This window comes from Bacillus sp. NEAU-Y102 (assembly GCF_054788175.1).
This window is the reverse complement of the sequence record NZ_JBTWFK010000016.1, coordinates 1-57671: the sequence shown is the minus strand read 5'-3', so window position 1 is coordinate 57671 and position 57671 is coordinate 1. Positions and strand designations below refer to the sequence as shown.

General features: G+C 35.1%; 62 protein-coding genes, 2 pseudogenes and 3 riboswitches (1 of these 67 running past the window's edge). Of the genes and pseudogenes, 25 read left to right on the top strand and 39 right to left on the bottom strand.

The features are described from left to right. The 8 genes from ACYFX0_RS28605 to ACYFX0_RS28570 form a co-directional block, all read right to left on the bottom strand. Window positions 1-126 carry the beginning of an amino acid permease gene (locus ACYFX0_RS28605; RefSeq protein ID WP_000809361.1) on the bottom strand. Its footprint begins 1290 nt before the window's first position, so 126 of the gene's 1416 nt are visible here — the first part of the coding sequence; its start codon is at window positions 124-126; its stop codon lies beyond the left edge, outside the window. A gap of 233 nt (window positions 127-359) precedes the next feature. After that, a complete protein-coding gene (locus tag ACYFX0_RS28600) occupies window positions 360-1532 on the bottom strand; it encodes a homogentisate 1,2-dioxygenase (protein WP_012614724.1) in 1173 nt (390 codons plus the stop codon). Then, a complete protein-coding gene (locus ACYFX0_RS28595) occupies window positions 1498-2454 on the bottom strand; it encodes a fumarylacetoacetate hydrolase family protein (protein WP_000673996.1) in 957 nt (318 codons plus the stop codon). Before ACYFX0_RS28595 ends, ACYFX0_RS28600 begins: the two co-directional genes overlap by 35 nt. A 66-nt stretch (window positions 2455-2520) precedes the next feature. Next, window positions 2521-3639 carry a 4-hydroxyphenylpyruvate dioxygenase gene (gene hppD / locus ACYFX0_RS28590; RefSeq protein ID WP_000810920.1) on the bottom strand — a complete coding sequence of 373 codons (1119 nt, stop codon included), beginning with the start codon at window positions 3637-3639 and terminating at the stop codon, window positions 2521-2523. Between the two features lie 390 nt (window positions 3640-4029). Further along, window positions 4030-4140, bottom strand: a complete 111-nt coding sequence (locus tag ACYFX0_RS28585; RefSeq protein ID WP_001083691.1) for a DUF3948 family protein — start codon at window positions 4138-4140, stop codon at window positions 4030-4032. Window positions 4141-4183: 43 nt separating this feature from the next. After that, complete coding sequence (locus tag ACYFX0_RS28580; RefSeq protein WP_000664237.1) at window positions 4184-4291, bottom strand: DUF3948 family protein; 108 nt, start codon at window positions 4289-4291, stop codon at window positions 4184-4186. Window positions 4292-4334: 43 nt separating this feature from the next. Further along, window positions 4335-4451 carry a DUF3948 family protein gene (locus ACYFX0_RS28575; RefSeq protein ID WP_000654250.1) on the bottom strand — a complete coding sequence of 39 codons (117 nt, stop codon included), beginning with the start codon at window positions 4449-4451 and terminating at the stop codon, window positions 4335-4337. Window positions 4452-4485: 34 nt separating this feature from the next. Then, window positions 4486-4593 (bottom strand): DUF3948 family protein, encoded by a 108-nt coding sequence (locus ACYFX0_RS28570; RefSeq protein ID WP_000664237.1) that lies wholly within the window; start codon window positions 4591-4593, stop codon window positions 4486-4488. 441 nt (window positions 4594-5034) lie between these two features. Here ACYFX0_RS28570 and ACYFX0_RS28565 point away from each other — a divergent pair, with 441 nt between their 5' ends. Beyond that, the gene (locus ACYFX0_RS28565; protein WP_000766426.1) at window positions 5035-5907 is read left to right on the top strand and encodes a Cof-type HAD-IIB family hydrolase; all 873 of its coding nucleotides are present in this window, start codon (window positions 5035-5037) and stop codon (window positions 5905-5907) included. A 35-nt stretch (window positions 5908-5942) separates the two neighbouring features. Here the strand turns inward: ACYFX0_RS28565 and ACYFX0_RS28560 are convergent, their stop codons facing one another. The 5 genes from ACYFX0_RS28560 to ACYFX0_RS28540 form a co-directional block, all read right to left on the bottom strand. After that, the gene (locus ACYFX0_RS28560; RefSeq protein WP_001294490.1) at window positions 5943-6908 is read right to left on the bottom strand and encodes an ABC transporter ATP-binding protein; all 966 of its coding nucleotides are present in this window, start codon (window positions 6906-6908) and stop codon (window positions 5943-5945) included. After that, window positions 6905-7885: an ABC transporter ATP-binding protein gene (locus tag ACYFX0_RS28555; protein WP_098829080.1), complete on the bottom strand. Its 981-nt coding sequence runs from the start codon at window positions 7883-7885 to the stop codon at window positions 6905-6907. The genes ACYFX0_RS28560 and ACYFX0_RS28555 overlap by 4 nt, the downstream gene beginning before the upstream one ends. A 10-nt stretch (window positions 7886-7895) precedes the next feature. Next, window positions 7896-8816, bottom strand: a complete 921-nt coding sequence (opp4C, locus tag ACYFX0_RS28550; RefSeq protein ID WP_000451075.1) for an oligopeptide ABC transporter permease — start codon at window positions 8814-8816, stop codon at window positions 7896-7898. A 13-nt stretch (window positions 8817-8829) separates the two neighbouring features. Beyond that, entirely contained in the window at window positions 8830-9786 is a 957-nt protein-coding gene (locus ACYFX0_RS28545; RefSeq protein WP_000860748.1) for an ABC transporter permease, read from the bottom strand. Window positions 9787-9889: 103 nt separating this feature from the next. Beyond that, window positions 9890-11617, bottom strand: a complete 1728-nt coding sequence (locus ACYFX0_RS28540; RefSeq protein WP_086397700.1) for an ABC transporter substrate-binding protein — start codon at window positions 11615-11617, stop codon at window positions 9890-9892. Window positions 11618-11985: 368 nt separating this feature from the next. Between ACYFX0_RS28540 and ACYFX0_RS28535 the strand changes: the two genes are divergently transcribed. Continuing rightward, the gene (locus tag ACYFX0_RS28535; RefSeq protein ID WP_000369259.1) at window positions 11986-12183 is read left to right on the top strand and encodes a hypothetical protein; all 198 of its coding nucleotides are present in this window, start codon (window positions 11986-11988) and stop codon (window positions 12181-12183) included. Window positions 12184-12596: 413 nt separating this feature from the next. Here ACYFX0_RS28535 and abc-f read toward each other — a convergent pair whose 3' ends face one another. Both abc-f and ACYFX0_RS28525 read right to left on the bottom strand, forming a co-directional pair. Further along, entirely contained in the window at window positions 12597-14477 is a 1881-nt protein-coding gene (abc-f, locus tag ACYFX0_RS28530; protein WP_460272030.1) for a ribosomal protection-like ABC-F family protein, read from the bottom strand. Window positions 14478-14601: 124 nt separating this feature from the next. After that, on the bottom strand, window positions 14602-14736 hold the full coding sequence (locus tag ACYFX0_RS28525) for an RAxF-45 family protein (RefSeq protein WP_000830643.1): 135 nt from the start codon (window positions 14734-14736) through the stop codon (window positions 14602-14604). A 420-nt stretch (window positions 14737-15156) separates the two neighbouring features. Here ACYFX0_RS28525 and ACYFX0_RS28520 point away from each other — a divergent pair, with 420 nt between their 5' ends. Together ACYFX0_RS28520 and ACYFX0_RS28515 are read left to right on the top strand one after the other, a co-directional pair. Then, a complete protein-coding gene (locus ACYFX0_RS28520) occupies window positions 15157-15285 on the top strand; it encodes a hypothetical protein (RefSeq protein WP_002083998.1) in 129 nt (42 codons plus the stop codon). A 135-nt stretch (window positions 15286-15420) separates the two neighbouring features. After that, a complete protein-coding gene (locus ACYFX0_RS28515; RefSeq protein WP_002162952.1) occupies window positions 15421-16182 on the top strand; it encodes a DUF4931 domain-containing protein in 762 nt (253 codons plus the stop codon). A 37-nt stretch (window positions 16183-16219) separates the two neighbouring features. Here ACYFX0_RS28515 and ACYFX0_RS28510 read toward each other — a convergent pair whose 3' ends face one another. Next, window positions 16220-16753, bottom strand: coding sequence for a transglycosylase SLT domain-containing protein (locus ACYFX0_RS28510; RefSeq protein ID WP_000713249.1), 534 nt, complete (start codon window positions 16751-16753; stop codon window positions 16220-16222). 240 nt (window positions 16754-16993) lie between these two features. Between ACYFX0_RS28510 and ACYFX0_RS28505 the strand changes: the two genes are divergently transcribed. Next, window positions 16994-18643 (top strand): DUF2334 domain-containing protein, encoded by a 1650-nt coding sequence (locus tag ACYFX0_RS28505; protein ID WP_000759040.1) that lies wholly within the window; start codon window positions 16994-16996, stop codon window positions 18641-18643. Window positions 18644-18759: 116 nt separating this feature from the next. On the opposite strand, the gene ACYFX0_RS28500 is transcribed toward ACYFX0_RS28505, so the two are convergent. From ACYFX0_RS28500 to ACYFX0_RS28480, 5 genes are all read right to left on the bottom strand, one after another. Then, a complete protein-coding gene (locus tag ACYFX0_RS28500) occupies window positions 18760-19524 on the bottom strand; it encodes a TatD family hydrolase (protein WP_000871104.1) in 765 nt (254 codons plus the stop codon). Between the two features lie 737 nt (window positions 19525-20261). Continuing rightward, the gene (locus ACYFX0_RS28495; protein ID WP_000728422.1) at window positions 20262-20618 is read right to left on the bottom strand and encodes a YxeA family protein; all 357 of its coding nucleotides are present in this window, start codon (window positions 20616-20618) and stop codon (window positions 20262-20264) included. Between the two features lie 138 nt (window positions 20619-20756). Then, on the bottom strand, window positions 20757-21593 hold the full coding sequence (locus tag ACYFX0_RS28490) for a YitT family protein (protein ID WP_000248045.1): 837 nt from the start codon (window positions 21591-21593) through the stop codon (window positions 20757-20759). A 118-nt stretch (window positions 21594-21711) separates the two neighbouring features. After that, a complete protein-coding gene (locus ACYFX0_RS28485) occupies window positions 21712-22041 on the bottom strand; it encodes a PH domain-containing protein (protein ID WP_106082479.1) in 330 nt (109 codons plus the stop codon). A 161-nt stretch (window positions 22042-22202) separates the two neighbouring features. Continuing rightward, window positions 22203-23180 carry a LacI family DNA-binding transcriptional regulator gene (locus ACYFX0_RS28480; RefSeq protein ID WP_001273903.1) on the bottom strand — a complete coding sequence of 326 codons (978 nt, stop codon included), beginning with the start codon at window positions 23178-23180 and terminating at the stop codon, window positions 22203-22205. A 305-nt stretch (window positions 23181-23485) separates the two neighbouring features. Here ACYFX0_RS28480 and ACYFX0_RS28475 point away from each other — a divergent pair, with 305 nt between their 5' ends. Beyond that, a complete protein-coding gene (locus ACYFX0_RS28475; RefSeq protein WP_001060007.1) occupies window positions 23486-23581 on the top strand; it encodes a DUF3948 family protein in 96 nt (31 codons plus the stop codon). Between the two features lie 72 nt (window positions 23582-23653). Here ACYFX0_RS28475 and ACYFX0_RS28470 read toward each other — a convergent pair whose 3' ends face one another. After that, the gene (locus ACYFX0_RS28470) at window positions 23654-24259 is read right to left on the bottom strand and encodes a lysophospholipid acyltransferase family protein (RefSeq protein WP_000277778.1); all 606 of its coding nucleotides are present in this window, start codon (window positions 24257-24259) and stop codon (window positions 23654-23656) included. Between the two features lie 337 nt (window positions 24260-24596). On the opposite strand from ACYFX0_RS28470, the gene ACYFX0_RS28465 reads away from it, so the two are divergent. Further along, a complete protein-coding gene (locus tag ACYFX0_RS28465; protein WP_001066117.1) occupies window positions 24597-24692 on the top strand; it encodes a DUF3948 family protein in 96 nt (31 codons plus the stop codon). Window positions 24693-24752: 60 nt separating this feature from the next. On the opposite strand, the gene ACYFX0_RS28460 is transcribed toward ACYFX0_RS28465, so the two are convergent. Beyond that, window positions 24753-24893: a YrzO family protein gene (locus ACYFX0_RS28460; protein WP_000894065.1), complete on the bottom strand. Its 141-nt coding sequence runs from the start codon at window positions 24891-24893 to the stop codon at window positions 24753-24755. A 21-nt stretch (window positions 24894-24914) separates the two neighbouring features. Further along, window positions 24915-25883 carry a DMT family transporter gene (locus ACYFX0_RS28455; RefSeq protein ID WP_142399158.1) on the bottom strand — a complete coding sequence of 323 codons (969 nt, stop codon included), beginning with the start codon at window positions 25881-25883 and terminating at the stop codon, window positions 24915-24917. A 127-nt stretch (window positions 25884-26010) separates the two neighbouring features. Here ACYFX0_RS28455 and ACYFX0_RS28450 point away from each other — a divergent pair, with 127 nt between their 5' ends. Then, window positions 26011-26877, top strand: coding sequence for a LysR family transcriptional regulator (locus ACYFX0_RS28450; protein ID WP_106082484.1), 867 nt, complete (start codon window positions 26011-26013; stop codon window positions 26875-26877). Between the two features lie 425 nt (window positions 26878-27302). Then, window positions 27303-27383 (top strand): annotated as a pseudogene (locus ACYFX0_RS28445) (DUF3948 family protein); the annotation flags it as partial. Window positions 27384-27448: 65 nt separating this feature from the next. Here ACYFX0_RS28445 and ACYFX0_RS28440 read toward each other — a convergent pair. Beyond that, window positions 27449-28369, bottom strand: coding sequence for a substrate-binding domain-containing protein (locus ACYFX0_RS28440; RefSeq protein ID WP_142399161.1), 921 nt, complete (start codon window positions 28367-28369; stop codon window positions 27449-27451). Between the two features lie 160 nt (window positions 28370-28529). Here ACYFX0_RS28440 and modA point away from each other — a divergent pair, with 160 nt between their 5' ends. The 3 genes from modA to ACYFX0_RS28425 all read left to right on the top strand — a co-directional run bounded on the left by modA (window position 28530) and on the right by ACYFX0_RS28425 (window position 31167). Then, on the top strand, window positions 28530-29336 hold the full coding sequence (gene modA / locus ACYFX0_RS28435) for a molybdate ABC transporter substrate-binding protein (protein ID WP_001032237.1): 807 nt from the start codon (window positions 28530-28532) through the stop codon (window positions 29334-29336). Window positions 29337-29341: 5 nt separating this feature from the next. Continuing rightward, a complete protein-coding gene (gene modB, locus ACYFX0_RS28430; protein ID WP_000020519.1) occupies window positions 29342-30016 on the top strand; it encodes a molybdate ABC transporter permease subunit in 675 nt (224 codons plus the stop codon). 299 nt (window positions 30017-30315) lie between these two features. Next, on the top strand, window positions 30316-31167 hold the full coding sequence (locus ACYFX0_RS28425) for a GRP family sugar transporter (protein WP_000353549.1): 852 nt from the start codon (window positions 30316-30318) through the stop codon (window positions 31165-31167). 67 nt (window positions 31168-31234) lie between these two features. Here the strand turns inward: ACYFX0_RS28425 and ACYFX0_RS28420 are convergent, their stop codons facing one another. Continuing rightward, window positions 31235-31378, bottom strand: a complete 144-nt coding sequence (locus ACYFX0_RS28420) for a hypothetical protein (protein WP_000237933.1) — start codon at window positions 31376-31378, stop codon at window positions 31235-31237. A 116-nt stretch (window positions 31379-31494) separates the two neighbouring features. Here ACYFX0_RS28420 and proC point away from each other — a divergent pair, with 116 nt between their 5' ends. The 4 genes from proC to ACYFX0_RS28400 all read left to right on the top strand — a co-directional run bounded on the left by proC (window position 31495) and on the right by ACYFX0_RS28400 (window position 37208). Continuing rightward, window positions 31495-32298, top strand: coding sequence for a pyrroline-5-carboxylate reductase (gene proC, locus ACYFX0_RS28415; protein ID WP_106082486.1), 804 nt, complete (start codon window positions 31495-31497; stop codon window positions 32296-32298). A gap of 1 nt (window position 32299) precedes the next feature. Further along, complete coding sequence (locus ACYFX0_RS28410; protein ID WP_106082487.1) at window positions 32300-33133, top strand: aldo/keto reductase; 834 nt, start codon at window positions 32300-32302, stop codon at window positions 33131-33133. Window positions 33134-33285: 152 nt separating this feature from the next. Continuing rightward, a riboswitch (SAM riboswitch) is annotated at window positions 33286-33390 on the top strand. Window positions 33391-33522: 132 nt separating this feature from the next. Beyond that, window positions 33523-35163, top strand: coding sequence for a peptide ABC transporter substrate-binding protein (locus tag ACYFX0_RS28405; RefSeq protein WP_106082488.1), 1641 nt, complete (start codon window positions 33523-33525; stop codon window positions 35161-35163). A 404-nt stretch (window positions 35164-35567) separates the two neighbouring features. Continuing rightward, window positions 35568-37208, top strand: a complete 1641-nt coding sequence (locus ACYFX0_RS28400; protein WP_000731063.1) for a peptide ABC transporter substrate-binding protein — start codon at window positions 35568-35570, stop codon at window positions 37206-37208. Between the two features lie 39 nt (window positions 37209-37247). On the opposite strand, the gene ACYFX0_RS28395 is transcribed toward ACYFX0_RS28400, so the two are convergent. Then, window positions 37248-37463: a hypothetical protein gene (locus ACYFX0_RS28395; protein ID WP_000949587.1), complete on the bottom strand. Its 216-nt coding sequence runs from the start codon at window positions 37461-37463 to the stop codon at window positions 37248-37250. Between the two features lie 172 nt (window positions 37464-37635). Between ACYFX0_RS28395 and ACYFX0_RS28390 the strand changes: the two genes are divergently transcribed. Beyond that, window positions 37636-38103 carry a YusW family protein gene (locus ACYFX0_RS28390; protein WP_001221557.1) on the top strand — a complete coding sequence of 156 codons (468 nt, stop codon included), beginning with the start codon at window positions 37636-37638 and terminating at the stop codon, window positions 38101-38103. Between the two features lie 16 nt (window positions 38104-38119). Here the strand turns inward: ACYFX0_RS28390 and ACYFX0_RS28385 are convergent, their stop codons facing one another. The 5 genes from ACYFX0_RS28385 to ACYFX0_RS28365 are packed head-to-tail and all read right to left on the bottom strand — an operon-like array spanning window position 38120 to window position 43421. Next, window positions 38120-39730, bottom strand: a complete 1611-nt coding sequence (locus tag ACYFX0_RS28385) for a peptide ABC transporter substrate-binding protein (protein ID WP_098900061.1) — start codon at window positions 39728-39730, stop codon at window positions 38120-38122. 13 nt (window positions 39731-39743) lie between these two features. Beyond that, complete coding sequence (locus ACYFX0_RS28380; RefSeq protein ID WP_000205646.1) at window positions 39744-40517, bottom strand: ABC transporter ATP-binding protein; 774 nt, start codon at window positions 40515-40517, stop codon at window positions 39744-39746. Continuing rightward, window positions 40514-41524, bottom strand: a complete 1011-nt coding sequence (locus ACYFX0_RS28375) for an ABC transporter ATP-binding protein (RefSeq protein ID WP_106082489.1) — start codon at window positions 41522-41524, stop codon at window positions 40514-40516. The genes ACYFX0_RS28380 and ACYFX0_RS28375 overlap by 4 nt, the downstream gene beginning before the upstream one ends. Beyond that, a complete protein-coding gene (locus ACYFX0_RS28370) occupies window positions 41481-42485 on the bottom strand; it encodes an ABC transporter permease (RefSeq protein WP_106082490.1) in 1005 nt (334 codons plus the stop codon). The genes ACYFX0_RS28375 and ACYFX0_RS28370 overlap by 44 nt, the downstream gene beginning before the upstream one ends. Before the next feature lie 18 nt (window positions 42486-42503). Next, window positions 42504-43421 carry an ABC transporter permease gene (locus tag ACYFX0_RS28365; protein ID WP_000289326.1) on the bottom strand — a complete coding sequence of 306 codons (918 nt, stop codon included), beginning with the start codon at window positions 43419-43421 and terminating at the stop codon, window positions 42504-42506. Window positions 43422-43557: 136 nt separating this feature from the next. After that, a riboswitch (SAM riboswitch) is annotated at window positions 43558-43663 on the bottom strand. 169 nt (window positions 43664-43832) lie between these two features. Between ACYFX0_RS28365 and ACYFX0_RS28360 the strand changes: the two genes are divergently transcribed. After that, window positions 43833-44048: a DUF3951 domain-containing protein gene (locus ACYFX0_RS28360; protein WP_000371395.1), complete on the top strand. Its 216-nt coding sequence runs from the start codon at window positions 43833-43835 to the stop codon at window positions 44046-44048. A 16-nt stretch (window positions 44049-44064) separates the two neighbouring features. Here ACYFX0_RS28360 and ACYFX0_RS28355 read toward each other — a convergent pair whose 3' ends face one another. Further along, window positions 44065-44568 (bottom strand): hypothetical protein, encoded by a 504-nt coding sequence (locus tag ACYFX0_RS28355; RefSeq protein WP_000756523.1) that lies wholly within the window; start codon window positions 44566-44568, stop codon window positions 44065-44067. Window positions 44569-44842: 274 nt separating this feature from the next. On the opposite strand from ACYFX0_RS28355, the gene ACYFX0_RS28350 reads away from it, so the two are divergent. Then, the gene (locus ACYFX0_RS28350; protein WP_000282869.1) at window positions 44843-45289 is read left to right on the top strand and encodes a hypothetical protein; all 447 of its coding nucleotides are present in this window, start codon (window positions 44843-44845) and stop codon (window positions 45287-45289) included. 33 nt (window positions 45290-45322) lie between these two features. Here ACYFX0_RS28350 and ACYFX0_RS28345 read toward each other — a convergent pair whose 3' ends face one another. From ACYFX0_RS28345 to ACYFX0_RS28325, 5 genes are all read right to left on the bottom strand, one after another. Next, entirely contained in the window at window positions 45323-46582 is a 1260-nt protein-coding gene (locus tag ACYFX0_RS28345) for a multidrug effflux MFS transporter (RefSeq protein WP_223266695.1), read from the bottom strand. 117 nt (window positions 46583-46699) lie between these two features. Then, window positions 46700-48418 (bottom strand): DUF3981 domain-containing protein, encoded by a 1719-nt coding sequence (locus ACYFX0_RS28340; RefSeq protein WP_000674053.1) that lies wholly within the window; start codon window positions 48416-48418, stop codon window positions 46700-46702. Window positions 48419-48496: 78 nt separating this feature from the next. Then, window positions 48497-49030, bottom strand: a complete 534-nt coding sequence (locus ACYFX0_RS28335; protein ID WP_000222368.1) for an MFS transporter — start codon at window positions 49028-49030, stop codon at window positions 48497-48499. Then, window positions 49027-50463, bottom strand: a complete 1437-nt coding sequence (locus ACYFX0_RS28330) for an FAD-binding oxidoreductase (RefSeq protein ID WP_142399159.1) — start codon at window positions 50461-50463, stop codon at window positions 49027-49029. The genes ACYFX0_RS28335 and ACYFX0_RS28330 overlap by 4 nt, the downstream gene beginning before the upstream one ends. 66 nt (window positions 50464-50529) lie before the next feature. Next, entirely contained in the window at window positions 50530-51294 is a 765-nt protein-coding gene (locus ACYFX0_RS28325) for a DUF6612 family protein (protein WP_000733608.1), read from the bottom strand. A gap of 156 nt (window positions 51295-51450) precedes the next feature. On the opposite strand from ACYFX0_RS28325, the gene ACYFX0_RS28320 reads away from it, so the two are divergent. From ACYFX0_RS28320 to ACYFX0_RS28305, 4 genes are all read left to right on the top strand, one after another. Next, entirely contained in the window at window positions 51451-52359 is a 909-nt protein-coding gene (locus ACYFX0_RS28320; RefSeq protein ID WP_000643849.1) for an NAD(P)-dependent alcohol dehydrogenase, read from the top strand. A 79-nt stretch (window positions 52360-52438) separates the two neighbouring features. Beyond that, window positions 52439-52553: riboswitch (SAM riboswitch) on the top strand. Window positions 52554-52638: 85 nt separating this feature from the next. Then, window positions 52639-53451 carry a MetQ/NlpA family ABC transporter substrate-binding protein gene (locus ACYFX0_RS28315; protein ID WP_106082491.1) on the top strand — a complete coding sequence of 271 codons (813 nt, stop codon included), beginning with the start codon at window positions 52639-52641 and terminating at the stop codon, window positions 53449-53451. Between the two features lie 12 nt (window positions 53452-53463). After that, a complete protein-coding gene (locus ACYFX0_RS28310; RefSeq protein WP_000571305.1) occupies window positions 53464-54504 on the top strand; it encodes a methionine ABC transporter ATP-binding protein in 1041 nt (346 codons plus the stop codon). Continuing rightward, window positions 54479-55147 carry a methionine ABC transporter permease gene (locus tag ACYFX0_RS28305; protein ID WP_000428878.1) on the top strand — a complete coding sequence of 223 codons (669 nt, stop codon included), beginning with the start codon at window positions 54479-54481 and terminating at the stop codon, window positions 55145-55147. Before ACYFX0_RS28310 ends, ACYFX0_RS28305 begins: the two co-directional genes overlap by 26 nt. Before the next feature lie 40 nt (window positions 55148-55187). On the opposite strand, the gene ACYFX0_RS28300 is transcribed toward ACYFX0_RS28305, so the two are convergent. Continuing rightward, window positions 55188-55964, bottom strand: coding sequence for an SDR family oxidoreductase (locus ACYFX0_RS28300; RefSeq protein ID WP_142398842.1), 777 nt, complete (start codon window positions 55962-55964; stop codon window positions 55188-55190). A gap of 393 nt (window positions 55965-56357) precedes the next feature. On the opposite strand from ACYFX0_RS28300, the gene ACYFX0_RS28295 reads away from it, so the two are divergent. Continuing rightward, window positions 56358-56864 carry a DoxX family membrane protein gene (locus ACYFX0_RS28295; protein ID WP_097981846.1) on the top strand — a complete coding sequence of 169 codons (507 nt, stop codon included), beginning with the start codon at window positions 56358-56360 and terminating at the stop codon, window positions 56862-56864. Window positions 56865-56965: 101 nt separating this feature from the next. Then, window positions 56966-57671, top strand: a pseudogene (locus ACYFX0_RS28290) (transposase); the annotation flags it as partial.

Below are 57671 nucleotides of genomic sequence, written 5' to 3'. Positions count from 1 at the left end.
AGTTCCAACAATTGCTCCGATTCCAAGCATAGTTAAATCTAGCGCGCCCAATGTTCTTGCTAACGTTTTTTGCTTACTTTCTTGCATTAACTTTGCAATTGGCTTCTTTTGAAAAATTTGCTTCATCTTTCACTCCTCCAAGTTTTAAATTTTCTGAAAATTTTTAATTCGCTTTTTTATTTTACTCATTACGCTTTTCCTAGTCAATACTTTTGTCGAAACAAGTAGAAATTCTTCTGAATATGCACTATCCTTATCATTCTTTCTATATATCTTTCGACAACTCTTTTTGGTATTATTATACATGTCGATTCCACAAAAAAAGGCATGCTCCCTTATTGAGAGCATGCTTTTTTTACTTATTTCACAGTATATGAACCTTGTTCAATCCAGCTATACATATACTTTTCATCTTCTGTTTCATGTGCTTGTTTTACAATACGAAGCGGACGGAATGTGTCTATCATAACAGCTAATTCAAGTGTCTCTTTCTTCCCTATACTTGCCTCTGTTTTCCCCGGATGCGGCCCATGGGGAATCCCGCTCGGATGAAGTGTAATAGAACCTTCTTCCACACCTTTGCGACTCATAAAGTTTCCTTCTACATAGTAAAGAACTTCATCACTATTAACATTACTATGATAATATGGTGCCGGAATTGACTCTGGATGATAATCGTATAAACGTGGTACGAAAGAGCAAATAACAAAATTATGCCCTTCAAATGTTTGATGTACTGGCGGCGGCTGATGAATGCGCCCTGTAATTGGTTCAAAATCCTCTACATTAAATACCCACGGATACAAATAGCCATCCCATCCAACAACATCTAACGGGTGGTGTCCTAAAACATGTTTGTGCATATAACCTCTTGATTTTGTCATTACGACAAAATCGCCTTTTTCATCATAGGTCTCTAATTTTTCTGGACCACGAAGATCTCTTTCACAAAACGGACTATGCTCTAACAATTGTCCGTATTCATTTCGATAACGACGCGGCGTTGTAATTTGGCTATTCGCCTCTACAACAAGAAACTTAGTCTCTCCTTCATCTGGAATAACACGATAAATCGTTCCAATTGGGATCGTTACATAGTCGCCTTTTCTATAGTGAATCGTTCCAAACATCGTTTCAATTTTCCCTGTTCCATAATGAACAAATAACATTTCATCGCCATCACCATTACGATAGAAATAATCCATTTTTTCTGTTGGGCTCACTACTCCAATTAACAAATCTTCATTTCCAAGTATGAAATTTCGTCCACTTATTGCATCACCACTTTTTTTATTTTCTTTCGTTCGGAAGTGGCGATGAGAAAGAGCAACATCCTCTTCATACTGCAACTGACAAGAATGCGATAATGCAGAATGACCTACTTCTGTTGGCATATAGTGATGATACAAAATAGACTGCGTACCAGAAAAACCTTTTGTTCCCATTACCTGTTCACGATAAAGCGATCCATCTTTTTTACGAAATTGTACATGTCGTTTATGAGGTAGTTCTCCCATGTGACGATAAAACATGCCCATCACTCGCTTCCTTTTCTTTTTTGATCGTATTACGTAGTGTACCTAAACCAGTAATCGACAGCTCTACAACATCTCCATCTTGTAGCCACTCTTCTGTACCAAGTTCTAAAATACAGCCTGTTCCTACTGTCCCAGAACCAATCACATCTCCTGGATATAACGTAACGTCCTCTGAAGCACGTTCAATCATTTCAGCAAATGTATAGTAAATATCTTGGAAGTTTCCCTTTGATAATAGTTTTCCATTTACATGAGCAGTCATTTCTAAATCATATCGATCACCATTACGATAAACATCTAATTCCTCTTTCGTAACAAGATGTGCTCCTAACGAAGTTGCAAAGTCCTTTCCTTTCGCTGGACCGAGACCTACTTTCATTTCTGTTGCTTGTAAGTCTCTCGCACTCCAGTCGTTCATAATACAATAACCAAAAATATATTCCTCTGCTTGCTCACGAGAAATATTTCGCCCTTCTTTTCCTATTACGCAAGCGATCTCCAACTCGTAATCAAGCTTTTTAGACTTTTTCGGACCAATTACAAAATCACCGGAACCAATTACAGCACGATGATTAGTAAAATAAAAGACCGGAATATCATACCATTCAGGCACAACATCTAGTCCTCTTCGTCCGCGAGCTGTTTTTACATGTTGTTCAAATGCGTAAAAATCTCGAATACTACTCGGATTAGGAAGAGCAGCTGTCAATTGTACTTCTTCTAAAGCATATATACCCTTATTTGGATTCTTAACATTCCTCACTACTTCTACATACTCATCAGCTTTCTCTAAAAAAGCCATCATAGAAGAAGGGATTCTCCCTTCACTAGCAAGATTCATATCTATTACTTTGTCACCTTCAAGCCATCCAGCCCGTATTTCTTTTGAAGGAAGACGAAATGTAACAAATTTCATCCTGATTCCTCCTTATAAAAATGAAATTTCCACCAGCAAAGGGACTTTTGCTGGTGGATACAAATCTTATAAGTTTCCGCGACGCTCTTGTTCTCTTTCAATTGATTCGAATAACGCTTTAAAGTTTCCTTCACCAAATCCACGGGAACCTTTACGTTGAATGATTTCAATAAATAGAGTCGGGCGATCTACAATTGGTTTCGTAAAGATTTGTAGTAAGTAACCTTCATCATCACGATCTACTAAGATCTTTAATTCTTTTAGCTTATCAATTTCTTCATCGATTTTTCCAACTCGTGCAGTTAACTCATCATAATAAGTATCAGGTGTATCTAAAAACTCCACCCCATTTGCACGAAGCGCTTCAACCGTTTTAACAATATCACTTGTTAATAAAGCAAGATGCTGTACACCAGCTCCATTATAGAATTCTAGATACTCTTGAATTTGTGACTTTCTCTTTCCATCTGCTGGTTCGTTAATAGGAAACTTAATACGGCTTCCATTCGTCATAACTTTCGACATTAAAGCTGAATACTCTGTACTAATATCGTCATCATCAAAATGAATCATTTGTTTAAAGCCCATGACATTCTCGTAATAACTAACCCATTCTTCCATTTTTTCAACATTACCAACTACATGATCGACAGCAATTAAACCAGACTCTTCAAATGGAATATTAAACTCTACCTTTTGGAATCCTGGCATAAATGCCCCTTTATAATTTTTACGCTCTACAAGCGTATGAATTGTATCACCATACGTACCAATAACTGCTTTTTTCAATGTACCGTCCTCATCTGTTAATTCCTCTGGTGGAGCAATTGCGACGGCACCACGTTTCACTGCTTCTGAGTATGCTTTATCAACATCATCAACAAGTAGTGCCACATCCTTCACGCCATCACCATGAGTCTTTACAAACTCTGCAATACGATTTTCACTACTTAAAGCTCCAGACACAACAAAACGCATATTTTTTTGCACAAGAACATAAGATACCTTTTCACGGTTTCCAGTTTCTAATCCAGAGTAAGCCACAATTTTGAATCCGAATGCTCTCGCAAGATAATAACTCGATTGCTTTGCATTCCCTACGTAAAATTCCAAATGATCTACATCACGTACTGGAAAAAAGTCCTCCATTTGTGCAGCTAGCGTATCCATAGATTTTTGTTTCATAATATCTTCATCCCCCTGTAAATAGATTAAATGGTCCATACTTAAAACCAACCGAAAACGCTTCCAACATAAATAAATAGAAATTAGTTAGCAAGCTAACAAATTCTGACCTTTAAAATTTTCTATCTTTTCTGTCAAATTCCTCTTTTTTTCTTACATATAAAATTCGACTTTTTTCTCTTTGAAATAAAGTGAAACTTTAATCAGTGGATTTTTGATTATTCGTTGAATCAAGTTGCAACCGCAGCGTCTAATTAGCCATGGATACTAAATAATGAGGTAACTTTAATACTTGAAGGTATATAAGAAAATAAAAAAGACTCCAACATATTAACTACTTACTAATACGTTAGAGTCTTTATTTTTTTTGAATGATTGTATTTATATATATCATACTAATACACTTGCAAGGAATAGAATAAATGATGTTAATATTACCGCTCCACCTAAGGATCCTAATAAATCTGTTTTTGTTACTTGAAACACTTGTTCACTGTTCATATCCCTCATTCTCCCTTCTTTTTCTTTTGTTACAAAGTTTCTATTATACTAATACACTTGATAGAAATACGATTAATGCTGTTAATACTACCGCTCCACTTGCTGATCCTACGAAGTCACCTTTTGTTACTTGTAATACTTGCTCTTTCATATCTTTCATTCTCCCTTCTTTTTCTTTTGTTACAAAGTTTCTATTATACTAATACGCTTGATAGAAATACGATTAATGCTGTTAATACTACTGCTCCACTTGCCGATCCTACAAAGTCACCTTTTGTTACTTGTAATACTTGCTCTTTCATATCTTTCATTCCCCCTTCTCTTTCTTTTGTTACAAAGTTTCTATTATACTAATACGCTTGATAGAAATACGATTAATGCTGTTAATACTACCGCTCCACTTGCTGATCCTACGAAGTCACCTTTTGTTACTTGTAATACTTGCTCTTTCATATCATTTATCCTCCCTTTTCATAAGTTATCTATATGTAATTTCTAAGAAATGTTTATTTCATAGTTTTTATGTTAACGTTACATTAAATTTGATAACGTAACGTTTGTAACATTAATGTAACATAACTATTGTTACGTTGCAATATAATAACGTGAAATTTATTACACTTTTTTTACGTTTTTTTATAATAATCCCCAAAAACCTTTATTTAATGCACTTTTCACTAAGCTCACGTTTGTAACATTCATGTAATATTACAGTCATAAAGTGAAATATAGTCATACTCCTCTCTATTTTTGTTACAAACAGTTTATTTAGTGACACTAAACCTATCTAATCTTTACTTACTTTTAATATGAGATAAAATACCGTCTTTCCAAGATAAGTTTATATGTTTCCTCTATATAACTATGTATAATAAAAACAAAGAGGTGGTCATTTTGAAATTAATCGCATTAGATATGGATGGTACACTACTATCATCTAATCTTGAAATCTCCAAAGAAAACCTACAAGCAATCCAAACTGCACAAGAAGCTGGTCATATTGTAATGATTTGTTCTGGTCGTGCGAAAGAGGATGCTTTAAAGCTATTGGAAGAATATAAATTATCTCTTCCAGTCGGAGCAAGCAATGGGGCTATTGTTTATGTGGATGGAAAAGTAATTAACTCGCGTTGTATACAAAACGACAAAGTGTACAAACTTGCAAAATTACTAGAATCTGAAAGTTTCCCATATAAGTTATATACAAATAAAGGAGTTTATTCTCCATATACATGGCAAGATCAAGTGATGCAAGCGTTCGAAGAAAATAAGCAGGCGCTCGATGTTACATTAGAGGAACTTGAACGAATTACAGAAAAGCAAAAGAAATCGAACTTAATTACTGATTTCAAAAAAATAGAAGATGTTGTAAATAACCAAGAACTAGAAATATCTAAATTCTTCATTTCAACATTTAATGCAGCGCATCGCGCACAGCTATTAAGCGTGTTACAAGAAGACGCTGATATTATGGTTACAGCATCAGCTCCTACTAACTTAGAAATTATGGATAAGAATGGACATAAAGGAAACGGGCTACAGCAGATGGCAGCTCATTTTAATATTCCTATTGAAGATACAGTTGCTATTGGTGATAATTTTAATGATGTACCAATGTTAGAAGTAGCAGGCTTATCTGTTGCAATGGGCAACGCTGAAGAAGATGTAAAAAAACTATGTGATGTTGTAACATTAACAAACAATGAACATGGTGTTGCTCACGCAATCGAGCAATTTGTATTGAAACAAACTTCATCTAGTAAATAAAAAAAGGACTCTTTCCATTTGAAAGAGTCCTTTTTTTATACATGATGACAAGAAACAAAATGATCATCACCAACATTACGAAATTCTGGTATTGTTTTTTTACAAACATCTGTTGCAAACGGGCAACGTGTATGAAAACGACAACCTGAAGGTGGATTTGCTGGACTTGGAATATCCCCTTCTAGTATAATTCGCTCTCGCTTCACTGTTGGATCTGGTATTGGAACGGCTGATAACAATGCTTTTGTATACGGATGTAGCGGATTGGTAAATAACTCATCACGCGGCGCCGTCTCCACAATCGTACCTAAATACATAATTCCGATTTTCGTACATAAATGTTCTACTACACTCAAATCATGTGAAATGAATAAATAAGATAATCCCTTTTTCTCCTGTAACTCACTAAATAAATTAATAATTTGTGCTTGGATAGATACATCTAGTGCCGCCACAGGTTCATCAGCTACAATGAATTCTGGATTTAACACCATAGCCCTTGCGATTACGATACGCTGACGTTGTCCACCAGAAAACTCATGGGGATACCGGTCAATATGATAAGGAGCTAAGCCACATAACTCCAATACTTCAATTACCTTTTCACGAACATTTTCTTTCGTCGCTAATCCGTGGGCCAACATCGGCTCTCCAAGCGCTTCTCCAATTCTCATTCTCGGATTTAATGAGCTAAATGGATCTTGAAAAACGAGCTGCATATTAGGACGATGTTTTCTCAATTCATCCTTCGATAAAGAATGAACATCTTTCCCTTTAAACTTCACTTCCCCCTCCGTTTTTTGAATGAGACGTAAAATTGTTTTTCCTATCGTTGTTTTTCCGCTCCCTGATTCGCCAACGAGACCAAACACTTCGCCTTTATTAATAGTAAAACTTACTCCATCAACTGCTTTTACATGTCCGATCGTTCTACTAAATATGCCACCTTTAATTGGAAAATATGTCTTTAGGTTTTTCACCTCTAATAATGGTTCACTCATTGCTCCGCACGCTCCTCATATAACCAGCAAGCTACTTTATGATTTTCATCATTTACATTTAGATTTGGGGCTTCTTTTTCACATATTTCCATACAATGCTCACAACGCCCACTAAAGTAACAAAACTCACCTAAACCAACTAAATTTGGAACTTGCCCTGGAATAGAATATAGTTTATCTATTCGTTTTCCCATTACTGGTTTTGATTTCAATAATCCTTTCGTATAAGGATGTTTTGGATTTTGGAATATCTCTAATACCGGAGCTTCTTCAATAACTTTCCCGCCATACATAACGACAACGTAATCAGCCATTTCTGCTACGACACCTAAATCATGTGTAATTAATAAGATCGACGTTTTAAATTCTTCTTTCACTTGTCTTAGTAAATCTAATATTTGGGCTTGAATCGTAACATCAAGAGCTGTTGTTGGTTCATCTGCAATTAATAACTTAGGATTACAACTAAGCGCAACAGCAATCATAATACGTTGTAACATCCCGCCGCTCAGTTCATGCGGATAAGAATGGACAATTTCATCAGCACGAGCTATGCCAACTTTACGAATTAACTCAATTGCTTTCTTATACGCTTCATTTTTACTAAGTAATTCATGCTCCCTTAGCGTTTCTACAATTTGCTCACCTACAGTGAAGACGGGATTTAGAGATGTCATCGGTTCTTGGAAAATCATTGCAATATCATTGCCTCGTAAACTACGAAGTTCTTTCTCTTTCATTCCTAAAAGACTTTTTCCCTCATATAGAATATCTCCGCCTACTACACTACCTGATTCAGCAATAAGCCCCATAATAGATAAAGCTGTTACACTTTTCCCGCAACCTGATTCACCTACAACACAAACAGTTTCACCTTCTCGAACAGCAAAACTAACATGATTTACAGCCTTTACTATTCCTTCCTCCGTTTGAAAGTGTGTTTGTAAGTCTTTCAGCTCTACTACCGCTTTACTCATATTCTCTCACCTACCGTCTCATCTTTGGATCTAACGCATCACGAAGTGCATCACCAAGTAAATTAATGGATACAACTGTTATAAAGATTGCGAAACCAGGAGGAATCCATAACCACGGACGCTTTTGAAAATCAATTAATGAGTTAGCTGCGCTAATCATATTCCCCCATGATGGTGTAGGTGGGACGACGCCGAGACCTAAGTAGCTTAGCGCGGATTCTCCCAAAATAGAACCTGCAACACCTAATGTAGATACGACAATTAAAATGGGTAAAACATTAGGTATTAAGTGATATATAATTTTCCGGTAATCTTTTATTCCTAACACATCAGCAGCTTGCATAAATGCTTGCTCCCTAAGTGATAAAATTTGCCCTCTTACAAGGCGTGCAAGCCCTGGCCAACCTACTAAACTTAAAATAATCATAATGACATACAACCGATAATCAGACGGTACTTTCCACTCTGATAAAATCGCACCCATTATAATAAGTAACGGTAATCCTGGCATCGACATTAAAATATCTGCAAGCCGCATAATAATATTGTCCACAATACCACGATAAAAACCTGCAATCGCTCCTAATAAAGCTCCAAGTATAACTGATAAAACCATTGAAGCTAAACCAATGGTTAATGAAATACGTCCCGCTTGCATAAGCCTTGTTAAAATGTCTCTTCCTAATTGATCTGTACCAAGCCAATGAGAAAAACTAGGTGGTTTGTTAATGAGCGCAACTTGTATTTTTCCTGATGCATATGGAGAAAAGAACGGACCGATAAAACAAAATAAAAACATAAAAATTAATGCATAAAACCCTACAAGTGCCATCTTATTTTTCTTTATCTTTTTAAAAGCTTGTCGCCATGGTGATGATGCGTTTCTTCTCTTTTTTTCTTTTTTTTCTGTAATTACTGTAACAGTCTCCATTTCTTTCCCCACCTTACTTCAACCGAATTCGTGGATCAACAACTGCATATACGATATCTGCTAAAAAGTTTGAAACGATTGTTAAACAAGAAAGAAACATCGTAAATGCCATCAATACTGTATAGTCACGGAAATTTAATGCTTCTAATTGAATATTACCAATTCCTGGCCAGTTAAAAATTTGTTCAATAATAATTGCCCCAGAAAACAAGCCAGGTAATTCAAATGCTAATAACGTAATTGCCGGTAAAATTGCATTTTTTAATGCATGCTTATAAATAACCGTCTTCTCCTTCAAACCTTTCGCTCTTGCTGTTCGTATGTAATCTTGTCTTACAACCTCTAACATACTTGTTCTAAAATAACGAGTTAGCGAGCCGACCCCAAGAAGTGTCAAAATAAATACTGGTAAAATCATATGTTTTGCAACTTCTATCACGTAAGCAAATCCTGTTGAATTACTGCCAACATCAATCATTCCACCTATCGGTAATAACTTAAAGTCAACCGCAAACACCTTAATTAAAAACAAACCGATAAAGAATGAAGGGAATGACATTGCTGCAAAAACACCGATTGTTACAAGTTTATCGAACAAAGAATGTTGCTTCGTCGCCGAGAATACACCGATAATAAGTGCAATTAGCCAAATAAAAAACAATGCAATAATTGCTACACTAAAAGAATTCCAAATAAATTTATTTAATAATGACGTTACAGGCTCTTGATATTGAAGCGAGAAGCCAAAGTCCCCTTGCAATGCATTACCTAACCAATGAAAATAACGCTCAACAATCGGTTTGTTCAACCCATATAATTCCCTCAGTTCAGCTGCTCTTTCCGGTGTAATTTTCGGATTTGAATCAATATAATCCCCAGGAAGAAGTGCGAACAGGACGAAGATAATAATTGATGTACCAAGCAGTGTAGGAATCATTTGTAACAACCTACGAACAATATATGTTTTCACCCTTTTTCTCTCCAATCTTATGCTTAAAATAGAAGAACATTTTTTCAAAGCGGCACATTACTAACCGAATGAAAAAATGTCTTCTACTTATACATTCTTATCGTTATTTTTCAAATGATAATACTGGTAAGTTTGCACTAATACTGTTGTACTTTTCAGGATCAATTCCTTTTATATTCCCGTTATAACCAGTAATTGTTCTACGGTAGTTTAATAGAATTACTGGTGGATCATCACTTAATTCTTTATACAATTCTTTATAAATAGGTTTACGCTTTTCGATATCTACAGTTTCAATACCTTTTTGAATTAGCTCATCTACTTTTGCATTCTTATAACCAAGACTAGTTTCATTTGCAGTAGACAAATATTCACCAGCTGTTTCACTCGGGTCACTTGTAATCGGTGTCGAAACAGAAGCTAAATCATAATCCCCTTTGTTTACCTTAGAAAGCATCGTATTAAAGTCCATAAATTCAGGATTAAACTCTACACCTATTTCTTTATAATTCTCTTTCGCAATCGGAATTAATAAATCACTATCTTTAGCCGAACTTGGACCGAAATAAGAAAGTTTTAATTTTTGACCATCTTTTTCACGAATTCCATCCGAACCAACTTTCCACCCTGCTTCATCTAATAATTTTTTCGCTTTTTCTTTATCGTATTCGTATTTATTAACTCCTTCTTCCGTATAAGCCCAAGAAGTTGGATGAATTGGTACATTGGCTACTGTACCGTATCCTTTTAACGCTGTATCAACATATTTTTTGCGGTCTAATCCGTAAATAAGTGCTTGGCGAACCTTTTTATCCTTTAAGTAAGGCTTATTATTATTCATATAAATATAACTATATGACGGTGCTGTTTCGATTTGGATATTTGCGAATTCTAAAGCCTTAGCCTGTTCAAGAACCTCATCACCAGTACCTAAGCCAGTATGGTCAACTTCTCCTGTTTGGAACAACTGAAGCTTCGTATCACCAGAAGTAATTTTATAAATGAAGTTTTGAATTTTTGGTTTACCCGCATAATAATTTTCGTTTGCTACAAAACGAACTTCTTGACCTGGAATATACTTTTCAAATTTATATGGACCCGCAGCTAATGGCTTTCCATATAAATCTTTTAAGTAATCTAAGCTTGTATTTTGCTTATAATCTTTTCCATAATAAGCTTTTGATAGTACTGTACCTCCTAAAACAAATATAGCTTGTGAATTCACTTTTTCAGTTGTAATTTTAATTGTTTGTGGATCAACAACTTGAATACCTTCAATTGAAGTTGCTTTTCCTTCTTTATATTCTTTACCACCTTTAACCGCATATTGAGAGATATCTACTTCACCCTCATATGCCTTATCATGTAAAAGCGTCAATGTGAAAGCTACATCATCCGCCGTTAATGGCGATCCATCACTAAATTTCAAATCTTTACGTAAATGGAATGTATATGTTAACTGATCAGAAGAAACGTCCCACTTCTCAGCTAATTCTGGAATTGGTTTCCCTTGTTTATCGGTTGATACGAGAGATGCAAAAATAACTGAAGTTACGTTTCCATCCCAACCATTTTGTTGGAAGTATGGTAAAAATACGCCGCCTGGCTTACTAATACCAACTACTAACGTATCTTTTCTATTCTTCGCTTTGTCTGGCACTTTCGTTTTATCTGTCGCAGCGATCTTTTCAATTTTCACATTTTTTAAATCCTGCTGTTTAACCGGTTCTGTAGAAGCCGCGTCCTCCTGTCCCCCACAAGCAGACAACACAAGCGAACTACTCATTAATACCGAAAATACACCAGCCCATTTTTTTGTCTTTTTCTTCATTGTCCCCACCCTAACTTTTTATGATTATACCCTCTGAACGAATTACCTTATGTATGCCTCCCACAGCAACATTTATAGCCAATCGGAAAAGTCGGTTTTAATCGTAAAAAAATAGATGTTTTTGAGGGGTAACAATCTTATTCCGACCTTTCCGGTAGACTTTATGGTTATTAGCTTATATCGTTCATTATGTTTTGTCAATTCTTTCTAAATAAATATTTTTAGAATTTTTACAAAATTTTATCTCTACATTTATACTTTAAGAAAACTCAGCTATAATTCGTATTAAAAACTTAAAAATCTACTTCTATTTCTTCAGCATGAAACATAGAATACTAATAACCAATTACCAAAAAGGGGGCGAAAATATGGACAACCTATTCCAATACGTCCTGCACTACGTATTATTAACAATTATGATAGTCGGGGCGCTATTACTATTCCCGTTCTTCCCAAAGTTCGTCCTCTTTTTAGCTTTTTTTATCATGCTCGGGATCGCTATTATAATTTCAACGAGAGAAGATACCACGCAAAAAGAGAGCAGAGTTCAGCGCGTAAAGCTGTAACTTTGCTCTCTTTTCGTTTTCATTCACTAGTCTCTTTTACACATATTTATCCCACTATTTTCCGGTCAGTAAGACCCTCACCTCAAAATTCAGCGAAAGCAAAGAAGTTAGGTGGGGGGCGTGCTGCCCGTAAAAGCCCGATTCGTGAGGACTGATTAAAGTCTCACTTTATCTCTCGGGAAATAATTAGCCTTTGTTTTTGTAATTACTCCTATCGAAAAACCACTAATGACATTTATTTTTCACCTTATCATTTCATATGTTTCACAAGCTATGCAAATTGAGGAACACGGATTTATCTAAGTTACTGTTTCACGTGAAACACATCGCTTTATTTAACCTTTAAAGCCAAATATCATTATGAAAAAAGCCACTTCCTCCAGCAAAACTGAAAGGAAGTGGCTTTCTACTCATTACTCCACAATATTCTCTAATTCATTATATAACTCTGCTCGTAACAACTCTTTCTTCGTTTTTTCCTCATATAATTTTTCAAGTCTTTCAACATCAGCTACATGTTCCATTTCACATTCTATTGCATATACATCTTCTTCTACATGCATTAACTCGTTTTCAATCTCTTCAAGATTCCTAGCTTCTTTCTCTTTTACAGGAACCGTTTCAACACTTTTTTTTCCTTGGCGTTTCTGCTTTATTACTTGCTTCTCAAGCTTTTCTTCCCACTTTTGACGAGCCCATGCATAGTTTCCTGCAAACTCAAATAATTTACATTCATCAATCCAGTACGTCTTTTCAAATAACTTATTTAAAAAATATCGATCGTGTGAAACAGCTAAAATCGTCCCGTTATATTGCTCAAGGGCTTCCTCTAAAACTTCTCTTGATTCAATATCAAGATGGTTTGTCGGCTCATCTAAAATTAGAAAATTGATGTCTTGATACATAAGTTGCGCAAGTCTTAACCTCATTTTTTCTCCACCACTAAGTTGCGTTACTTTCTTAAATACTGCTGGACCATAAAATAAAAACTTAGCTAATATATGTCTTGCTTCTCCCTCTGTTACAGCCACATTCTCCCTGAATGCTTCCAATACATTACTCTTCATATTTTCATACGTATGCTGTGATAAATAACCGATTTTCACACTACTACCAACCCTAATTGCGCCAGCTTCTGGTTCCATTTCTTTTAATAGTAATTTTAGTAAAGTGGTCTTCCCTGTGCCGTTGCGACCAACGATAGCAGCACGCTCTTGAAAACGAACATGTAAATTCGCTTGTTCAAATAAAGGTCGGCCAGCAAAACCTTTACTCACTTCTTTCATTACAACAACATCTTTCCCGCTTCTCTCTTGCCCTTCAAACTGAAGACCCATCTGTTTCCGTTCTAAAATCGGCCTCTTTAATTTCTCTATACGTTCTAACGCACGTTCCATATTTCTCGCTCTTTTATGCAATCCTTCATTCGGAGGATTCGCTTGATTTGCCCATTCACGTAGGCGCTTAATTGCTTCTTTCATTTTCTTTATTTTCTTTTGCTGCTCTTGATAAGCTTGAAACTCTTGAAGTAATCTTCCTTCCTTCTCCTCAACGAACTGAGAATAATTCGTATGGTACACGTGAATCGCTCCATCTTCCAAATCAAAAATTTTCGTTACAACTTCATCAAGGAAATAGCGATCATGTGAAATAACCATAACTGTTCCATTATATTCTTTTAAAAATTGCTCTAACCATTCAACTGCAAACAAATCTAAATGATTTGTTGGTTCATCTAATAGAAGTAAATCTGGTTTCTGCAATAGCATATATGCAAGGCTTACTTTCGTCTGTTCTCCTCCACTTAATTCCGTAAATACTCTTGAAAATAAGTTTGTCACTTGTAAGCCATTTGCTACCTTCATTATATTTGCCTCTATTTCATAACCACCGAGAAATGCAAATTTTTCTTGAATTACTCCGTACCCCTCCATTAGCTTTTGCAAAGAAGATTGTTCCTGCTCTTCTGCCATATTTTTTTCTAGAGCATGCATTTCTTTTTCTAATTCCTTTTCTACTTTAAAAGCGGAACTCAATACATCATATACAGTCATGGCCTCATCAAACTTCGGAATTTGTGCGACATGACCAATACGTGTACCTTTCTTCATATGGATGGCTCCTGTATCCAAACTCTCCATTCCCGTTAGAAGCCCAAAGATTGTTGTCTTCCCACTACCGTTACGACCAACTAACCCAACACGTTCACCATTCTTTATTTCAAGCGATATATTTTCAAATATGATGTTTCCACCAAAAGATTTCGTTACATTATTTACACTACAAATAGTCATTTTCCGTACTCCTTTCAATATAAAAAACCATGAGAAAGAAACATTCCCCATGGTTTTCGGCATAGAAAAAGGAAGCCAAATAGCTCCCTTTTCACACGTTTATTAAAAATGGGTGAAGAGATTCCTATCGTTCAATAGTCACTATGCAATTGTTAAAAAAGGGCATACGTATCCCGTTAACAACTACATCATGAAAAATCGCACGACAAAAATAGATAAAATCTAAAAATTTGGCACGTGCAGCTAAAGAACGTTTCATCTCATTCACCCCTTTCGTACGGAATTTAATACTTACTTCTTTATTATACTTCCCTATTTCATGTTTGAATAGTCATTTTTCTGAAAATAATGAAGATAGACTAAACATTTCAATGAGTGACATCAAATCTTACAAAACTGTTATGTTCACGTAATGGAAAGCGATAGTACGAAAAGATGCCTCCCTATACAATAAAGATGTAAACAAGAGAGACAAACAAAAGGAGGAAACAAACATGATAAAAGAAATCGTAAAAGCAATCTTTGAGGTATTAGTGAACGGACAAGCAGTTGTAAAAGAACTAAATGAACTATAAAAAGGAGTGAAGAAATATGATGAACATGGTAAAAATGATTTTACACGCTTTGGTCGATGCAAAAGCAGTTAGCCAAGAATTAAACCAACAATAAAAAGGGGTATATGAATATGAAGAAAGCCATTATTATAATTGCAAGCACAGCAATTACCTTATACACAATAAAAAATAGAAAAAAGAAAAATACTGAAAATGTTCTATATTATCCATACACACTATTAGAGAAAAAATAAAAGACAAGGTACCCTATCGTAATGAGGATATCTTGTCTTTTATTTTTCCCTTATTCCTTTAGAGGATTTCCTTCTCCTTTTCCCGAATGTATTAAGCGGGATTTTTACACATATTTTAAAGGGGCATATATATAAATGGATACACAACAACTATATTTTTTAAACGATATCGGTAAACAAAAACCAGAAAGTATTCGGAATAGAAGCGCTGCATGTCCATTTTGCGATACAGAACATTTAACGGATATTTTAGCAACTGATGGTTCTATTATTTGGTTAAAAAATAAATTTCCTACATTACAAGATACATTTCAAACAGTGTTAATTGAAACCGATAATTGCGAAGATCATATCGCAACATATACAGAAGAACATATGCGGAAATTAATGCAATTTTCTATTCAACATTGGTTACACTTACAGAAGAAAGAAGAGTTCGCATCTGTAATTTTATACAAAAATCACGGTCCATTTTCAGGCGGAAGTTTGCATCATGCACACATGCAAATTATCGGAATGAAATATGTAGATTATCTTGAAAATATTGAAGAAGAAAATTTCCAAGGGGTAATTGTTCAAAAAAACGAACGCATTGAGCTTAATATTTCAGAGCGTCCCATTATTGGCTTCACTGAATTCAATATAATCATTGATAATATTTCATATATAGATGATATGGCAAATTACATTCAGCAAACTGTACGTTACATACTGACAGATTTCCATAAAGGATGCAGTAGTTATAACTTATTCTTCTATTACTTAAATGGAAAAATCATTTGTAAAGTTGTTCCTAGGTTTGTCGTTTCACCGCTGTATGTAGGATATAAAATACCTCAAGTTTCCACAAAACTAGAATACGTAAAAATACAACTAGCGGAGTATTTCACAAAATGAAACGATTATCAAAAAAAAATAGAGTAGGTATCAAAACCTACTCTTTAATTACACCTTTATTTCGATAGTACACATCTTCTAATCCGATGTTATACTTCATGTTATTATCCGTCCACTCTGGCCCTAAATTCCCTGGCCATCCAGATGTATTCGCTATATATTTCAGTAATGCAAAATCAGTCAAACCTTTTTGCACCCCACGCTTATATCCTTTCATTAAATGCGGCATTGCAATTTGCGCATTTGTACGTGGATCTTTCAGCTCATCATCAGTTAAATGTTCTGGTGCAAGCCCGCCGCCGCGGTGTAGTTGAAACAATCCGAATGAAGTTCCATTATCTCCAACACTTCTTGGATTTAATCGACTTTCATGCTCAGCAATTGCAAGAGGTATCCATTCCGGAAGATTTACTTTCTTCGCTTCCTCTATAATGATTTGTTTCATCTGTTTTGCTTCTTCTGAATCAACATAGCTTGTTCCATTCACTAGCTTATCCATTCCTTCAGACTTTCCTTGGAAATATAAATATACTCCAAGAACAACTAAAAATCCTACAAAGAATTTCTTCACTACCTCTACCTCTTTCTCCGCTGAAATTTGTCCCCTTTCAGCCTTCCCTTTACAATTACCTACATTCTACTACTCTTTTATCATAGCAAATAACTATACATATTATCATCATGCTTTAGACCGATTTTGTGAAAAAAAATCTGGTAAATGCGTGCAAAAATGTAACTTTCATAGACTATAACGCATTTATTGTATATAATTGTAAATTGAATTCTAAATATAAACTAGGAGAATAATAATATGAAAAAATGGCTGTTACTCTTATTTAGTTTACTACTATTAATTCCTGTCCCTATTTCCGCACAAAAAACCGAACAACCAAAAACCCTTATTTTATACAGTTCAAACGATGATCAAATTACAAGTGATATCCAAATACTTAATACACAAGTAGGACATTTCACTAATAATATAACAATTAAAAACATAAAACAGTTAGCTGAAATAACTGATAAATCTTCGTATACACATGTTATTTACATGAGTGAAAAACAAGAAGAACTTTCTACTGAAGCAAAGAAATTTCTAGAAGGATTCCCAGGACCATTACTAGTTTTAGGTCAAAATATAGAACAGTTATCTAATCGTTTTTCATTTATCACACTTAAAAATGAAGATATAAACTCTGATACAATTGAATATCCAACACGTAAACTAAAGAATATATTAGAAGAAGAAAGAACAATTAAACAACTTGACACAAATGGAACAATTCTCGCCCATGCTTTAAGAGGAAATAATACTTATCCATTAATTGTACAGCAAAACAATTCTTATTATGTAGCAACTTCTAACCTCTTTGATTGGATATCTTATTATATTGGCGAAAGCCTATTTTCTTATTTTCAGCAAAAACCCGAAACTAATAAAAAATTAGCTTATTTACGTCTTGAGGATGTTCACCCAGCCGCAGATACATATCAATTAAAAGAAATTGCTGAATTACTAAAAGAGAAAAAGATTCCTTACATGATCACTGTTATTCCTGTATATACAGATCCAGATACAGGTAAAACACTACATTTAAAAGATAAACCCGAACTAGTCGATCTTTTACGCTCTATGCAAGATGATGGTGCAGCGATTATTATGCATGGTTACACTCATCAATTTTATGATAGTGAAACTGGGGAAGGTTTTGAATTTTGGGACGTAAAGACAGATCAACCAATTCGCCAACCGAAACATGAAAAACCGAAGACAAAAGATGACTTTCCAAATATAGAGGCATATAACCAATATGTAAAAAAAGGGGAAGAGTTTGAGGAAAAATATACGACAGATCATATCGAAAAGGGGATTCAAGAACTTGTAGATGCTAAACTATATCCTGTCGCCTTTGAAGCACCTCATTACACAATGTCTCAAAAAGGGTATGAAATATTATCAAGATACTTTTCAACTTATGTAGGACAACTACAGTTAAGTGATACAACTTGGAAATCCATGCACTCTCCAGCATATAGAAGTACACCAACATTTCTACATGGAATGAAATTAATGCCTGAAACAGTCGGTTTTATTGAAGAAGATAAGCCACAAGCTATTGCTAAAATGAAAGCAAATGCTTTATCTGTTGCTAAATTATCCGATGGGATTATTGGAGCATTCTATCATCCTTACTTAGGTGTGAAACCATTAAAAGAAGTGTTAAAGGATCTAGAAAGTATTCCAAATATAGAATGGATTGATTTACAAAAGGAAAAGAATGAAGTAAAAATGAAAGATATTCATATTACGACGAATAAAGATGGCATTCACGTTGAAAAACCAACCAGTGCGAATGACATAATTGATTATATAAAGCAATATGGCTTCTTCCTTATACTAGGGTTCGTTATCATTGTCTTTCTTTTATTATTAAAACGTGCGAAAAAATTAGAATCCTAATACAAAACCACCGAGCGGAACGCTTGGTGGTTTTTTGTCATATATCAAACCGTGGTATTTTACTAAATAAATTCAACTTTTACTTTTTCCGTTACATGATTAAAACTATAATTCTCCTATCCTTTCAAATAAAATCGACTTGTATTTTCATATATTGTTTCTGCGACCTTATCAATGGATATGTTTTTTATAGAACTAATTTCCTTTAATACCTCTCGAATCATTCTTGGGTGCGTTATAACATCCTCTTGAAATTCCCACGGTCCATCTGTTTCTACCATCATATATTCAAGCGGATAATACGAAACGATTTCTCTAATCTTCTCCTTATGTAAAACATCCGGTGTAATCGAAATATAATAACCATTTCTCATCATCCGTTTCATTGTTTCATCGCTTCCTTTAAACCAATGGAAGTGTGCACGTGAAACTTTATATTTCTCTAGCAAATCACATACAATGTCAGCATCTTCATAAACTGCGTGTAATACAATCGGCAAATTATACTTACTAGCTAGTTCTATAAATTTTTTCAATACAGCTATGTATGGATCTGCAGCAATTCTTTCATCTTCTTTTCTCAAATAATAGGGCAAACCTACTTCACCAATCGCAACAATTCCCTCTGCGTTCTGTTCAATAAGTTGATAAATCTGTTCACACTCCTCTTTATGAATCTGTTGCTCTGGATGAAACCCTATCGCTGGATATATAAAAGGATACTTCTTCGCTAAAGATAACGTTTCCTTACAAGAGTGATAATTTATAGATACTGCAATAAGCCCCTTTATTTCATTACTATTTTCCACCTCTTTTAGTAATCTGCTCTTCTCTTCATCCTTATATTGATCAACATGTATATGACTATCAATCCATTTCATCTTTATGCCCCCATAAAAAAAACAAGAAAGGACTTCCTTTCTTGTTTTAGCATCTATATTATTTAACAATTAAGTTTGTTATGATATCAAATAATCCAATACACACTACGGCAACAGTAAAGTAGCTACAGAAATCTTTAATTGGTAACTTCACTACTTCTTCTTTACGCATCCCATTTTTCTCCCTTCTTACTAGATCCCTAATTATTTTTCTATCTGTATCTATTATGCAAAAAATATGACAAATTTACTATCGAATTAACTTACGTAAACCTTACAATGTTGTAAGGTTTAAAAAAGGATCCTCATCTTTATTCAGATGAGGATTATTAAAAATTAGTTGGTTTTTCATTCTTCATTACAAACAGAAAGTAATACATTGAGACTTTCTAGTTATACTATATGAAAATTACTATCTTTTAACTATCGAATTACATTACAGAAGGCTTACATGTTTGTAAGTTATGTGTAATGTAATTCGATAGTTCCCCTTACTTATATTTCGTACAATAACGTTAGAAAGTAAGCCAAATAAGAAGAACACTCACATAACCAAATTACATTGCTAGTAGCTACTCTTCTTATACCTTTCACCTATGCTACTACAATGTACCCCCTTCCCCTTTATATAATAAAAAAGCCTTAGTCTATATGTACTAAGGCTTTTTTATTAATCTCAAAAATACCCTTACCCAGTATTTTTATTTTCGACAAAAAATAGCTGGGGGTATATTTTACTATCTCATCGTTAAAAGTTTGCTCTTCGCATTTATAGGAATATTTGCAACCTCAATCTCTTCAATCGATTCACCGTAACGTCCTTTTGCAAAAACCTTTAATGCTTCATCTCTCTTTAACATATGCTTAACCGTTTTCTTTATTTTCTGCTCTCTACCACGTTCATCGAATGCAATAAATTCATATTCATACCACTCATCACCAATATGCTGACCAATTGTATTCACAACCGTATAGTATTCTTTCGTCTTATAAAATGGATTATATTTATCGATAACCGGTCCAAGTTTCGTAGGCAGTAACATTACTACTATTACTATCATCGCTATTATAGTAGTGATCATTTTTTTCTTCATAATAAACATTCCTCCTCTGCAGGATATATATACATCCATTTTAAAAAGGGGGAATAAAATCTACTATTGAATCTCATTACATTACACTTACATTTTTGTAAGAATTAAAAAAGGGGAACGAATTTACTCGTTCACCTTTTAGCTTGCTTTAAAGCCACCGCCAAGTACATCACGTACATCATGTATAACAACGAAAGCATCTTCATCTACCCGGCTAATAACTTGTTTTAACTTAACAAGCTCTTGTTTATTAATAACAACATATAAAACTTCTTTATTTTTACCAGTATATCCGCCGCGCCCTTCTAATACAGTAACACCGCGTGTCATATTTTTCGTAATAGCCTCACGAATTAAATCTGGTTGATTCGAAATAATCGTAACAGCCGTTTTTGTATCCATTCCTTCTACAATGAAATCAATCACCTTCGCTCCGATGAACACAGCTACAAGTGTATACATTGCCTTTTCTTGCCCTATTATAAATACAGAACCAGCAATTACAACAATATCAATAATTAGTACGCCTTTACCTACGCTCCAACCTAAATATTGATTTGCTAACTGAGCTAAGATTGCTGATCCTCCCGATGTACCTCCGGCTTTGAACATACAGCCTAATCCAATACCAACAAATAAGCCAGCAAATAAAGCTGCTAATAATGTATCACTATTTACATGATATTCAATATGTTCTGTAACGTATAAAAACAAAGATGTTTCTACAATCCCTAAAATTGTATAAATCATTGTTTTCTTATCAAAAAATTTATAACCAACAGCTAGTAAAATTGCATTTATAGCAAAGTTCACAATTCCTGGTGACCAATCAAATAAGTAGTACGTAACAACCGTTAAACCAATAATTCCACCTTCCGATAAACGGTTTGGAATTGCAAAGTAATTAATACCAATTGCGAATAATAATGAACCAATTGTAATTAGTGTTATTTCCTTTATACGTTGATTAACCATAGTTCATACCCTCCCCCCATTTGACATTGTATCACTATCTCCTAGAGGTTTAGAAGTGGTTTTTATTCCGCATTTTCCCTCTTAAAAATTGAAATATTATGTTTAAACAGAGGGGTGATTAATTATTCATATTTGCTCTAACTGCACGAACAAATTGCTCCACATTCCCTTTCTGAATATACTTAGCGCGAATGGTTTCATGATTACAAGTAAATTCAAAATACGGATGAAAATCTATGCTATCTATATGCAAATATGAATACTCTTTAAATGTTGAAGAATAGTACGGAAATTTCCCGTGAAAAAGGAGACGTCTAGTAGTGGCAACAAAAACCCCATGTTGATACGATAATATAAAATTATCCTTCTCAAATATCCCTACCACAAAAGCCAAAATCTTTTCATCATCATCTACATACTTTTTCATACTCGATAAAAGTTCATTCATGCATATTCCTCCAAATTCTATTCACTGCATTAACACTTGAAAAGAATCCATGGATTATTACAGACCGGTTTAACTCCTTTATAAAGTATGAAACGCGTTTCCTGTCAAAGATATTCCAAAAAAATAATCCGTTATGCGATTATACACATAACGGATTAAGATTAAACTGTAGAGCGTTCCACAAGTTCGTATGGAATTTCCAGCTTTTCTTGTTCAGAACTTTCGTCATTCACTTTTCTATGCAACATTTCAAAAGCAGTTTTCCCTATCTCCTTTAAATTTTGATCAATAGTTGTCAATTGTAACACTTGCGAGATAGGTTGATTATCAAAGCCAATAATCGCTAAATCCTCAGGAACTTGAATCCCTAATTTTTCAACCTCTGTCATAACCCCAATCGCAACTTCATCACCTGCTACTATTAATGCTTCAGGAAGATCCTGCATCTCTTTTAACTTATGAGCCACTTTTACACCATCTTCTAGTGTAAAACATTCTGTAAAAATCCATTCTTCATTAACCTCTTCGTCTATAGATTGCAATTGCTGTTTATAAACATCAAAACGCTTTTGACTACTCGGCCCTAATTTTCTTCCCGTACAATAACCAATTTTTTTATAACCTTTCTCAATCAAATAATCCATTCCTAATTGAAAGGCCGCTGAATGATTCGTATATACACTTGAGATGTTTGAAATATCATTGTCTTCACAAGCAATTATTGCGCCGTAAGAAGCATACGGTTCTATCGTTTCCCAATCATTTGCACGTGAACAAATAATAAGACCATCCAATTGTTTTGTTTTTAACATATGTAAACTTTTCATTTCTTCTTTTTTATTATAATTCGTTTGGCAAAGTAGCACCCTGTAATTATGCGCTAACGCAGTCTCCATCATTCCGCTCACCATCGCATCAAAACACGGATGATTAATATACGGTAAAATCACACCAACAATATTCGTTTTTCCTTTTGATAAATGAACAGCATTTGCGTTTTGCGAGTAATTCAATTTCTCAACTATCTCTATAACCGCTTTTCTTTTTTCTTCACTTACATATGGGTGATCATTCAACACTCTCGAAACAGTCGTAACTGAAACTCCCGCCATCTTTGCAATATCTTTAATATTAGCCATACACTCACCTCTACCTTTAACTTAATGAATCTCATGAACATATGTCAAATCTTCTTATCATTACACCTTCATTCGTTTCTCTTACAAAAGTGTAATTTTTCTGTAAGCTAATTCGATAGTGACTTTCCGCAACATTTCATACAATTGAGTCAGAAACAGGGTAACAACTATTCGAAAAGGAGCGGATTAATATGATGAACAAAATGAAAAAAAACAATTTCTTACATACAATGGGCATGGTATTTTCCGCTCTTATCGACGCAAAAGCTGTTGCTTCTACATTAAACAAGTAAGGAGAATGTATTATGAATAACATCACTTTTAACAAATTAGATTTTTTAGGACTAGCTAGTGGCTCGCTTCTTCTTACTGCTTTTATTTACGCTGCTACGCTTGTATAACTTTGTGTCCCCTTTCCCCTTTATTATAAATAGTAATAGAAAAGACGACCGTCTATGCCCGGTCGTCTTTTCTTATTTTTGATTTGATTGCAAAGCTTCTTTTAACTCCTCAAACTTCTCATTTAATTGATCTGTCATCATTTTCATAGCGGTTTTTCGATCTATTTGTTCTCCAGCCTCAATTTGAATTGGATCTCCAAAAATCAATTGTGCCTTTTTCCCCTTTATTAATTCTTTTACACTTGATGGACCAACATAAGCTGCTGGTACTAACGGAACATTAGAACGCATCGCAATTGTCACAGCACCCGCTTTTAATGAAACATCTTCCGCTGATCTCGTTCCACTCGGAAAAATCCCTACTACCTTTCCTTCTTTTAATAAACGTGATGGAATTTTAAGTGTACTTGGTCCTGGGTTCGCACGATCTACAGGGAATGCATTTACATTTTTAAAGAACCAATTTTTGAATTTCCCTTCAAATAATTCTTTTTTGGCCATGTAATGAATTTGAGTTGGATACATCCCTGTAGCTAACATTAATACATCCATAAAACTTGTATGTGTACATGCAACAACATACGGTCCACCTTCTGGTAGCTTTTCTCTTCCTTGTACTTCTACTTTTCCAGCTGTTTTAAATATATATTTCAACAAAAATGTAATTGGTTTATACATTTGTTTCGTTCCTTTCTAAACATCCGAAGTATAATCATATTCTTATAACGATTATAACACTAAGTTTTAGGAGTTGGTAATAAAATTAAGTATGAATTGTTAAATTTCAATTCTTACAAAAGTGTAATTTTCTTGTAAGCTAATTCGATAGTTACTTCTTACTATATTTCATACAATTAAGTCAGAAACAGGGCAACAATTATTCGAAAAGAAGTGGATTAATATGATGAACAAAATGAAAACGAACAATCTCTTAAATACATTGGGCATGGTATTATCAGCTCTTTTCGATGCAAAAGCTGTTTCTTCTACATTAAACAAGTAAGGAGAATGTATTATGAATAACAGTACTTTTAACAAATTAGATTTTTTAGGATTAGCTAGCGGCTCTCTTCTTCTTACTGCTTTCATTTACGCTGCTACGCTTGTATAACTTTGTGTCCCCTTTCCCCTTTATATAGAAAAAGACGACCGTCTATGCCCGGTCGTCTTTTTAATTTTTTCTTTCTTTCAACTCTTTTAAAAGCTGTATCAGCTCAGCTTGTTGTTTTATCTTTTTACGACCATTTCGATTAATTGCTGCAAGCTCACAGGCAACTCCGACGGCGAAGAAAAACAATAAACTTTCTAACATGTGAAATCCTCCATTTGCCTATTAAACAGCTTGACGTAATTGTTCTTCTTGTAAAACTCTCTTATTTATATTTTCTTCTTTTCTCTGGCAAACGTTATTGCGAATAAGTGCTGCAATAACAAGTACAGTCCCTATAATATCAAACATTGTAATCTGATACCCTTGCATCATCATAATAACTAAAGTCGTAATTGGTACAAAATTAATAAATAAAATCCCATTAATGGACGATAAAATTTTCACACCATAGTTCCAAGCAAGTAACGCTACGATACCTGGTAACGTCATCATAAACAATAAATCATATTTCACGATAGAAATCGTTCCCATACTCGGAACCGATACGTAACCAAACGATGTAATGATTACAGTTATAATCCCTGTAACAGTCGTACCGAATACACACGTCAACGTAGAATAACGTAATGTTGACCAATCACTACACGTTTGACCACCCATCGTATAAATAACCCAGCCTACAACACCAATAAATATAAATGCTAATGGGAACATATTATCTTTCAATGTTACAAAGAAACTTATGTCACCTTTTGTAATAACAAACACAGCTCCTACAAAAGCAATAACCATACTCGTTATCATATACTTCTTCGGTTTTATATGCTTATATCCCCATAAAATACAAATAGAAATCATCGGCATAAGTGATTCCATAATGGAAGCTACCATTACACCCGACTTACCCATTAACATTTGCCCTAAAAATATGAGGACATTATATACTGTAAATGCCATCGTTCCAAAAAAGACGAGTAACTTTCCTCTTCCCTCTAAACGAAATGCCTGTTTTCCTTCTTTCATTAACAACAATACAATCAGCATTATCGCCACTGCTCCATAACGAATAAGCGAAAAATAAAATGGATCTATGTATTCTAGCGCATGATCAGCAACTGGAAACATCGCTCCCCATGACATACTCGCAATTAAACACGCTAAAGCCCCTATTATCATTTGACCTCTTCTCACCGCAATCCCCCGTTTCTTTCTATTTGCACAAAGAGAATTGTAAAAGAAAAAATATATCACGTAAAATGATTCAAAATGATGTTAACTATCATTTATAATGATAGTTAACATCAAGGGGGATTACAAAATGGAATTAAGAGACTTACAAATCTTTAAAAGCGTTGCCGACCAGGGTAGTGTAAGTAACGCAGCAAAGGAATTAAATTATGTACAATCAAATGTAACTGCACGTATTAAACAACTAGAAAACGAATTAAAAACCCCGCTCTTTTACCGCCATAAACGAGGGATGACTTTAACAGCTGAAGGAAGAAAAATGCTCGTTTATGTTAATAAAATTTTGCAAGATGTCGACGAACTAAAACAAGTATTTTTAGATAGTGAAACACCCTCCGGTATATTAAAAATCGGTACAGTAGAAACAGTAAGTACATTACCTACCATTTTATCTTCTTACTATAAAAGCTATCCGAATGTCGATTTATCATTACAAGCGGGTCTAACAGAAGAATTAATTAGAGAAGTACTTGATCATCAATTAGATGGCGCCTTTATATCAGGTCCTATTAAACATCCACTCATCGAACAATACGATGTTAGTACAGAGAAATTAATGCTTATAACACAAAATAAAGCCTTTCATATAGAAGAATTTACAACAACACCTCTACTCGTTTTTAACCAAGGATGTGGATACCGTTCCAAATTAGAACGATGGCTGAAAGACGAAGGTTTGCTACCAAAAAGAATTATGGAATTCAATATATTAGAGACAATATTAAACAGCGTTGCACTTGGCCTCGGAATTACACTCGTACCACAGTCTGCTGTCCATCATCTTTCTAAAGCAGGTAAGGTACATTGTCATGCAATCCCTGAAAAATACGGCAGTATTTCAACGGTTTTCATACGCCGCAAAGATAGCTATATGACGAATTCAATGCGTAGTTTTTTAAAAACAATTGAAGAACATCATCATATTAATATGCTGTGAAAGACATTCTTACATGAATGTCTTTTTTTCTTACAAAAGTGTAAGTCTTTCGTAAGCTAATTCGATAGTTGCAAGTGGACATATTTCCTATAATTAAGACATAAGCAGGGCAACAACAATTCGAAAAGGAGCGGATACGCATGATGAACAATATGAAATCAAATAAATTTTTACATACAATGGGCATGGTGCTATCCGCACTTATCGATGCAAAAGCTGTTGCAACTACATTAAACAAATAAGGAGAGATTATAATGAACAACATTACTTTCAAAAAATAAGACTTTACCCCGCATTAACGGGCAGTAAGACTCCCACTTCAAAATTCAGCGAAATCAAAGAAGTTAGGTTTAGGATCAACTGCCCGTAAAAGCCCGATTGGTTCAACTAATAATCAGCGAGGGATACCCCGCCCTCACTGATTAAAGTTTCATTTTATCGGACTTGCAAGTGGAGCTACTCTTCTTACAGCTTTCATTTACACACTTGCTCAAGGTCTTATTTAATACTTTGTTTCCCCAAACCCCTTTATATATAGAAAAAGCTGTTCGTCTTATAGACAAGCAGCTTTTTAGTTTGTTTCATATATAATTTGACCTGTTTTCTTAATATCATATCCGCCAATCGCATTTAATTCATTATAAAATCCTTCCGATTGCAGAATATCTTTCACGACTTCAACCAGCTCTTCATTTTCTTTATTCTTCAAAATTACTAAATCATACTGTTCTTTCATGATTGGAATAAAGTCCACATTTACAATTTGCGAAAACTTTTCTGAACCTACTCCTACATCAGCTTTTCCATTTGCAACTTGCGTGGCAACACCAAGATGATTCGATTCTTCCCATTCATATCCACTAATATCGGATTTATTTAATTTTTGGATTCGTAATTGTTCATCCACTAACACTCTAATACCAGAACCCTTTTCTCGATTTACAAACTTTATAGTGGATCCGGATATGTCAGCCCATGTCTTTATTTTCTTCGGATTTCCTTTTTGGACATAAAACCCTACATTTCTGGACAATAAATTAATCATAATACATGGTTGACCTACTAAAATGCGTTTTACGTAAGGAACATTATATGTACCCGTTTCACCATCAAACAAATGCAAACTAACGATACTTCCTTCTCCTTGATACATTTTCACTAAACTTGTTAAGCTACCTTGATACGCTCTTAAAACATTAGAACTTGGCAAACGATTTTCTATACGTTTAGCTAACATATCTAACGTTAGTTCTTGACCACTAATAATACACATGTTCAAGATACTACTACCATCGTTTTTCACAGGAGTAACTTGTACCTTTCCTGTTTTCATTTGTTTTATATATTGATCTAAATCCACTGCATCAATGCGCATCTGTCTACCAACTCTATAAGAAGGAAGTTCTCCTTTTTTAATTAAGTCGTATACAGTTAATTTTGATACCTTTAATCGCTTTGCTACTTCTTCCGTTGTGTAGGAATGATGATCCATAGACGATTCCTCACTTTCTCCTTTCATTGTAACAAAGAAAAGAATATTTCTCCTATTTTTTAAAAATAGATATATGTTCAAATTATATTCAATTATAACTAGTTATATTTAGTTATACTTAGTTATAATTAGTTATATCAAAACGAAAGGGGATTTTTTTATGAATAAATTTACATTACGTTCTATTGGGGCACTTATACTTTCTTTCCTTCTTATATTTAGTGCTGCTTGTACAAGTGGGGAAAAGAATACAAAGTCAGCTGCTAAAGAAGATAAAACAGTTGAACTGACTATCTCAGCTGCTGCAAGCTTACAAGATGCATTAAAAGAAATTGAAAAACAATATAAAGAAAAAGAGCCAAATATCAAACTTTCTTTTAACTTCGGTGCTTCTGGAGCACTTCAACAACAAATTGAACAAGGTGCACCTGCTGATTTATTCTTCTCTGCAGCAGAAGATAAATTCCAAACCCTTGTAAAGAAAGGATTCATTAATGAAAAAGAAGGGAAAAATCTTCTTGGAAATGAACTAGTTCTAGTCATCCCTAAAGATAGTTCTCTTACAAAATTTCAAGATTTAAAAGATGAGAAAATCAAAAAAATTGCACTTGGTACACCTGAATCTGTACCTGCTGGAAAATATGCAAAGGCTTCTCTAACACACGAAAACCTTTGGAATGATGTTCAAAATAAAGTCGTATTTACAAAAGATGTTCGCCAAGTGTTAACATATGTAGAAACAGGGAATATCGATGCTGGTATCGTATACAAAACAGATGCTCTCATTTCAGATAAAGTAAAGATTGGTGAAACAGCAGCAGCTACTTCTCATGAGCCAATCCACTATCCTTTAGGTGTTATAAAGGAATCTAAACATAAGAAAGAGGCGACTTCATTTTATGAGTATTTGCAGTCAAAAGATGCACAATCTATCTTTAAGAAATATGGATTTACAGTCCTGTCGTAATTACTATGAGCATTGATGCTATTATATCGCCTGTCTTTCTATCTTTAAGAGTAGCTGCGTGTGCCACTATTCTCGTTACAATTTTAGGGACGATTGTCGGGCGAGCACTAGCTCGCTCCTCATGGCGATATAAAGTACTATTAGAAACCATATTTTTATTACCAATGGTACTTCCACCAACTGTTATCGGCTTCTTTCTCATTATCATCTTTGGAAACAACAGCCCGATCGGAAGGTGGGTTGAATCATTATTTCAGCAGTCTATTATGTTCACATCTACCGCTGCGATCATCGCTTCTACAGTTGTTGCATTTCCGCTTATGTACCAATCAGCGAAAACGGGATTTTCTATCGCAAATGTACAAATTGAAGAAAGTGCTCGTGACCTTGGCGCAAGTGAATATCAAGTTTTTCTGCACGTTACACTTCCGCTCGCATTTCCTGCATTACTAAGCGGGATGATTTTGAGCTTTGTCCGCGCGCTCGGTGAGTTTGGTGCTACACTCATGTTTGCCGGGAACATTCCTGGTAAAACACAGACAATCCCAACTGCAATTTACATGGCCATTGACGCAAGTAATATGCAACTCGCCTGGACACTTGTGGTTATCACTATTAGTATGTCACTCCTATTTCTGCTATGTATTCAGCTTATTAACAAAAGAATTACTAACCTTTAAAGCAGCTTTTTTGGAAGCTGCTTATTTATTTCTTAGGAAATAAATAAGTCGTTGGGAAATAACTGAATTTTACCTCTTATTGAAATATACATTTTATTTGAATTCACTTTCTAAAATAGGCAATTTCCTGTTATTATATGGAGGTGTTTCAAAAAATGAAGAAATGAAAACGCATTTATATCGTGAATTCTTCATCCTGTTTTAGCGATCGGTAATCTTCTACTCTATTAGTGGGGCATTACCGATCGTTAGAACGATATGTAATTATATTGGTATAGGAAACCGAAGGGAGTCTTGTAATGGACATTTTATTAGCGCTTCTTCCTGCAATTGCATGGGGAAACATCTTATTAGTAAGCGTAAAAATGGGCGGTGGTGCATATAGCCAAACGGTAGGTATGACAATCGGTGCTCTATTCTTCGCAACAATTATGTATGTATTTACTCAACCAGCTTTAACAATGACAGTCTTAATTGTTGGTTTTATTTCAGGTTTATTCTGGGCTTTAGGACAAGTAAACCAATTAAAAACAGTTGAAAAACTAGGTGTTTCAACTACCGTAACAATTTCTACTGGTATGCAACTTGTTGCAACTTCTATCTTTGGGGTTATCGCTTTCCGTGAATGGACTACTACGACAACAATTGTTCTGGGAACGATTGCAATCCTATTAATCGTAGTTGGTGTTGTATTCACATCACTAGATGATAAAGAAAATGCTCAGCCACCAGGACAATTGAAAAAAGGACTTCTTACTTTAATTGTTTCTACTTTCGGCTATCTTGTATATGTAATTATTATTCGTTGGTATAATATCGATGGTTGGTCTGCTATTTTACCACAAGCAGTTGGTATGTTTGTTGGTGCGGTTGTACTGACGTCTAAACATAAACCATTTAACAAATATGCAATTCGTAATGCTTTATCCGGTTTACTATGGGGAACGGGAAACTTATTCTTACTTCTTTCATTACCACGTGTCGGAGTAGCAACAAGCTTCCCATTATCTCAAACTGGAATCGTTATCTCAACATTCGGTGCAATTGTCTTCTTAGGTGAAAAGAAAACAAAACGTCAATTGATCTTTATTGCACTAGGCAGTGTTTTAATTATCGGCGGTGCTGTATTACTTGGTATGACAAAAGCATAATCTTATATTCTATTAGTAAACCCCTGAAGCATATATGCTTCAGGGGTTTTTCCATTCTAATTATTTTCTAGATATAATTATTTGTATGTTCTTGCCCCTTATAATTGCTCTTCCACTCTAGCAAACCAGCTACACATATAAAGAGATTAATAACAGCTAATATTAGTATGACGTAGAAACCAGTATAAGTAATAGCCCTTTCCTTTACCATGAATTTCCGCCTTCTCATTATCCATTCCATCTACGGTAAGTCTTTTCTTTTTACAAAATTCTCTTAAAGATGATATCGTTTTTATAACATATCTCTACTAGAAAGGAATAAAGGATATGCTAACTAAACATCGAATTTTATTTATTGGTGCCGGTCGTATGGCCGAAGCTATATTTTCCGGATTACTTAAAACAAGCAAAGAGTACATCGAAGAAATTATCGTCTCTAACCGAAGCAACGCAGAAAAACTAAAACAGTTACAACATCGATATAATGTGTCTACTGCAACAGATTGGAAGCAGCATGTTACATCTGTCGATACGGTTGTTTTAGCAATGCCACCTTCTGCTCATGAAGAGTTATTAGCTGAGCTATCTCCGTTAATATCAAATCAACTTGTCGTAACAGTAGCAGCTGGCGTTGGACCATCTTATTTAGAAGCTAGACTCCCAAAAGGCACGCCTGTTGCTTGGATTATGCCTAATACAGCTGCTGAAATTGGAAAGTCTATCTCCTTATATACAATGGGACAATCAGTAACCGAGATGCATCAAGAAACCCTGCAACTGCTTTTAAGAGGTATTGGTACTTCGCAACTTTGTACTGAGGAAGAAGTTCATCAGCTTACTGCAGTTACTGGAAGTGCACCAGCCTTCCTTTATTACTTTGCTGAAAGCTTAATTGAAGCAACAAAAAGTTATGGAGTCGATGAAGAAACCGCAAAACATCTTGTCATTCAAATGATTTCTGGCTCTGCTTCTATGCTCGAACAAACGCAAGATCCAGCTAACCTCCGCGAACAAGTAACAACGCCAGGTGGTTCCACAGCTGAGGGTCTCAAAACTTTATACGAATATAATTTTTCAGAGGCAATTCAAAAAGCAGTAGAAGCAACAAACAAAAAAGCTAGGGGGAAATAATATGACTTTAACAAGTTTAAAGGACTATACAACATTACATAACGGTGTAAAAATGCCTTGGTTTGGTTTAGGTGTTTTTAAAGTAGAAGATGGTTCAGAAGTAATTGATTCTGTAAAAGCAGCAATTAAAAATGGCTACCGCAGCATCGATACTGCAGCAATCTATCAAAATGAAGAAGGCGTTGGACAAGCGATTCGTGAATCCGGTGTTTCACGTGAAGAATTATTTATTACCTCAAAAGTATGGAATAGCGATCAAGGATATGAAACAACACTTCAAGCATTTGAAACTACATTAGAGAAATTAGGTCTAGAATATTTAGATTTATATTTAGTACATTGGCCTGTAAAAGGGAAATATAACGAATCATGGAAAGCATTAGAAAAGCTTTATAAAGATGGCCGTGTTCGCGCTATCGGTGTGAGTAATTTCCACATTCACCACTTACAAGACGTATTTGAAATTGCTGAAATTAAGCCAATGGTCAACCAAGTGGAATACCACCCACGTTTAGCACAAGAAGAGTTACACGCTTTCTGTAAAGAACATAATATCCAGCTTGAAGCTTGGTCACCATTAATGCAAGGACAACTACTAGATAATCCAACGTTACAAGAAATTGCGACAAAATATAATAAATCAACTGCGCAAATTATTTTACGCTGGGATTTACAAAACGAAGTTGTAACAATCCCTAAATCAATTAAAGAACATCGCATTATTGAAAATGCAAACATCTTCGACTTTGAATTAAGTGCTGATGATATGAAAGCAATTCAAGCTTTAAATGAAGATCGTCGCGTTGGTCCAGATCCAGATAACTTTAACTTCTAAGCGAAAAACCACTGCCATATGCAGTGGTTTTTTCATTTAATATAACTGAAAATTTAAACTATACTCCATTTGGTTGACACTTCATTGTTCAAGGTGTAAGATTTTGAATTATCAAAGAAACACAAAAATTAATAAAATTTATTCGTTTACTCATTGTATCAAGAGAGGTGGAGGGACTGGCCCTTTGAAACCTCGGCAGCAGGTTCATTTTGAATACTGTGCCACTTCCTGCAAGCTTTATGCTTGAAAGATAGAATGAGGGACTTCGTTTATATACGGGTGCATAACTTGTACGTAAAAATCCCTCTTTCTCAATATGAAAAGAGGGATTTTTTATTTTTCATTTCCCTCATCGTCATCCAAACTTAATTATTTAGGAGGAAAATCAAATGAAAAAGAAGTTTGTACCCGGTATTGCATCAGTTGTAGGAGTAAGTATTTTATTAACTGGTTGCGGTAGTTATAAAAACGAAGCAAGCGGAGCAAATGCAAAAGACGAGGCACCTAGCAAACAGGTTTTAAATTTATCTTCACCTACTGAAATACGAACAATGGATACGGCCCGTGCTACAGATACTGATTCTGGTCAAGTAATGAGAAACGTATTTGAAGGTTTGTATAATCTTGGTGAAGGTAACAAACCTTTCCCTGGCGTTGCAAAATCTCATGAAGTAAGTGGCGATAAAACAAAATACACATTCCACCTGCGAGATTCAAAATGGTCAAACGGCACTCCTGTTACAGCGAAAGATTTTGTGTTCGCTTGGCAGAGAGCCGTAGATCCAGCAACAGCCTCTGAATATGCATTTCTATTCTTTGATATTAAAAATGCAACAAAAATTAACAACAAAGAACTTCCAGCCGACCAACTTGGTGTAAAAGCAGTTGATGACCATACGTTTGAGGTAGAATTGGAGCGTCCTGTTCCGTATTTTATTAGCTTAACAGCGTTCCCAACATTTCTACCAATTAACGAGGAATTCTTTAAAGCACAAGGTGATAAGTACGCTTTAGAAGATCATACAATCTTGTACAATGGAGCTTTTACACTAAGCGATTGGAAGCACGAACAAAGCTTTAAATTCAAGAAAAACCCTACCTATTGGGATAAAGATACTGTCAAACTAGAAGAAATCAATTTTAACGTCGTAAAAGAAAAATCAACAGAAGTAAATTTATTCGAGTCAAAACAATTAGATCGTATAAAACTAACATCTGACTTTGTCGATAAATATAAAAAGGATGCTAACTTTAAAGAACGTCCAAACGTAGGCGTACAATTTTTACGTATGAATCAACAAAACAAAGTGCTTCAAAATGTTTCTGCACGCCAAGCAATTGATCAAACAATTGATAGAAAATCCTTTGTAAATACGTTATTAAATGATGGATCTACACCAACATTTGGTCTCGTTCCAAAAAACTTTGCAAAAGGACCTGAAGGAAAAGACTTCCGTACTGCAAACGGCGATTTAACAAAAGTTGATACAAAATCTGCACAAAAGTTATGGAAAAAAGCTAAACAAGAGCTTGGTTCTGAAAAGATAACATTAGAATTATTAACGAGTGATGCTGACCTTGATAAGAAAACTGGTGAATTCTTAAAAGGGCAACTAGAAAAGAATTTAGATGGATTAACAGTAAATATAAAACCGCAACCGCGTAAGCAACAAGTTTCGCTTTTATTAAAAGGTGACTACGAAATCGGAATTGACGGCTGGAGCCCTGACTTTGCGGATCCAATTACATTCCTTGAGCTATTTACAACGAATAACCCTTATAACTTAGATCATTACTCTAATAAGGAATTCGATGAAACAATAGCAAAAGTGAAAACGACTTTAGCTGGTGATGAAAAAGCTCGCTGGGAAGCATTACTAGAATCCGAGAAAATATTATTTAAAGACTCTGTTATCGCTCCTCTTTACCAAAAAGGCGAATCTTATTTAGAACGTTCTTATGTGAAAGGAATTGTGCAAGTAGACTTTGCGGGTCAATTAAATTTCAAGTGGGCAAAAATTGAAAAATAAAGTAAAACCGTAATAAGTGAGGGTTCTTCATCCCCACTTATTATTAGCCCACACCAATTGTTTTTTTAGCAAAATATATTAAAAGCAGGTTCTCTCACACAAGAGAATCTACTTTTTTAATATATTATTCTAAGAAATTAACATTCTATTTTTATTATTGACATATAGTTCTTTCCAATGTTAATATTCTAAATAATCAAAGAAACAAAATATTTCACCATCAAAATATAATGTCTACTACGTTGAAACATATAACGATAGATTATAGCTCAACATGTATATACATATAGAACACCTGATTACCTATAAACAAATATTTATAATAGGTTTTATCTCCTTCTATAGCTACTTCAAGACATGGACATTATGACGTTACGAACAACACATTTAGGGAGGAACGAACAATGAAGAAAAAAGTTGTACCTGTTGTTGCATCTGTTTTAGGGGCAAGTCTATTACTAACTGCTTGCGGGGGAAATAAAGATAATGCAGGCGGAGCGAAAGCAAACGATAAAGTACCTGATAAACAAGCAATTAACTTATCATTCGCTTCAGAAATTCCAACAATGGATGTTGCAAAAGCAACGGATGGGGAATCCATGAATGTAATGCGCAATGTTTTTGAAGGTTTATATGCAATGGGAGAAGATAATAAACCGATTCCTGGTGTTGCTGAGTCGGTTGACATTAGTCCCGATAAAACAAAATATACATTCCATCTGCGTGATTCAAAATGGTCAAACGGTACTCCTGTTACAGCAAAGGACTTCGTCTTTGCTTGGCAACGTGCCGTAAATCCTGATACAGCAGCTGAATACGCATTCTTATTCTTCGATGTACAGAATGCGAAACAAATAAACCAAAAACAATTACCAATTGATCAACTAGGGGTCAAAGCTGTTGATGACAAAACGTTAGAAGTACAACTAGACCGTCCTGTTCCTTACTTCTTAAGCTTAACGACATTCTCAACATTCTTGCCAATTAATGAAGAGTACTTAAAGTCTCAGGGCGATAAATACGGTTTAGAAACAAATCATTTAATTTACAACGGTGCTTTCACATTAGATAACTGGAAACACGAACAAAGTTTCCAATTGAAGAAAAACCCTAACTATTGGGATGCTAAAACGGTAAAATTAGAAGAAATCAACTTCAATGTCGTTAAAGATAAGTCTACAGAAGTGAACTTATATGATTCAGGACAAATTGATCGCGTTGCTTTAACTGCAGAGTTTGTTGATAAATATAAGAGCGATCCAAACTTCAAGGAACGCGCTGAAGTCGGCATTCAATTCTTACGACTAAATCAGAAAAATGAAACATTAAAAAATCAACATGCACGCCTTGCTATTAACGGCGCAATGAATAAAAAGGCTTATGTAGAAACAATTTTAAATAACGGTGCTATTCCAGCTGAAGGAATGGTTCCTGCGAAATTTGCAAAAAGTCCAGAAGGCAATGACTTCCGTAAAGAAAATGGAAATCTAGTCAAGGATGATGTGAAAACAGCGAAAGAAAACTGGAAAAAAGCAAAACAAGAACTTGGTACTGACAAAGTAACAATCGAACTATTAACAAGTGACAATGCTTTAGCTAAAAAGACTGGTGAATATTTAAAAGGTGAGTTAGAAAAGAACTTAGATGGGTTAACAGTGAATTTAAAACCGCAACCACGTAAACAACAGTTGAAACTACTATTAAGTGGTGACTATGAAATTGGTATTGATGGCTGGGGCCCTGACTTCGCTGATCCAATTACATTCTTAGATTTATTTACAACAGATAGTGCTTATAACTTCGATAAATACTCTAACAAAGAGTACGATGAGCTCATTCATAAAGTGAAAACAGATTTAGCTGGCGATGAAAAAGCACGCTTTGAAGCAATGAAGCAAGCTGAAAAAATTCTATTACAAGACGGCGCTGTCGCTCCTTTATACCAACAAGGTCGTTCTTACTTACAACGCTCTTTCATTAAAGGACTTGTAACGACTGACTTCGGCGGTGAATTTAACTATAAGTGGACAGAAGTTGCAAAATAACAAAAGTAAAAGGTATCCTACGAAGGATACCTTTTACTTTTATACAACTTTAACTACAGAGCTTCCTCTTCCCTTTACCATTCCTTTTATAGCTAAAGTCGTCACTGCTACTAATTGTGTAACCAATACAATAACTAATAATGAAATAATATTTCTCTCTAAACTAACTCCTCCGAATATTATTGTATAATAGCCATTTGCTGCATATGTTGCTTGAAATAATTCACCGATCGTTTGATACGTTTTAGAAAGCATTTCAGTACCTCCTCACAACTTCAATTTACCATATACATACAAATCATTTTTGATTTAAATTGCGGATGAGCCCTTGTGACTGCAGGATAATAATTTATTTTCAACACATACATAATTACATGTTTTTGGGAAAAACTTGTATAGAACGAATTTACATAAGGAGGAATTTATAATGAGAATTCTACTATCAGTTTTATTAGCTCTTATGCTAGTACCTGCATTAACAGGATGTAAAGCCCCTGCAAAAGAAGACACAACTTCTAATAAAAAGACGACTGAAGAAGCAAAAAATGAGGCTCCTGCAGATTTAAAACTAAACTTTAATGAATTTAGTTTAGATGCAGACTATCAAGATACGAAGAAAGACTACGAAGCTGATTATAAGAATGTAGCCGCTGATAAGAAAATGGAAGCAAAGCTTGAAGACCATAAAACAAATGCAAAGTTTACAGGTGACGAGGCTATTACAAAATTAAGCCCACTTCTACAAGAATTAAAATTTGATAAAGATACTCCTGACCAAGAAGTAATCGATCAAGTAGTGAACGTGTTCAAACTTGATAAAGACTACCAAAAATTCGATTTAGAAGTTGTCTTCTCTGATGGAACGAAAAAAGAATATAAAAGAGAAATAAAATAAAGAAGTAGGCGATTGCCTACTTCTTTATTTTTGCATATCTTAAATCTGGTTTAGATCCAACATAATATTGAAGTCCAGATACCGTTTGTTTTTGTAAATAGGAATCCGACGGGAATATAATTGGAATTAATGGTGAATCTGTAAACATAATATCTTCCGCTTTATGCAATAAGTCAAAACGCTTATCTTCATTTTGTTCAACTTCTGCTTCCTTCACTAAAGCATCAAATTCTTTATTATGCCATTTTGCATAATTGTTTGGACCATCACCTGCATATAAATCTAATTTAGTAATTGGATCTAATAAAGAACCGCCCCATCCCATATAAGCCAATTGGAAATCACTTTGCTTATATGTGTCGATGTAACTCTTCCACTCTTTATTTTCTAATTTAATATCTACGCCAAGATTTTTCTTAAACATTTCTTGCATTGCTTCTGCTACTTTTTTATGTTGTGTATCTGTAGTGAATTTTAATGTTACTTCAGGTAATGTAGACCAGCCTTGTTCTTTCATGCCTTCTTCTAATAATTTTTTCGCTTCTGCTGGATCAAATTTAACGTAACCACCTTTTTCTTTACGGAAATCACGCCCACTTTGTGTTTTTGCTCCTTCTGGAACGAATGCATTTGCTTCTTGTGCATTGTTTTTATACAGTTTTTCAACAATAAACTTACGATCAACTGCTAATGAGAATGCTTTACGTACTTTCGCATTTGTGAATGGCTCTTTTTCTACGTTAAACGAATAAATATAAGATGAAAATCCTGCAACACGTTTATATTCTTTATTTCCTTTTTCTTTTTCAATCATTTCTTGCGGTAAACCGCTTAGTAAATCTAATTCTTTTGATTTATATAATTGGTACGCTGTTTTAGAATCTGGAATAATACGAAACTCAATTTCTTTTAATGTTACCTTTTTATCATAGTATTCTTTATTTTTTTGTACTGTAATAGCCTGATTATGCTTCCATTCTTTTAATGTGAATGGCCCGTTCGTAATTAACTCTTTTGGATCTGTTTTTAATTTATTATTATCATCAATCGACTTTTTAGCTAATGGAATAAATAATGTGCTTGCTAATTTCTGTTTAATAGAAGCAACTGGATGTTCAAGAGTTACCTTTAATGTTTGAGGATCAACGACTTGAATACCAACTTGTCCTTCTTCACCTTTTCCAGTATTGTATGCCTCTGCCCCTTTAATAAAATACATTTCTGTTGCATTCATAGAACCCGTTTTCGGATTCAATAATCGCTTCCATGCAAATTCAAAATCATTTGCTGTAATAGCAGAACCATCTGACCATTTAATATCTTTCTTTAAATGAATTGTATACTCAGTTCCATCAGCATTTACTTCTTCTTTCTCTGCTAATTCATTTTGATATTTCCCATCACTATCTTGCGTATATAAGCTTGAGAATAAATGTCCAATTACATAACCTGACGTGCTATCTGTCGCAATAGCGGAATCAAGTGTATATGGATCGCTACCAATATTCGTTACTAATCGATCTCCTTCTCCCTTACCAGCACTCGCCTTTTGCGTCTCTTTCTTACCGCAAGCGACAGAAGTAATTGCTAAAACAGTCATAATGACAAACAGTAAAAACTTCTTCATCCTACATTCTCCTTTAACCTGAAATTTTTGGTGTTGATGCCAATAGTGTTTTTGTATAAGAATGTTGTGGATTACAGAACACTTCGTCCGTATTTCCAAATTCAACAAGTTCTCCTTTATATAAGACAGCCACTTTTTCACATAAATAGTGAACCATCGGCAAATCATGTGCGATAAATAAATATGTATAGCCTTGTTCCTTTTGAATCTTTTGCAGCAGATGTACAATTTGAATTTGCAATGAAACATCTAATGCTGAAATTGGTTCATCAAGAATCAATACTTCTGGCTCACACAATAACGCTCTTGCAATAGCAATTCGTTGACGTTGTCCTCCGCTAAATTCGTGCGGATAGCGATCGATATATCGTCTATCTAATCCCACACGTTCTAGCGCATCACCTGCTACTTTATCCTTTAATCCTTTATCACCTAAACCGAATGAAATATAACCCTCCGTTACGCTATCGCGTACTTTCCAGCGCGGATTTAATGCTGCTGTGGAATCTTGAAAAATGAACTGTACTTTCTGTAAAAAATCTCGCCTATGAGCTGATTTCAGCTTGTGAACGACTTGACCGTTATAATCAATTTCACCAGACGTTGGACTCTCAATCCCTGCTATGAGCTTTCCAAGTGTTGTTTTTCCTGAACCACTTTCACCAATAATGCCAAGTGTTGTTCCTTTCGGAATAGAAAGTGATATGTCTTTTAACGCTGTGATTTCTTTACTTTTACTTCCATACGTTTTCGTTACTTGCTTTATAGTAATTAAATCTGTCGTCATGAGGCATTCACCTTCTCTTTTGATTTCGCTTTATTATGCTCTAGAACATGTTGCCAACAATGTGAACTATGCTCCTTAGAATATGTGGTTCTCTCTGGAAAACGATGAATACATTCTTTTATCGCTACTGGACAACGATTTACAAAAGGACAACCAAAGCTATTTAATGTTTCAATGGAAGGTGTCGTTCCTTCTATAGCACGTAATACCTTTTCGGAATCATCCATATTCGGAATTGCTTGTAATAAACTTTTCGTATATGGATGTTTAGGAGAACCTATTACCTCCTGTATCGTTCCTTTTTCAACAACACGTCCCCCGTACATAACAACTACTCGATCAGCTACTTCACGTACAAGTGCCAAATCATGTGTAATTAATAAAATACTCGTATTTTGTTTTTCTTTTCTTTCTTTTAATAGCCCCATAATTTGTTTCTGAATCGTTACATCTAACGCTGTTGTCGGCTCGTCTGCAATTACAAGCTTTGGGTGACAAGCAAACGCAATTGCTAAACAAATACGCTGCCTCATACCTCCGCTTAATTGATGTGGGTACTGTTCAAAGCGTTTCTCTGCTTCATGTATCCCTAAACCCGTTAACAAGTTAATCGCAATTTCCTTTGCTTCTCTTTTCGATTTTTTCCCATGTTGCAAAACTACTTCTGTAAATTGTTTGCCTACCTTCATCGTTGGGTTTAAAGATGAAAGCGGATCTTGAAATATAAAGGAAATATCTTTTCCGCGAATTTGATTCCATTCTGACTCTTGTAAATTCGTTAATTCATTTGCTTGGAAAGCTATATTCCCATCATCGATATGAATAGATTCTTGATTTAATCCGACAATAGATTGTGCTGTAACACTTTTTCCTGAACCACTTTCTCCTACAAGTGCAACGATTTCACCTTCATTAATAGAAAAGGAAACATGCTTCACAATTGCTTGCTTACTATTCTCTTTTTCAACGGTCAATGTTACGTTTTCTAAAGATAAGAGCTGTGCCATGTTTTTTCTCCTTTCGATTCCGTTTGACGATTTTTGGATCAATCGCATCTTGCAAACCATCACCAATTGCATTAAATGCGAACATAATGAGTGCAATCATGATTGCCGGGAAAAATAGCTGCCACCATTCTCCGCTCAATAATGTCCCGAGTGCATCATTCGTCATCGTCCCCCAACTTGCCGCTGGTGATTGTACTCCAAGTCCTATAAAGCTTAAAAATGATTCTGAAAAAATAGCTGCTGGAATTGTAAATGATAAATTCACGATAATAATCCCTGTTAAATTCGGAATTAAATGCCCATATATAATTTTCATATGTGATGTACCTAATCGCTCTGCTGCAATAACAAACTCTCTTTGTTTTAAAGACAATACTTGTGCTCGAATGAGACGAGCCATTCCAATCCATCCCGTTAATGCAAGAGCGATAATAATGGTGAAAAGACCTGGTTTCATAACAATTAATAGTAAAATAACAATTAATAAATATGGGATGCCGTATAATACTTCAATTCCTCTTATAATCCACTCATCAATTAACGTTCCAAGGCGATTACGCCCTCTCACATATCCACTAAATCCACCAATCAGTACACCAAGCCCTATATCGAGGGCAGCTGCTACTAATCCAACTGTTAGTGAAATCTTCCCACCAGCCCAAGTACGTGCCCAAATATCTCTCCCTAGATCATCTGTTCCAAACCAATGTTCACTACTCGGCGGTAAATTTGTTGCCTCTTTTACTTGTTCACTCGCAGTAAATGAAGTTAAACTTTCGCCAATAAGCGAGAAAAAAATAATTAGCAATAACGTCACTGTTCCTAAAACTGCGATTGGATTCGATATAAACTTACGAAACACTTCTTTCTTTCTGCTAATTGTTTGCTGATTTTTATTTATCGTTAATTCTTTTTTCTCTTCTTTCGTTAATAACTGTTCATTAATCTCATAAGCTCCCATTTAAATATCCCCCTCTCCTTATGTAATAGAACGAATACGCGGATCAACAATGCGATGAATAATATCTGTAATGAAAATACAAGCAATTAATAATGCACTATAGAAAATCGTTGTTCCCATAATCACCGGATAGTCTCGGTTAAAAATACTATCTACAAAATATTTTCCTAGGCCAGGAATTGAAAAGATTTTTTCAATAACGAAAGTCCCTGTTAAGAGTCCAGCCATTAACGGTCCAACAAATGTAAGTACTGGAACAATCGCATTTCGAAGAGCGTGTCTTATAATAATCTTCTTAATTGGTATACCTTTTGCTCTTGCTAGCTTAATATAATCACTCTGCAGTACTTCGATCATATTAGAACGAACAAACCTTGTAATAACTGCGATTGGCCCTAACGCTAATGCAAAGGATGGCAATACCGTATGTTCGAATGTTCCCCAAGAGGCTACTGGTAAAAACTCAAATTGGATAGCGAATACTTGTATAAATAGTGGTGCTAAAATAAAACTTGGAATAGAAATACCTAAAATTGCGAGCAAACTCACACTATAGTCAATTACTCTCCCATGATATAGAGCAGCAAATGTCCCTGCCGCAATTCCTACTAACAATGAAATAACAAGTGCTTGTAGACCAATAATTGCTGATGGACCAAAGCCAGTTGTTATAATTTCTGATACACCTTGCCCGGTTGATTGAACCGATTCACCAAAATCAAAATGAACTACACCGTCTAAATAAGCAACATATTGATTCCATAACGGTTCATCAAGGTGATACTTCGCTCTCATGTTTTGGATCACTTCTTCAGGAAAGATTTTTGCATCTGATGAAAATGGATCTCCCGGAATAATATGCATAATTAGAAATGTCACTGTCGTAATAACCCATAGTGTGAACACCATAACCGATAATTTTTTAATTACATACACTTCAATAACCCCCTAAACACATGAATTTACTTTGTTTTATGAATGTACTTTTTCCATTACTCCCTTTTCTCTTTTTAGAATACAAAAAGCCTTGATCTTAAAAAATAAGATCAAGGCTTAACAAAAAAAGGCCCATCACTTATCTTTCAAGACTTGCTTGCTGGAATTAGCACGGTGTTCCTATTACAGAACCCGCTGCTGAGGTGTCATAGGGCCAGTCCCTCTACCTCTCTGGATAAGTAAATTGCTATATTATTATTTGGTTCAAATTGTATATTTCGAATTATAATTCTGAAAAATTGAAAAGTCAATCGAATTGGATAAATTTATAAAAATTAGTTTTTAATTCATTTATCGAAATTACAGTTTTCGGCTTATCATAAAAAGAAATGATGTTAAAGGAGTTATAAGATGGACCCCTTACTTCTTGCTACTATAGGATTACCCTTAACAATCGTTATACTTGTCATCATCGGCTCCTATAAACTCTTTATTAAAAAGAAACGTATTACTTCTTTTTATACTCCTTTCGATAATATTACCGGGCAAACTATTTCCGAATTTCACGAAGAACAGAAAATATTAGTATCTGAGGATGAAGACGGAGATGGCAAGAAGAAAAAATAACCTTGCACAGGCAAGGTTATTTTTTCGTTTCTGCTTGAAAACGTTTATAGTATGTCGATGCTGTTGCAAAGTTAATTTCTATATCACGAATCAACGATGAATCTTCTTCTTTAGCTAACTTCTGTAATTTTTTCATCGCTTGTTCTGATTCATTCAAGAAACCAACATATACCTCATGTTCTTGCTCTTTCGACTTCGGAACACGAATTTCTTTACGTATATGATCAATATCTTCTAACATGCTCGTTGTTACCTTTTGCACGTCTTCTTTATATGTTGCATTCGTTATTTCCTTACCGCCCTTTTCTTTTGCCACTTCAAATAACTGCAGTGCTTTATTAATTTCTTTATTCATTTTTATATCGTATTTTTCATGTACTGCAAGGTATTCTTTCATCTCTTCTGTTTGTTCAGTAGATTGCTCTACCTTTTCTTTCGGTTCTTTCGTATCTTTATTTCCATTACATCCTGCTAGAAGGATCATACTTCCCATTACAGCAATACCCAAAACCTTCTTCATCTCTTCTTCTCCTTTTATCTACAGCTATTACTCATTATAGTTTCTTTTATCTCCACTTGTTATTATACCGAGAACGCCCTACTTTTTACACTTAAGACGACATCGTAATATATATACCAACATGTTTGTCACAGTATCGTCACTTTATACAAATAACTTTTGCAATGCTTTACTACATCACCTTACAAAACTGTAAGCACACATAAAGAACAAACCATGCTAGACTTACATATGCATAACGCAAACATATGTAAGGTTTTAAGGAGAATCATCTATGTACAACACAATGCCTTTTATGGGAGAAGATATTCGTGTCCTTATTCGCGAAAAATCACTTCATATCGAAAATACAGAGAGCCTTCGCCGCGTATTAAAGAAGAAGCATGCTCCATTTAAGTTAGCTCAATATTTAAAACAACAACATACAAATCAATTTCATACCGTGCTAAATATATCGGATAAATCATTAACAATCGAAATCATCGGTCATGTCTACATTGGAAACTTTGCAGATACCTTAAAGGAAATCCCACGTATACCGAAGATTGCTCCTATTATCGTTAAAAAAGCGTATAAAATTACTGACCATACCGATATTATCGACTGTGGGGAAAAAGAAGTCGATAGTAATCGCTGGGTGTGGGATAAACTTGCTGTTTTATATGATACGATCATGAATAATATGTATGAGGTATTTCAAAGAAATGAAAAAAAGAACTGATTCAAACATTCCCTTTGAATCAGTTCTTTTTTGTTAAGCCTCTAAATTTTGTCTTTGTTGCAGTTCAAACTGCTTCTCACTTCTTCTGGCCATAAATAGATAACATAATACTGCCCCTACTTCACAAAGCGCAATAACAACACCCATCGGTAACGCTGTATTACTCCCACCAATACCTACTAGCGGAGCGACAAGCGCTCCTGAAATGAACTGTAATAAGCCTAATAAAGCTGACGCTGTTCCTGCAGCTTGCTTCTGATTTCTCATCGCTAATGAGAACCCAGTTGTTGATACAACCCCGACACTTGATACAACAAGGAATAACGAACATAAAACACCGATTAAACCTATTCCTAGTACGATTGTCAGTAGTAAAGATAGGCCACCAACAGCTGCGATAATAATACCAGCAACAAATAATGTCTTCTCATTCACTTTCCCCGCTAAACGACCCGTTACCTGACTAGCAATAATAATACCGATGCCGTTAATCGCAAAGAATAAACTAAATTGCTGTGGTGATGCTCCGTATATGTTCTGCAACACAAATGGTGAGCCCGAAATGTATGCAAACATTGCCGCTGTTACTAATCCTTGTGACAATGCATATCCCATAAACAGACGGTCCTTTAACAATTTTCCGTACGTCGCCAAAGTCCCTGACAAACCACCCGTTTCTCTTTCTTCAGGAGGTAATGTTTCACGCAATACAAAAGTAGCTGAGATTAACATGAATACGCTAATTGCTCCAAGAACGATGAAAACACCGCGCCACGTTGTAAACTGTAATAATTGCCCCCCAATAATCGGTGCCAAAATAGGTGCTGCTCCGTTTACTAACATAAGCAGTGAGAAAAACTTCGTCATTTCAGAACCTGAGTACATATCACGTACCATCGCACGTGATATAACAATCCCGGCTGATCCTGAAGCTCCTTGTAGGAAGCGCAATAACACTAATGTCCAAATAGATGGCGCAACAGCACAAAGTAAAGAAGAAGCAACATAAATAATAAGAGCAATAATAAGTGGTTTGCGTCTTCCGTAAATATCACTAATTGAGCCAACAAATAATTGTCCTACTGACAGCCCAAGCAGACAAGCTGTTAATGTAAGCTGCGCTAGGGATGCACCTGTTTGCAAGTCATCCGTTAACTTCGGTAATGAAGGCAAATACATATCAATAGATAATGGCCCAATCGCCGTAAGTGTTCCTAATACAAGAATCATCCATAACCTGTTTGCCTTTACAGGTTTATATATTTCGTGATTAACTTCATTCACTTTTTCAATTCACCCTTTCCTATACACACTGAATCGTAACAATTATAGTTACATCATAAACATACGTCAAGTACAGCGCATTTTCCTCTTTCATAATGTAAATAAAGCGATAGAAATTCTATCGCTTTACTTTTTCACATTGCTATTCGTAAATTTAGATACTGAGGCCATCGTCTCTCCTGTATCTAAATATGTAATTTGAATTGGGTCTCCTACTTCTGTAAACATAGCATACGGGAATTTCTTCACCGGTATCATAAATACCTTTTGTTCATTCTCTAAAAGTACGTACACGATTGTATTTTCACCTGATTTCTCTTTATATACACGTTGTACAATACCTTCTTTTTGCGCTTCTTTTCCTGTTGAGGTTGGTCTAAAGGTATCACCATTACCGCTCATTACGTTTTTATAATTCTCAAGCGCTTCTTTCTGCGAAGAACCTGTCGCAAATATTTTTGCATTAGCAGCATATACAACTGTATGTGCACGTACTAGGCCTCCATCATCAACAACCGGAATAATCCAAGCTGGTTTACCGTATACGTTATAAATGACAGGCATTGTCCCATGCCATTTCTCTCTCTTAAAGGAATTATCCACTACTTCTGTAGCTGCTGAACCATCCATAATCCCCTTCACTTCTTTTCCATTATAGTAATATAGCTTGCCTGTGCGTGCATCTACTAATGAATAGCCTAGGGCTGAATCTACTCCTTCTTTTGGAGAAGTAAAGTCTGTAAAATAATATAGTGTTCCATCTTTACCAAAGATCGGGGTCACGCCTTCTTTCGTTCCCCACTCAGTCGGAATCTTCATATCAGTTTGCGAGAATTTCGTATTCCAAAATCCGTGAATATATTTACCAAAGTACGTATTTAACGTAGATGCAGTCTCATGATTTAATACACCATCAACAAATTTAGGTGCCTTTCCTTTATCATACCTTTTCACTTCACCTGTTTGTGCGTCTACTACGACAACACCTTCTACCTCAAATCCAGATCTTCCTGAAATAAATTCACCATACGTCATTGTATAATATGGTTTCCCTTTATCATCAACCTCAAATTTAGGTTTTCCTTTAAAGATTAAATCTGGTTCTGCTTGCCTTACCACACGCTCTAAATTATTACCAAAAAACATGCTTGGCACATATTTCATTTTATAACCGAGGTGCAGTTTCGCTTCCGCATCAGGATTTGTACCTGACATCGTTACATACCCTGGAATTGTCTCAGCTTTACGCGCTTTAAAAAATCCTGAAACTTCAATCGGCGCTACATATAAAGCTTCGCCGTTTACCATTTGTGGCGTTAATTCTCCTAGCTCAAAATAAGCTACTTTCGGAATATCACCAAATACTTTTTTCATCTTATTCTCCGCTGTCTTTGGCGGCACTGTAAACGGCTGGTCATTTTCAGTAAATGGCTCTGAAATATCTTTCTCTACCTTAACAACAGAATCATATTTCTTTTGCGAGATTACTATATCGTGCAAATAACCAAAGTAACCGTAACTTGCGAGTAAAATAAACATTAGAAGTCCTTTTAACGTACCTTCTAATTTACCTATTTGATTTTGTGAAAATAAAACAAGCCCAATTAAAATTGCTACTGCAACAGAATAATGAGTAAGAATCGAATCTACTCGATCATCAATTAGCCAAAAGTATTCATAGATTGCAATACCTATCCAAAATAAAACAGGAATAACTAAAATAGATGATTTCTTACCCTTTACAACCTTCTTATCTCCCTTCTTATCCACTGCTCGAAGCTTACTACTACTTCTTGTCCATGGAATCAAAAACAAAGTAAGAATAGCTAAAACTACAAATTTCATCAAAGGCACTGTCCCCTTTTCTTTTGTATTCCCTTTTAGTATAACAAATAAAGGGTATTAAGGTGAAAATAGGAATAGTTATATTTTTTTACTACTTAATACAATCCCGCTTACTACATATAGAATAGATGCAATATAAAAAATTGTACCAATCGTAAAGAAATCTACTAAATATCCCGTGGCAATAACCGCTACTGCTCCGCCAATGGATGTCCACACATGGTATTTTCCAATCTCATAACCAGCCTTTTCCTGCGCAACCTTTCGTGCTAACGAAGTCTTCTCAGTATTACGCTGCACAGCACCTAAAACTCCCATTACAATTTGAAGAAGATACACATGCCATACTTCCGTGGCAATCGGAAAACAAAGCATTAAGATTGCCATGGACCAAGCGTATATTATTAATAATTTTTTATCACCTACTTGATCAGATACCTTTCCCACTAGTGGATATACAAGTGCTGATGTTAAAGCAAATAAGCCATACGCCCAGCCAAATTGCGAGAAGCTATTTCCAACGTTTCGAAGCAATAATATATAAAAAGGAAATACCATACTTCCTGCCATCATGATGATACTTTGCGAAGCTACAAATCTTCTATATGTCATTTCGTATACTCCCTATAAAATAAATTCACAAATCTCTCTTCTGAATCTACTTCCTTCTTTTTCTTGAGAAATTCTTCAATACGAGGATATGCCTTCTTTAACTGCTCTTTCGTTGGATAAGAATAATACGGCAAATAGTAACTACCGTTATGCTTTAAAGTAACATCAATCATCTTCCGAATGACATCTTCTGTTTTCTTTATCTCACTATCTGAGCGTCCCTGGTTAATTAAAAGAACCAGCGCAAACATATCATCTTTCGCATAGGACAAAACTGCATTTTCATTCTTTTCCACGTAACGAATCGTAATGTTGAGTAAATTAAACTCTTCTTCATTTAATACGTTACGTAAATCATCTATATACTCCGTGAAAGCATCTATAGGCACAAAGTATTCTTGTAACACTTCGGTCCTATTTGGATTTTCATATTCCATAAAAGCACTATCTGATCTCATAACATTATTACGCGTCTCATACTTTCCATCTGTACGTTCAAAATAACCTCTTTGTATATTCCAAAATGTATTCTTTCCCCAATCACTATAACGTGATAACCCAAGTAAAAATTTCGGTGCAGCTATAATATTTTCTTCCTTTAATTCACTGTACTCTTCTCTCATATTTTGATTTTGTGCCAAAGTATAATCTGTCACATACATCTCTTTTAAAAATGAATTTGGAGCAACAGAAATACGTGCTAAGTGCATACGAACATTCTCATCTCTTTTCACTTTCTCTTTGAAATAAGATGCGTATTCTTTATAATCTATCATTCTCGTGTGCATTTCATATAATTCATCATCTGTTAACTTCAGCGTCACATCTAAAATAACTCCAAATAAACCGTAACCACCAATGACATATGGAAATAACGCTGCATTTTCTTCTCTACTTACATTACGTACCGTGCCATCTGCCATTAACAATCTAAATGACTCTATTGTATCAATCAGTGCCTCATGACGAATATCACGCCCGTGTACATTTACACTTAATGAACCACCAACAGTAAAAATATTTTGAGACTGCATGACCTGTACCGCAAGGCCATATGGATTTATTTTCTTCTGAATATCATTCCACGTGACACCACTTTGAACTGTAATCCGCTTCTTCTCTGGATCAAATTCTAATATTTTATTATATCCTTTCATATCGAGCATCGTACCATTCGGATAATATGTCTGTCCTCCTTGGCTATGTTGCATACCTGCAATGGAAATTTTCTCTCCTGAAACTTTTGCATCTCGCACTAATTTTATTAACGAGTGCTCTTCCGTAGCACCTTCAACTCGTTTTATTTTTGTCGGAAGCAATTTACCTACATCACTCATAATAGGATGATCAATTTGTTTTTTATACGTATGTACAGACGTTGCAAGCAAAACCGTATATGCCGCAATGACCACTGCTATCTTTCTTTTTTTCAAAGGACACTCTCCTTATTAGCAACAAAAAGAGATACCCGTTCTTTCAGGTACCTCTCTTGACAGTGATTACTTTGCTGCTGGCAATTGTATTGGATCAAATTTATCATACGATGTAAACTTTGCATCCGTAATAATGTGCGCTTTATCTTCACCATTGCTACTCATAACCATATCTATCTTTGCTGATTCATATTTAAAATCTTTTGTAATAATATATTCCCCATCTATTTCTTCTATCTTTGCATTTTGGCCTTGTAGCATTTGTTTCTGCTTTTCATCCATACTAGCTAGCATACTCTCTGTCTCTTTCCCTTTTAATGCAAACTTCAGCTTATAATTATCTCCACTTTTCTCCATCTTCACTTTATTTAAAATTTCCGATGGAATCTCTAAATTATCTACCATTCCTTGAGTCGCATTCATTCCGTTAGCATTTAATTGTTCCTCTGGTACAGACATAACTTCACCCGAATTAGGATTTTTCACCTGACCAGCAATTTTTCCACCCACATCATAAACAATAACCTCTGTACCAGAAACATTCATTTCAGAACGAGAGTTTTTTTTCTTCGGCTCTAGTTGCATTTTAGCCTTCATTACATTCATCTCTGTTCCTTCAGCCTTTATTCCCACATCATATGTCATCGTTACATTTTCTTCGTTTTTAAAAGCTTCATTCGCTTTATTGAAAACATCCTTCGCTGTTAATTCCTTTTCTTTCTGCACAGCTTCTTTTTTCGGTTCATCAGTCTTTTTTGTTTCCTCATTACTACACCCTACTCCTAGACCGACTGCAAGTACTAAACTTGAAATTAAAATAAGTTTTTTCATAACGTCCCCTCCTTCCCAAAAATAATATCATCTCTTTTCCTATGAAATCTATATAATTCGTAATATTCTTCTTTAATTTTTTTCCTATATAGCAACATGTTTGAGAAAAAGTTTAAATATGATGTAAATAATAACAACTCATTTCAGGAGGTCATTATGAAAGCAATTATTTGCACAAAGTATGGACCACCTAATGTTCTCCAGATTCAAAATGTAGAAAAGCCTAAACCTAAAAAAAATGAAGTATTAGTTAAAATTCACGCAACAAGTGTATCGACTGGAGATTGTAGAATACGTGGCTTTAATAGCCCCCTCTTATTTTGGATTCCTATGCGGATCATATTAGGTTTCAGAAAACCGAGGAAACCTATACTTGGCGTAGAGTTATCCGGTGAAATCGAAGACATTGGAACAGATGTAACACAATTTAAAAAAGGAGATCCAGTTTTTGCATTAACAGAACTAAACCTTGGTGGTTATGCCGAATACACATGCGTGCATGAAAGTGGATTAATAGCATTAAAACCTACCAATGTGACATATGAAGAAGCTGCCGTTATTCCTTTTGGCGGAACTTCAGCATTGCACTTCCTTAGAAAAGGACAGATAAAAAAAGGGCAACGAGTACTTATATACGGCGCCTCTGGTTCAGTAGGGACAGCTGCCGTACAACTTGCTAAATACTTCGGGGCGACTGTCACAGCTATTTGTAGTAGTTCGAATTTCGATTTAGTTACAGCCTTAGGGGCAGACAACGTAATTGATTATATGAAAGAAGATTTTACTAAGCAGGGCCAGCACTACGATATTATATTTGATGCAGTTGGAAAATATAAAAAGTCTCTTTGTACAGATGCATTAATGCCTAATGGAAAATATGTATCTGTGAATGGAATGATGGCAAAGGTCAGTAAAGAAGATATGAACCTACTAAAACAACTAGCTGAAACAAAAAAGCTAAAACCTGTTATTGATAGAACTTACCGATTAGAAGAAGTTGTAGAAGCCCATACGTATGTAGAAATGGGCCATAAGAAAGGAAATGTTTCGATTACCTTAAAATAAAATATATTCTGAAAATATCATTGACAATTCTTTTTGTACGATTTACTATTAGTACCATATTCAAAACTACATACACATACTCTTATCAAGAGTGGCGGAGGGACTGGCCCGATGATGCCCGGCAACCGAGCTTATAACATATAAGCTAAGGTGCTAATTCCTGCAAAACGAGTTTTCGTTTTGGAAGATAAGAGAGGAATCTATTTCGTCTATTCGGCACCTCTCTTATTTTTGGGAGGTGCTTTTTATTTTGGAACGTATATGAAGGGGGATTTATAGATGAAAAAGGTATTATTAAGCATTGTAAGCGGAGCAGTATTATTATTAGGCGCATGTAGCGTGAGTTCAGATAAAGAGGTAAAAGCATTAGACGAGAAAAAGATTACTGTCGGTGTAACAGGTGGACCACATGAACAAATTTTTAAAAAGGTAAAAGAAGTTGCAGCAAAAGATGGTCTCGAAATTGATATAAAAGTATTTAATGATTATGTAGCGCCGAACGTATCTTTAGATGAAAAAAGCCTTGATGTAAATAGCTACCAAACAAAATCGTATTTAGATGTATTTAAAGCTGAACGCAATATGAAATTAGCTGAAGTATTTTCAACAGTAACATTCCCTATGGGCATATATTCTAAAAACATAAAAGATGTAAAAGACTTAAAAGAGGGCGATGCAATTGCTGTACCAAATGACCCAACGAATGAACTGCGAGCTTTAAAATTATTTGAAAAAGCAGGGGTTTTAAAAGTTGATCCGAAGGCTACAGAAAAAGCGACTGCGAAAGATGTAATTGAAAACCCGAAAAATTTAAAGATTGTTGAATTAGAAGCTTCTCAATTACCAACGCAACTAAGTGAAGTGAAAGCAGCTGCAATTAATACAAACTTTGCATTAGGTGCAAAATTAAGTCCAGCGAAAGATTCTATTTTCCGCGAAGGAAAAGATTCACCATATGTGAACTGGGTCGTTGTTCGTACTGAAAATAAAGATGATGCCGTTGTAAACAAATTAAAGAAAGCTTATCAATCTAAAGAAGTAAAAGAGTTTATCGAGAAAAAATTTGATGGTTCAGTTTTACCATCTTGGTAGGAGCTGACGATAATGATTGAATTAAAAAACATATCCAAAGTATTTACAACAAAAAAAGGGAATGTTGAGGCTCTTAAGTCTACTTCCCTTAAAGTAGAAAAAGGCGATGTATTTGGAATCATTGGGTATAGTGGCGCTGGTAAAAGCACATTGATTCGATGTGTAAATCTATTAGAAAAACCAACGACAGGAAATATCATTGTAAACGAACAAGACCTAACAACATTATCAACAAAAGAACTAGCAAAAGCGAGACAAAAAATCGGAATGATCTTTCAAGGATTCAATTTACTTAAAACTGTTACCGTCTATGAAAATATTGCATTACCGTTACGGCTTGCTGGCATTCCAAAAGCGGAAATTGAAAAAAGAGTAGAAAAATATTTACGCATCGTGGATCTTTTTAACCGTAAAGATGCTTATCCAAGCGAACTTTCTGGCGGTCAAAAACAGCGCGTTGCAATTGCACGTGCACTATCACATGAGCCTGAAGTGTTATTAAGTGACGAAGCAACGAGCGCTTTAGATCCAGAAACAACTGATTCTATTCTTGATTTGTTATTAAAGATTAACGAAGAAATTGGAATTACGATTTTACTCATTACACATGAAATGAATGTCATCCAACGTATATGCGACCGCGTTGCCGTTATGGAACATGGATCTGTAGTCGAAAGCGGGACTGTGAAAGATATTTTCACAAACCCACAACATGTAACAACGAAGAAATTTGTAAATAGCGCATTTGCAGCGAAAATTCCAGAAGAGGTACAGAAAGAACTACAAAGTACTGGAGAAATTGTAACACTTTCTTTTATAGGAAGTTCTTCAGGAGAACCAGCACTAGCTGTCGCCACAAAACGTTTCCAAGTATATCCAAATATTTTATCTGGTAATATTACACAGTTAAAACATGAGGCATATGGGAAACTTGTCGTTCATATGCAAGGTGAAAAAAATGAAGTAAACCGTGCTTTAGCATTCTTACAAGAGAAAGGTATCATCGTAGAGGGAGGGAAAACAGACTATGGAAAACAAGTCCTTTTTGGATGAATGGAGTAAAGTCATATGGGAAGCCACAATCCAAACCTTTCAAATGACATCTATTTCATTACTCATCTCGATCCTTATTGCACTGCCACTTAGTGTAACACTTGTTTTAACAAGACCTGGTGGACAGCACGAAAATAAAATCATTTATCCTATTCTTAATACAATTATTAATATAATTCGCTCTCTTCCATTTATCATTCTATTATTCTTCATCTTACCTTTTACAAAGTTTCTAATGGGAACATCCATTGGCGTGCAAGGTGTGATCGTACCGCTTGTCGTCTTCACAGCTCCTTATATCGCACGTTTAATGGAGACAGCCTTACTAGAAGTAGATCGCGGTGTTATTGAGGCCTATCAAGCAATGGGTATCTCTACTATTAAAATCATTTGGCACGTCATGGTGAAAGAAGCTCGTCCCTCCCTTGTACTTGGATTAACAATTGCAACAATTGGCTTAATTGGCGCAACAGCAATGGCTGGACTCGTAGGTGCTGGAGGGCTAGGGGACTTGGCATACCGCTTCGGACATTTACGCTATGAACCTGAAGTAATGTATGCAACAGTCTTTATTTTAATTATCCTCGTTCAAGGATTACAGTCTTTAGGGAATGGTGTTGCACGAAGATTGAAGAAAGATTAAAAAAAGAAGGCATCTCACCAGGGTGAGATGCCTTCTTTTTTTATCTTTTAAATCCACCTTCTGAATGAATAACTTGCCCAGTAATCCACTCAGCTTCTTCACTTACTAAAAATTTAATGAGTCTAGCTGCATCCTTTGGCTCACCAATTCTGCCAAAAGGAAACATCGGCTTTAACCCTTGTGTTATCTCTTCAGTCATCCATCCTGTATCGGTTGGTCCTGGATTAATTGCATTCACTGTTATTCCTAAATGAGCTACCTCTGCTGACAATGTACTAGTAAGAGCATCAATAGCTCCCTTCGTTGTCGCATAAGCTAGTTCTCCTGCCATAGGACCTTGAAATTGTCCCGAAGTAATATTAACAATTCTACCACCAGATTTCTTATCAAATCCTCGGGCAAATTGACTACTTAACAATGTAGTCGCACGAATATTCACCATATAATGCTTATCTAATTCTTCAGCAGTCAACGTAGAGAAATCATTATTCGTAGAATATGCTGCATTATTAATTAATATATGAGGGTACCCTAATTGTTCAGTAACTTTATTTATAAGCTCTTTCGGTGCATCATTCCGAGTTAAATCTAACTCCATGCTCGATACTCTAACACCGTTTTGCAATAGCTCTTCTTTTAATTGTATTTGTTCATTTTTATCGACGCCCCAAGGCATCTCTTTATCGTAAGCTGTCCAATACGTAAAAAACATATTGTATCCTGCTTCAGCTAATTCTTTACAAATCGCTGCCCCAATACCATCTAGACGACTTACCCCTGTAACAACTGCTACTTTATTTTTTAATTGATTCATCATATACTCCTCCAAGTTTAAAGGGCGCATACTTTATATAAGAGATATAAAATTTCCCACAAAAAAAGACAGATACATAAAATAGGCATCTATCCTTACAAAAGGGATGTACAAGCCAAATATGCAGTCCTTGAATGATTTACAGATAGCTAAATAAACCCTCACTTATGAGAGAAAAATTCATCTATCTAATTTCTAATCATTACAAGTTCATCCACATATTAAGTCTTTGTCCCCTTTACATATATCTCTATTCTTAGTTTACCAAAACAGATAAAATGTTACAAAAAATAAAACAATTACTCACAACCTATCCTTGTTCACATTCTCTTCATTGTGAATCTTTTCACATTGAATATATAATAAACTTGTAAATACAATATTGGAGGGATTTCAATGATTATCAATTTTTTAAGAACTGATAAACGTGCTACTTTCATATTATTACTTTTACGTCTTTACATAGGATATACATGGCTCGCTGCTGGGATAGGCAAAGTCTTCGGACAATCTTTTGACGCAAGTGGTTTTCTAAAGGGTGCTATTGCTCAAGCATCAGGTGACCACCCGGCAGTACAAAGTTGGTGGGCAGATTTTCTTCAACATTTTGTCCTTCCAAACGCAGACCTATTTAGCTTTTTAGTTCAATGGGGAGAAATTTTAGTAGGTCTAGGTTTAATTTTAGGCGGATTAACAAAAACAGCTGCATTTTTCGGAATCATAATGAATCTTTCATTTTTATTAAGTGGAACTGTTAGTGTAAACCCAAACCTGCTTATTTTGACTATATTCATTTTAGTTGCAGGGCAGAACGCTGGACGTATTGGATTAGATGGCTATATTTTCCCTAAACTTTTCCATAAAAACAACCACGGAACATATAAATTAAGTAAAACTGCGTAGTAACAGTTTACTTTTAAAATATAAATAAGAAAAAGAGCCTGAGTATTGAACTGCACCCCAATTGTTAGACACAGTCTAACAATTGGAGGTGCAGTTTTTCTATGGCTAAATTTACAGCTGATGAAAAAATACAAATCGTTCTACGTTATTTGAACGGAAATGAAAGTTATCGAGAAATGGGTAGATCGCTCGGTATAAGTGACACAATCATTTTGAATTGGGTAAACCAATATAAACAGAATGGTCTGGAAGCTTTTCTAAAACGATGTACAAATTACACACAACAATTTAAACTAGACGTACTAAACTTTATGATTGAAAACGGTATGTCCTTATTTGAGACGGCAGCTATCTTTAATATTCCTGCCCCTTCAACGATTTCTGTTTGGAAAAAACAGCTCGAAACACAAGGAATTGATGCCCTTCAATCTAAGAAAAAGGGGCGTCCATCCATGAAAAAAGATTCAAATAAACAATTAAAACAACATTTAGCTGAAGGGTCAGTCGAAGCACTTGAAGCACGCATTAAACAGCTTGAGATGGAAAATGAGTACTTAAAAAAGTTAAATGCCTTAGTTCAAAACAAGGAAAAATCACAAAACAAGACAAAGCGCAAGTAGTCTATGAATTAAGGCATAAATATTCGGTGAAGGCACTCGTGGAGCTAGCTACTATTCCTCGAAGCACGTATTATGATTTAGTAAAGAAAATGAATCGTCCAGATGTAGATGCCGATTTGAAAGCTGAGATTAAAGCGATTTATGAGGAAAATGAAGGTCGTTATGGTTACCGTCGCATTCGTGATGA

Coding starts and splice junctions, on each gene's coding strand:
- ACYFX0_RS28600 (WP_012614724.1), bottom strand. CDS start 1,532: ATGTTTTATCGTCACATGGGAGAACTACCTCATAAACGACATGTACAA.
- ACYFX0_RS28595 (WP_000673996.1), bottom strand. CDS start 2,454: ATGAAATTTGTTACATTTCGTCTTCCTTCAAAAGAAATACGGGCTGGA.
- hppD (WP_000810920.1), bottom strand. CDS start 3,639: ATGAAACAAAAATCTATGGATACGCTAGCTGCACAAATGGAGGACTTT.
- ACYFX0_RS28585 (WP_001083691.1), bottom strand. CDS start 4,140: ATGAACAGTGAACAAGTGTTTCAAGTAACAAAAACAGATTTATTAGGA.
- ACYFX0_RS28580 (WP_000664237.1), bottom strand. CDS start 4,291: ATGAAAGAGCAAGTATTACAAGTAACAAAAGGTGACTTCGTAGGATCA.
- ACYFX0_RS28575 (WP_000654250.1), bottom strand. CDS start 4,451: ATGAAAGATATGAAAGAGCAAGTATTACAAGTAACAAAAGGTGACTTT.
- ACYFX0_RS28570 (WP_000664237.1), bottom strand. CDS start 4,593: ATGAAAGAGCAAGTATTACAAGTAACAAAAGGTGACTTCGTAGGATCA.
- ACYFX0_RS28560 (WP_001294490.1), bottom strand. CDS start 6,908: ATGAGTGAACCATTATTAGAGGTGAAAAACCTAAAGACATATTTTCCA.
- ACYFX0_RS28555 (WP_098829080.1), bottom strand. CDS start 7,885: ATGAGTAAAGCGGTAGTAGAGCTGAAAGACTTACAAACACACTTTCAA.
- opp4C (WP_000451075.1), bottom strand. CDS start 8,816: ATGGAGACTGTTACAGTAATTACAGAAAAAAAAGAAAAAAAGAGAAGA.
- ACYFX0_RS28540 (WP_086397700.1), bottom strand. CDS start 11,617: ATGAAGAAAAAGACAAAAAAATGGGCTGGTGTATTTTCGGTATTAATG.
- ACYFX0_RS28535 (WP_000369259.1), top strand. CDS start 11,986: ATGGACAACCTATTCCAATACGTCCTGCACTACGTATTATTAACAATT.
- abc-f (WP_460272030.1), bottom strand. CDS start 14,477: ATGACTATTTGTAGTGTAAATAATGTAACGAAATCTTTTGGTGGAAAC.
- ACYFX0_RS28525 (WP_000830643.1), bottom strand. CDS start 14,736: ATGAAACGTTCTTTAGCTGCACGTGCCAAATTTTTAGATTTTATCTAT.
- ACYFX0_RS28520 (WP_002083998.1), top strand. CDS start 15,157: ATGAATATGAAGAAAGCCATTATTATAATTGCAAGCACAGCAATTACC.
- ACYFX0_RS28515 (WP_002162952.1), top strand. CDS start 15,421: ATGGATACACAACAACTATATTTTTTAAACGATATCGGTAAACAAAAA.
- ACYFX0_RS28505 (WP_000759040.1), top strand. CDS start 16,994: ATGAAAAAATGGCTGTTACTCTTATTTAGTTTACTACTATTAATTCCT.
- ACYFX0_RS28500 (WP_000871104.1), bottom strand. CDS start 19,524: ATGAAATGGATTGATAGTCATATACATGTTGATCAATATAAGGATGAA.
- ACYFX0_RS28495 (WP_000728422.1), bottom strand. CDS start 20,618: ATGAAGAAAAAAATGATCACTACTATAATAGCGATGATAGTAATAGTA.
- ACYFX0_RS28490 (WP_000248045.1), bottom strand. CDS start 21,593: ATGGTTAATCAACGTATAAAGGAAATAACACTAATTACAATTGGTTCA.
- ACYFX0_RS28485 (WP_106082479.1), bottom strand. CDS start 22,041: ATGAATGAACTTTTATCGAGTATGAAAAAGTATGTAGATGATGATGAA.
- ACYFX0_RS28480 (WP_001273903.1), bottom strand. CDS start 23,180: ATGGCTAATATTAAAGATATTGCAAAGATGGCGGGAGTTTCAGTTACG.
- ACYFX0_RS28475 (WP_001060007.1), top strand. CDS start 23,486: ATGAATAACATCACTTTTAACAAATTAGATTTTTTAGGACTAGCTAGT.
- ACYFX0_RS28470 (WP_000277778.1), bottom strand. CDS start 24,259: ATGTATAAACCAATTACATTTTTGTTGAAATATATATTTAAAACAGCT.
- ACYFX0_RS28465 (WP_001066117.1), top strand. CDS start 24,597: ATGAATAACAGTACTTTTAACAAATTAGATTTTTTAGGATTAGCTAGC.
- ACYFX0_RS28460 (WP_000894065.1), bottom strand. CDS start 24,893: ATGTTAGAAAGTTTATTGTTTTTCTTCGCCGTCGGAGTTGCCTGTGAG.
- ACYFX0_RS28450 (WP_106082484.1), top strand. CDS start 26,011: ATGGAATTAAGAGACTTACAAATCTTTAAAAGCGTTGCCGACCAGGGT.
- ACYFX0_RS28440 (WP_142399161.1), bottom strand. CDS start 28,369: ATGGATCATCATTCCTACACAACGGAAGAAGTAGCAAAGCGATTAAAG.
- modA (WP_001032237.1), top strand. CDS start 28,530: ATGAATAAATTTACATTACGTTCTATTGGGGCACTTATACTTTCTTTC.
- modB (WP_000020519.1), top strand. CDS start 29,342: ATGAGCATTGATGCTATTATATCGCCTGTCTTTCTATCTTTAAGAGTA.
- ACYFX0_RS28425 (WP_000353549.1), top strand. CDS start 30,316: ATGGACATTTTATTAGCGCTTCTTCCTGCAATTGCATGGGGAAACATC.
- ACYFX0_RS28420 (WP_000237933.1), bottom strand. CDS start 31,378: ATGGTAAAGGAAAGGGCTATTACTTATACTGGTTTCTACGTCATACTA.
- proC (WP_106082486.1), top strand. CDS start 31,495: ATGCTAACTAAACATCGAATTTTATTTATTGGTGCCGGTCGTATGGCC.
- ACYFX0_RS28410 (WP_106082487.1), top strand. CDS start 32,300: ATGACTTTAACAAGTTTAAAGGACTATACAACATTACATAACGGTGTA.
- ACYFX0_RS28405 (WP_106082488.1), top strand. CDS start 33,523: ATGAAAAAGAAGTTTGTACCCGGTATTGCATCAGTTGTAGGAGTAAGT.
- ACYFX0_RS28400 (WP_000731063.1), top strand. CDS start 35,568: ATGAAGAAAAAAGTTGTACCTGTTGTTGCATCTGTTTTAGGGGCAAGT.
- ACYFX0_RS28395 (WP_000949587.1), bottom strand. CDS start 37,463: ATGCTTTCTAAAACGTATCAAACGATCGGTGAATTATTTCAAGCAACA.
- ACYFX0_RS28390 (WP_001221557.1), top strand. CDS start 37,636: ATGAGAATTCTACTATCAGTTTTATTAGCTCTTATGCTAGTACCTGCA.
- ACYFX0_RS28385 (WP_098900061.1), bottom strand. CDS start 39,730: ATGAAGAAGTTTTTACTGTTTGTCATTATGACTGTTTTAGCAATTACT.
- ACYFX0_RS28380 (WP_000205646.1), bottom strand. CDS start 40,517: ATGACGACAGATTTAATTACTATAAAGCAAGTAACGAAAACGTATGGA.
- ACYFX0_RS28375 (WP_106082489.1), bottom strand. CDS start 41,524: ATGGCACAGCTCTTATCTTTAGAAAACGTAACATTGACCGTTGAAAAA.
- ACYFX0_RS28370 (WP_106082490.1), bottom strand. CDS start 42,485: ATGGGAGCTTATGAGATTAATGAACAGTTATTAACGAAAGAAGAGAAA.
- ACYFX0_RS28360 (WP_000371395.1), top strand. CDS start 43,833: ATGGACCCCTTACTTCTTGCTACTATAGGATTACCCTTAACAATCGTT.
- ACYFX0_RS28355 (WP_000756523.1), bottom strand. CDS start 44,568: ATGAAGAAGGTTTTGGGTATTGCTGTAATGGGAAGTATGATCCTTCTA.
- ACYFX0_RS28350 (WP_000282869.1), top strand. CDS start 44,843: ATGTACAACACAATGCCTTTTATGGGAGAAGATATTCGTGTCCTTATT.
- ACYFX0_RS28340 (WP_000674053.1), bottom strand. CDS start 48,418: ATGAAATTTGTAGTTTTAGCTATTCTTACTTTGTTTTTGATTCCATGG.
- ACYFX0_RS28335 (WP_000222368.1), bottom strand. CDS start 49,030: ATGACATATAGAAGATTTGTAGCTTCGCAAAGTATCATCATGATGGCA.
- ACYFX0_RS28325 (WP_000733608.1), bottom strand. CDS start 51,294: ATGAAAAAACTTATTTTAATTTCAAGTTTAGTACTTGCAGTCGGTCTA.
- ACYFX0_RS28320 (WP_000643849.1), top strand. CDS start 51,451: ATGAAAGCAATTATTTGCACAAAGTATGGACCACCTAATGTTCTCCAG.
- ACYFX0_RS28315 (WP_106082491.1), top strand. CDS start 52,639: ATGAAAAAGGTATTATTAAGCATTGTAAGCGGAGCAGTATTATTATTA.
- ACYFX0_RS28310 (WP_000571305.1), top strand. CDS start 53,464: ATGATTGAATTAAAAAACATATCCAAAGTATTTACAACAAAAAAAGGG.
- ACYFX0_RS28305 (WP_000428878.1), top strand. CDS start 54,479: ATGGAAAACAAGTCCTTTTTGGATGAATGGAGTAAAGTCATATGGGAA.
- ACYFX0_RS28300 (WP_142398842.1), bottom strand. CDS start 55,964: ATGATGAATCAATTAAAAAATAAAGTAGCAGTTGTTACAGGGGTAAGT.
- ACYFX0_RS28295 (WP_097981846.1), top strand. CDS start 56,358: ATGATTATCAATTTTTTAAGAACTGATAAACGTGCTACTTTCATATTA.